Raw genomic sequence first — 48,361 nt, forward strand, 5'->3', positions numbered from 1 at the left:
TCGAACCAAGTCCGCACAAAATTCGCTTAAAAGTAACCAACCGGCTACCTCGCGGCGACTTGGATTAATGTAGTCCAACCCCACCAACAATGACAAATCCCCAGCACACAACGGAAAACGGTGTGCTAGGGACGTCGTTAAAAGAGCTCTTCTTCTTGAGTTCTTTCAATTGTGGCGCCGAGGCGCTGCAGGTTTTCTACAAAGTTGGGATATCCGCGGTCGATGTGGAAAACATCGTGGACCGTAGTGGTCTCATCCGCACACAGTGCAGAAAGTACAAGGCCCGCACCCGCACGGATATCGGAACTCCACACGTGAGTAGAAGAGAGTCGTTCTTTACCGCGGACTACTACATGGTGACCGTCAACCTGGGCGTCGGCCCCCAAGCGCAGCATTTCATCCACAAAGCGGAAGCGGGATTCAAAGACATTCTCCGTAATGACGGTCGTTCCGTCCGCAATGGCAGAGATGCCAATAGCCATCGGCTGCAGGTCGGTGGGAAATCCCGGAAATGGCAGGGTCTGGTAGTCCACAGCTTGCGGGCGCTGATCCATGCGCACGCGAAAACCATTCTCATAGGTCTCTAGTTCCGCGCCGGCGGACTTCAGCTTTTCGAGCGGCAGATGCAGGTGGCGCGGGGAAATTCCACCCACGGTGATATCGCCCTGGGTCATGGCGGCGGCGTACGCCCACGTGCCGGCCACAATTCGGTCACCAATAACCTCATGCTGGGTGGGCTGCAGCTTATCGACGCCGCGGATGGTCACCACCGAGCTTCCCTCGCCCTCGATATCGGCGCCCATGGACTTGAGCATGGTGCACAGGTCGACGATTTCCGGCTCGCGAGCTGCGTTATGGAGAACGGTTTCGCCTTCGGCGAGGACCGCAGCGGTAAGAATATTTTCGGTTGCGCCTACGGACGGGAAGTCCAGGCGGATATTCGCACCTCGCAGGTGCGTAGCCTCTGCCACGACGGCACCGTGTTCAATACGGGTGGTGGCGCCGAGCTTTTCTAGGCCGGTTTGGTGCATATCGAGCGGGCGGGAACCAATCGCGTCACCACCAGGCAACGCTACCTTCGCGTGGCCACAGCGGGAGGTCAAAGGCCCGAGCACGCAGACGGATGCGCGGAATTGGCGGACCGCGTCAAAATCCGCGTTGGATTGCGGCTGTGCAGGGGTCGTAATCCGGACTTCAGAGCCCTCGATGACTACCTCGCAGCCGAGCCCCTCGAGAACCTTCTTCATGAGGGGGACGTCCAGAATTTCTGGGCAGTTCGTCAGCGTCGTAGTGCCCTCCGCCAGCAAGGATGCGGCCATGAGCTTCAAGACGCTATTTTTCGCGCCATCTACTTTAACGGTGCCCTCTAGGCGGGCACCGCCGGAAACAATAAACTGATCTTTCACAACTGCCTACGCTACCGGTTCTTAAGGCAATGCGCCGATACGACGGGCGGCATTAACCGCCTCGTAGCGGGTGTGCGCACCGAGTTTGCGCATTACCGAGCGCAAATAAGACTTAACGGTTTCTGCGCCGATTCCCATTTCCTCAGCTGCTTCTACGTTGGTATGGCCTAGGGCCACACAAGAGAGAACGTCGAGTTCGCGGGCGGAGAGCTTGGTGGATTGCTTCACGCGCACCGGCGAGACCATCTGGTCACACAACGTCTCTAGCTCCTTGCGCAGTTCCTCGTCTTCTACGCGGTTGGCCAGCATACGCAGCTTGGAGTGAGTAGAACGGACCTGCTCCCACTCGGCACCGTTCATGACGTGGCCGCGGGCGGCTCCGCCCTTGGACCCATCGGCACGTCGCATGGCGGAATTAACGGCCAAATCTTGCTCGAGGGTGCGCGCGGTCATCGTCACTTCTTCAATGACCTTGTCGCCCAAACGAACTGGGGAGTGAACACCGACGTAGAGGACGCCGCGAATTTCGCGCTGCACAGTAACGGGCACGGCCACAATGGAGTGCAGACCCTCGTCCTGGATTACGCGGTCGTTCTCGTGCGAGATGGTGGTGGCACGCGTGTAGTCGGATACACCTACCGCACGGCGAGTGCTGACCACTCGCCCACCTACACCGACGCCGGAGTCAATGATCAGATTCTGCAGCGCTGGGGTGCGTAGCCCCACCCACTGTGTGATCTGCAGGCGATTATCGGGCAGCAGCGTGGCGTACATCGTCACCGGAATACCTGTAGCGGTCTTCAGGGACGACAGGGCCGCGCGTACGGATTCTTCATCATCTTTGAGGCGATGCGACTCCATGAGACTCTTTCCTCGTCGGGGGTAACCAAGTAGGTGTACCCGTCCTCCCCCGGGAATTTGGGGATCAGCGGGCAACTGAGTGGAAGTATAGACAGCATGTGGGGGTAATTCGAAATCGCCCTCGGCTTATCCGGCGCTGCAATCCCACATGGAATGCCCGAATGCCCGGTCTAGCATTTATATACTGACTGGTCTACTTGTGTAGTGTACGCTTGCGTTGTACGCGATTTGAACCCAAATCTGATTCCCAAAGGAGTCCACAGAATGGCTGTCTACAATAACATTATGGAAACCATCGGCGGCACCCCGCTGGTCCGCCTGAACCGTCTCACCGAGGGCAAGGGCGCCACCGTGCTTGCCAAGGTTGAGTCCTTTAACCCGGCCAACTCCGTGAAGGACCGCATCGGCAAGGCCATCGTCGCAGCGGCCGAGAAATCCGGCCAGCTCAAGCCAGGCGGCACCATCGTGGAGGCTACCTCCGGCAACACCGGCATCGCCCTGGCCCTGGCTGGCGCCACCTTGGGCTACAAGGTCATCCTGACCATGCCGGAGACCATGTCCAACGAGCGCAAGGTGCTGCTGCGTGCTTACGGCGCAGAAATCGTGCTGACCCCGGGTGCGGCGGGCATGCAGGGCGCCGTGGACAAGGCGAATGAAATTGTCGCCGAGACCGATAACGCCATCCTGGCTGCACAGTTCGCTAACGAGGCGAACCCGAAGATTCACGAGGAAACCACCGGCCCGGAGATTTGGGAAGACGCAGAGGGCAAGGTTGACGCCTTCGTTGCTGGCGTAGGCACCGGCGGCACCGTTACCGGTGTAGGCCGCTTCCTGAAGTCCAAGAACCCAGACCTACACCTGGCTGCGGTAGAGCCGTCCGACTCCCCTGTTCTGTCTGAAGGCCACGCTGGCCCGCACAAGATTCAGGGCATCGGCGCTAACTTCGTTCCTGAGGTACTTGACCGCGAGCTTCTCGACGAAGTCTTTACGGCCACCACCGAGGAGTCCATCAAGGCATCCCGCGACCTGGCTACCCAGGAAGGCCTGCTGGTTGGTATCTCCGCCGGCGCCAACGTTTCCGCAGCTCTGAAGCTGGCGGAGCGCCCAGAGTTCGAGGGCAAGACCATCGTGGTTGTCCTGCCGGACTTCGGTGAGCGCTACGTTTCCACCATCCTCTTCGAGGACATCCGCGAAGCTTAAGTTACTTCGCTTGAATAAAAGCACCCGCCAACCTTGGCGGGTGCCTTTTTTATGCCAGTACTATGTGGGCATGAACATTATGAGCTACATCCGTGAAGACTTAGCGAATGCAAGAGATCACGATCCGGCCGCGCGTGGCGACATCGAAAATGCAGTAGTGTACTCCGGCCTCCACGCGGTGTGGTCTCACCGCATTTCGCACTGGATGTGGAAGCGTGGCCTGCGCGGGCCCGCGCGCATCTTGGCGCAGATTAACCGCTTCTTTACCGGCGTGGAAATCCACCCAGGCGCAACTATCGGCCGCCGGTTCTTTATCGACCATGGCATGGGCATTGTCATTGGTGAAACCGCAGAGATTGGCGATGGTGTCATGCTCTACCACGGTGTCACCCTCGGCGGCCAGGTCCTTACCCAAACCAAACGCCACCCCACTGTCGAAGACAATGTGACCATCGGTGCGGGCGCCAAGGTGCTCGGTCCCATTACGATCGGTGAAGGATCGGCCATTGGCGCCAATGCCGTGGTGACGAAGGACGTTCCGGCCGAAAATATCGCGGTGGGCATTCCGGCCAAGAACCGTCCGCGCAACCCGAATGAGCGCATTAAACTGGTCGACCCTGACTACTACATCTAAATTCTCTCCCGGCGGCTCACAGGCAACTGTGGGCCGCTTTTTATATGCCTTCTGCGCGCAGCAGATCGCGGTATTCGGGGTTCTTATCTATAAAATGCGCCACGGCGGAGCAGGAAGCAATGACTTGCTTGCCGACGCCCCGGACGTCGTCAAGCGCGGCCTTAATCAGCGGCGCTGACAATCCTTGGCCGCGGAAAGCATCCTTGATGACCGTGTGGTTGAACTCGCGCGTCGTGCCGGCATCTACGTAGTGGCACGCGCCCGCCTCGACGCCGTCCACGGTAAGGAGGTAGCGGGACTTATCTGTCTGGTGTGCAATAGCATGTTCCATGTGCCCATACTAAGCAAAAATGGCCCCTCTTACGAGGAGCCATTATTGTGGCCAGAGCCAGGATCGAACTGGCGACCCCACACTTTTCAGGCGTGTGCTCTACCGACTGAGCTATCTGGCCAGAAACCCGAAGGTTTCCGCGACCCTGACGGGACTTGAACCCGCGACCTCCGCCGTGACAGGGCGGCGCGCTAACCAACTGCGCCACAGGGCCATTTTTAATTATGCGTGCGCTCTTGGGCACGGATAGTTACTCTACAGAAGACTCCCAATACTCACCAAATCAGCACGTCAGAAAGCTATTTAGAGGCCTGCAGCGGATCTTTTCCGCCCAAGTTCATCTCAAAGCGCTCATAGTCTTCCATTGCAGCAAAGTGCCGCGAGTAAAGGTCGCAATCTCGATCCACATGGCCGTAGAGAGCGGGTGCGACATCGACAATGTGGCGCAGCCACAGGCCCTCATATTCTTGCTCATGGGCCCGTGCCTCGACCTTCCGGTGCGCCTCCTCATCCGAGCCTGCATAGACGAGAAAGAAGTCCTCTCGGAAGAAGTTAGAATGCTCCGAGCTTTCGGAGGCAAGTTCAAAGACAGCGATTCCGACGTATGGCTCCATAGCGCCAGCCTAACAAAACAAAAAGCAGCAACCGCCGAAGCGATTGCTGCTCATTCTGCGACCTTGACGGGACTTGAACCCGCGACCTCCGCCGTGACAGGGCGGCGCGCTAACCAACTGCGCCACAAGGCCAATCGAATATCCAATTCGAACCAACACTTTCGTGTTGGTACCCCCAACGGGATTCGAACCCGTGCCGCTGCCGTGAAAGGGCAGTGTCCTAGGCCGCTAGACGATGGGGGCCCGTCGCGCTAAGGCGACCTCTAGAAATATACTGGAGACCTCACCTAGTTACAAAATCGCTCCCCCAGAAAGATTAGGAACCATGTCTGACCAGCATCAAACGTGCTCCTGCCACGAGCCGCACGTACACGGATATAACGCGGATTCTAAGAGCAAGGATCGCTACCTTGCCCGACTCAAGCGCATTGAGGGGCAGGCACGCGGCATCCACCGCATGGTCGAGGAAGACCAATACTGCATCGACATCATTACCCAGATTTCGGCGGTGAAGTCGGCGCTGGAGAATGTCTCACTGGCGCTCCTAGAAGACCATATTGAGCACTGTGTGGCTGGTGCCGCCGCCGAGGACGGTGAGGTAGCTACCGAGAAGCTAGAAGAGGCCATGCGCGCCATTAAGAAGATGGTGAAAAACTAAAAGGAGCCACCCAAAAGGTGGCTCCAGTTGTGGGCCCTGTGGGGATCGAACCCACGACCTGCGGATTAAAAGTCCGTAGCTCTACCAACTGAGCTAAAGGCCCAACGTCGCTTCATTTTAGCGTGCGGTATTTGCAAAGTCCTAATTAGGGGGGCGTCGGCAAGCGAAAGGCGCCCAGCTCGCCGCTGAGCGCCTGCCGGGGCGTGGCTACATTAGCCGCGCATATCGCCGTTCTCCATGAAGCGGACCTGGAAGTCAAAGGCGGTCTTCAGGTCGTGCGGGGTGTGCTGGAACTTGTTTTCCTTGGCACGGTTGAAGTATTCCTCGAGCAACGGACGGTAGTCCGGATGTGCCACGGAGATGACCTTCTCCACGCGCTCCTTCGGCGCCAGGCCGCGCAGGTCGGCTACGCCGTACTCGGTAATGATGACCATGGTGTCGTGCTCGGTGTGGTCCGTGTGGGACACGAACGGAACCAGCGCGGAAATTGCGCCATCCTTAGCCACAGACGGGGAAACGAAGGTGGAGATATAAGCGTTGCGGGTGAAGTCACCCGAGCCGCCGGTGCCGTTCATAATGCGGGAGCCGGACACGTTGGTGGAGTTGATATTGCCGTAGATATCGGCCTCAATCATGCCGTTGGAGGAAATCAGGCCGACGCGGCGGATGACCTCTGGGTGGTTGGAAACCTGCTGCGGGCGGAGGATGATGTGCTTACGGTAGCGCTCTGCGTCCTCATTCATCTTCTCCGCGTAGTCTGGGGACAACGCGAAAGAGGTGGCGGAAGCCATGGTCATCTTGCCCGCATCGATGAGATCGAGCATGCCGTCCTGAATGACCTCGGTATAGGCCTGAATATTCTCAAACTTGGAATCCAAAAGTCCGGCCATCACGGCGTTGGGGACGTTGCCCACGCCGGACTGCATGATGAACTTGTCATACTCAAGGCGACCAGCGGCGACCTCTCCCTCGAGGAACTCGATGAAGTTGGCGGCGATCTTCTCGGAAATCTCGTCCGGTTCCTTGAACGGCGCGTTGCGGTCCGGGGCATCGGTCTTAACCACTGCGACAACCTTGTCCTCCGGGACCTCCATGTAGGTGGTACCGATGCGGTCGCCCGGCTTAGTGATAGGGATTGGCTGGCGGTTAGGCAGCTTTTCAATGCGGTAGATATCGTGCATGCCCTCGAGGTTGATGGACTGCCACTCATTGATCTCGATGATGATCTTATCAGCAGCCTCGATGAACTCGAGGTTATTGCCCACTGCGGAGGACGGCACCACGTGGCCTTCTTCGGTAATGCGCACGGCCTCAATAATGGCTACCTGGAAGTCACCGTAGAAGCCCTCTTCTACCTGCTGGCCCGAGTGAGACAGGTGGATATCCTGGTAAAGCGCGGTCCCATCATTGAACTGCTTACGCAGGGTGGGATCGGAATTATAAGGAGAGCGGAAGCGAATCGCCTCAGCTTCCGCCAGAACGCCATCGCAGTCCGGGGCGGTGGAAGCGCCGGAGAAGACGTCGATCTTAAATTCCTCGCCCTTTTCATGTAGAGCCTTGGCCTTCTCTGCAATGGCAGTGGGCAGACCCTTGGGGTAGCCAGCACCGGTGAAGCCGGAAATTCCCACGCGATCACCGTGGTTGACGTGCTGAGCAGCCTCTTCTGCGGAAACTACGAGCTTCTCGAATGGGGCATATGCGATTCTTTCGGACAAGGGTAATCCTCCTTCATTAAGGGGCCAGCCAAAATAACGGCCGTCCTAAATAGTTACACAGCCCACATTAGCGAATCTTTGCAAGATTTCCACCACTCTTGTGTGATCTTTACCCCATAAAGCAAAAATAGGGAACGTCACCACTGTGGACCTGGTTGCTATTTTCCCCCGTTAACTAGCACAATTGGGGCGTGAATTTGCGCATTGGACACTACAATCTCTCCTCCCCCGTCATCCTCGCCCCGATGGCGGGGGTAACCAACGTTGCCTTCCGCACGTTGTGCCGCGAGCAAGAGCTGGAGCGCACCGGCACGGTGTCGGGCCTCTACGTTTGCGAAATGGTCACGGCCCGCGCCTTGGTTGAGCGCAATGAAAAGACTCTGCACATGACCACCTTTGCGCCGCAGGAGGATCCCCGTTCCCTGCAGATCTATACGGTGGATCCGGAATATACCTATAAAGCCGCGAAGATGATCGTCGACGAAAACCTGGCGGACCACATCGATATGAACTTTGGCTGTCCGGTTCCCAAGGTGACCCGCCGCGGCGGCGGTTCCGCGCTGCCTTATAAGCGACGCCTCTTTGGCAATATCGTCTCCGCCGCGGTCAAGGCCACCGAGGGAACCAATATCCCGGTCACGGTGAAGATGCGCGTGGGCATTGACGACGAGCACCATACGCATCTCGACGCCGGGCGTATCGCCGTCGAATCCGGTGCCGCCGCCGTTACCCTACACGGCCGCACCGCCGCTCAGCGCTACTCCGGCGAAGCACGATGGGACGAAATCGCGCGCCTCAAAGAACATCTGGCAGATACTGGCGTGCCAGTACTGGGCAATGGCGATATCTTCCGTGCCGAGGATGCCCGCCGCATGATGGAACAAACCGGCTGCGACGGCGTGCAGGTAGGCCGCGGCTGCCTCGGCCGCCCGTGGCTTTTTGCCGAGCTCGGCGCCGCACTGCGCGGCGAGTCAATTCCGGCAGAGCCCACCCTGGGCGAGGTAACCCAGGTAATCCTTCGCCACGCAGAGCTACTGGCGGAGCACGATGGCGAGGACAATGCTTCCCGCGATATCCGCAAGCACATCGGTTGGTACCTGCGTGGTTTCCCGGTTGGTGGCCAGGTCCGCGCGGGCTTAGCCAAGGTCAATTCCCTCGATACCTTGCGTGAGCTCCTTGCACCTTGGGCGGATTCCGACGCCCTGGCTGCCGACGCCGACGGAGCCCGCGGCCGCCAGGGCTCGCCATCCAAGGTGGCTTTGCCGGATGGCTGGCTCGACGATCCAGAAGACGACTGCGTTCCGGTTGCCGCTGACATTATGAACTCCGGCGGATAACCTAACAAAGGTATAAGAGCAGCTAGGGACCCACAGGAAACTTGCATTTATGCTGTATTTAAGTTGCGCAAGCGCCGAAATTTTTCGCTATTATCTTTGGCATGCGTGCCGCTTACAGGGAACACCTAGACAATTTCTCCCACGACCTCATCGTGATGTGCGATACCGTTCGCGACATCATGGATAAGGCCTCCTTGGCGCTGCTGCAAGGCGCCTTGGACTCCGCGGAAGATGCCCTCACGATGACTGAGGAGCTAGATGAGATCCGCGCTAGGTGCTCTGAGCGTGCCGTAAAACTCTTGGCCCTGGAAAACCCCATGGCACAGGACCTCCGTCAGGTGGTCTCCTCGATTTATATCGTGGAGGATCTCTACCGGATGGGCCGGCTTTCCCAGCACATCGCGGCCTCCGCGCGCCGCCGCCACCCTGTTGCCGTGGTACCGGCGAATTACATCGGCTACTTCGAGGAGATGTACCGTCTCACTGAAGAAATGGGGTCGGTCCTGCACGATATCCTCGTCACCCCTGATGCGGATTTGTCCGTCAACCTCCGTGCCGACGATGATGCAGTGGATGATATCAACTCCCATATGCTGCGCATCCTGACTCAGCGCGAATGGGAAGGCAGCGTGCGCGAAGCCGTTGAGACCTCACAAATTACGCGTTACTACGAGCGCTATGCGGACCACTGCGTTTCCGTGGCCGGCCACATCATCTATCTGACCACGGGTCTTTTGCCCAATGACTATGCCAAGAAGCTAGAGGAGGACAAAAAGGACGCCGAATTTGAAGCACGGATGGCAGATCTCGAGCGTCAGTTTCGCCGTTAGACGAATCTAAGCACCAAAGAAGGGGGCCGGTTCTTTCGAACCGGCCCCCTTCTCTCGGACAATCTCTCTACTCTTTAGCCAAAGCGGCCAGAAATGTAATCCTCGGTCTCCTTCTGAGAAGGATTCTCGAAGATCTTGGTGGTGTCATCGAACTCCACTAGGTGGCCTGGCTTACCGGTTGCTTCTAGGGAGAAGAAGCCGGTCTTATCGGACACGCGGGCTGCCTGCTGCATGTTGTGCGTCACAATAACGATGGTGAAGTTTTCCTTCAGCTCGTGGATGAGGTCCTCCACGGCGAGGGTGGAAATCGGGTCCAGCGCGGAGCAAGGCTCGTCCATGAGTAGCACCTCTGGCTCCACGGCGATAGCGCGGGCGATGCACAGACGCTGCTGCTGACCACCGGAGAGGCCGCCGCCTGGCTTGTCCAAGCGATCCTTAACCTCGTCCCACAAGTTGGCGCCGCGCAAGGACTTCTCCGCGACTTCCTTGAGCTTCTTCTTGTTCTTTTCACCGGACAGCTTCAGGCCTGCCACGACGTTGTCCTCGATGGACATCGTGGGGAACGGGTTAGCCTTCTGGAAGACCATGCCGATGGTGTTGCGTACGGATACCGGGTCGACCTTCGGTCCGTAAATATTGGTGCCATCGAGCAGGATTTCGCCCTTCACGGAGGCGCCGGGGATAACCTCGTGCATGCGGTTGATGGTGCGCAGCACGGTGGACTTACCACAGCCGGAAGGGCCGATGAATGCGGTCACGGCCTGGGCCGGAATCTGCATATTCACGTTCTGCACGGCGTGGAAGTCGCCGTAAAAAATGTTCACGTCATTGAGCGCGAGCTTAGACATTTGGGAGTTTCTCCTCTAGCAAGTGTATGGCGGAATCGAGTGGTACGGCGTTTACTTCTTAACCGAGAACTTCGCGGAAACGATGCGGGCCGCAATGTTGAGGACGGCGATGAGGATAACCAGCGTCAACGCTGCTCCCCAGAGCTTGTCCAGTACGGCGGGCTGTGCGCCGGCCTTGTACATATCCAGCATCATCAGCGGGAGCGAGGACTGAGAGCCCTTGAAGGCATCCCAGTTGATGACGGAGGAGGAACCAACCAAGACCAGCACCGGCGAGGACTCACCCATCACGCGGGCAATCGCCAGCATGATGCCGGTGACGATGCCGGACAGTGCGGTAGGCAGAACGATGCGGGCGATGGTCTTCCACTTCGGAACGCCGAGTGCGTAGGATGCCTCACGCAGATCCATTGGGACCACGCGTAGCATCTCTTCGGTATTGCGCACCACAATCGGGATCATCAGCAGCACCAGGGACAGCGCCACGGCGAAGCCGGAGCGGCCGAAGCCGAACAGGGTGATCCACATGGCGAAGATGAACAGGGCCGCAACGATGGAAGGCACACCGGACAGGATGTCCACCATGAAGGTGGTGATGCGGCCGAGCCAGCCGCCCTTGGAGTACTCCACCAAGTAGATGGCGGTAAAGATACCGATCGGGATAGAGATAATGGAGGCCAGAATGGTCTGGACGAAGGTACCAACGATGGCGTGAGCGGCACCGCCGCCGGAAGAACTATTCATGATGCCGCGCTGGGAGGCGGTCCACCATTCAGGGTTGAGGATGACGCCACTGCCGCGGGCGATGAGTTCCCACAGAACCCACACCAGCGGAACCATGGCCAGAATCATTGCGCCCCAGACCACCGCGGTGGCGATGTTATTGGTCATCTTGCGGGAGCCGGAGATGTCCAGGAAGGTCGCGCCGCCTTGGGAGGCAGGCTTGGCATTAGTAGTCGTAGTCATTGATCCTCCCCTCCTTACTTATTCTTCACGATGGCGCGGGCAATTGCGTTGACCACGAAGGTCAGCAAGAACAGCATGAGGCCGGCGGCGATGTAGGCACCAGCGCGCATCTCGTTACCGAACTCGGCAGATGCCAGGGCGATGGCCGTGGCGAAGGTCGTGCCGCCGTCGAAAAGCGAGAAGCGGAAGTCAATCAGCGGTGAGACAACCATGTACAGCGCCATGGTCTCACCCAACGCACGGCCCAGGCCGAGCATGGAGCCGGCGATGTAGCCGGACATGCCGAATGGCAGAACGGTCATGCGGATAACTTCCCAGCGGGTAGCACCCAGAGCCAGGGCGGATTCCACCTGGCCCGGAGGGGTCTGCACGAAGACCTCGCGCGCGGTGGCGGCGATGATCGGCAGAATCATCACAGCAAGCACGATGCCACCGGTAAACAGGTTGCGGCCAGTAGCGAAAGACGGCGAGTTGTCGAAGACGTGGAACAGGAAGAAGCCACCCGCCCAGGATTCCATCCAGGAGTAGAAACCAGATAGGGCCGGGCCGAGAACCTGCCAGCCCCACAGACCATAAACAATGGAAGGAACCGCAGCGAGCATGTCCACGAGGAAGCCGAGCGGCTTAACCAAGCGGGCAGGCGCGTAGTTGGACAGGAAGATGGCGATGGCCAGGGCCACCGGCATGGCCAGCAGAAGGGCGAAGACCGAAATGAGAACGGTGGTTCCGAACATGGTCGGAATACCGAACTTCATCGCGGAGGTATCGGAGGTCTCCCAGCGGCCACCGTAGGTGAAAAAGCCCATGATGCCGCCGTCGTTGACGGCCAATGCGGGCACCGCTCGCCAGAGCAGGAAGGCAGCAATGGCCGCAATCATGACGGTGATAAGCGTTGCCGAAGCAGTGGAAAAGAACTCAAAGACACGGTCGCCTGGGCGCTTTACGCCGCTATTGGAGCTGGTGGTAGCTACCTCGTCGTGTCCGCTGTTGGAGACTCGCTCGGCAGAGGTGGCGTTTGCATCCGTCTGCTCTGGAGCCGTGGTGAGATTATTGTCTGCCATGAGACTGTTAATCCTTTTCAGCGTTAAAAATGGAAAATATCGTTACATACCTGCGCCCCCAAAGCGCGAATCGTGTGCGGCAGTGGGGGCGGGAGGTATTAGCTTTTATAGCTTTAGCGCTTACTGCAAAGCGTCAACGGCAGCCTTCAGCTTGTCCAGGTGTGCGCCTTCGACCGGAATGAAGCCCTGCTCAGCCAGCTGGTCATCCTGGTGATCCAGGACGGTGGTGAAGAAGGACTTGACCAGCTTGGAGGTCTCCTCATCGTAGCCCTTGGAGCAGACGATGTTGTAGGTGGTCAGAATAAGCGGGTATGCACCCTCATTGTCGGAGGAGAACAGTGCCTCGGAGTCAACAACCATGTTGTGCTCGGAGTCGGTCTCCTTGAACTCCAGGTTCTCCAGAGCCTTGTTGACGGACTCGGTGGACAGCTCAACTGGGCCGTGGCCGAAATCGATCTTGGCCTTCTTGACGCCCTCGCCCTCCTTCTGGTCCGCGAATCCGGACTCAACGTAGGTGATAGCACCGTCGATGCTTGCAACCTGGTCAGCAACGCCGGAGGAGCCGTTAGCACCCTCACCAACAGCGTCTGGGAACTGCTTGCCCTCGGAGTCCCAGTCACCGGTAGCGGCCTTCAGGAACTTCTGGAAGTTTGCGGAGGTACCGGACTCGTCGGAACGGAAGATGACGGTGATGTCCTTGTCCGGCAGGTCGGTGCCCTCGTTGTCAGCAGCGATGGCCTTGTCGTTCCACTTCTTGATTTCGCCCTTGAAGATCTTGCCCAGGGTCTCAGTGGAGAGGTTGATTTCAGTGTCACCCAGGTTGTAGGCGATTGCAACCGGGCCGATGGTGGTTGGCAGGTGCCATGCCTCGTTGCCATCGCAACGCTCAGCGGCAGCCTCAACCTCGCCCTCATCTTCCTTCAGAGCGGAGTCAGAACCAGCGAAGTCAGCCTGGCCGTTGGTGAAGGCCTCCACGCCGGCGCCGGAACCGGAAGCGTTGTAGGACAGGGAAGCGTCTGGGTAATCCTCGGAGAACGCGGTCTGGAAGTAGGACATTGCGTTCTGCTGGGAGGATGCACCGTCACCGACGAGCTCGCCGGAGACGTCCTCGCCGCCAGCGGAACCGGAGGAGGAGCCAGACTCCTCAGAGCAAGCTACGAGAGCGGTGGAGGTTGCGGCTACGATGCCGAAGATTGCGGCGGTGCGCTTGAAGTTGCGAATCACGGGAAAACCCTTTCCGGTGCAGATCAGAGATTGATTGTCCGAGGAAACCGCTTCTCCTAGAGAGATATCCTGCATCCCGCTCCGCCTTCTGGGGCGAGATGCAGGCGCACAGGTGCGGTTAACTCACAGGGTGTAAAGCTATCCGCAGGATCTAACCAAAAGGGTGCCAAGAGGTAAACACTGGGTGAACAAACGTGGCGCACCCCATGACGTTAGTCACACACGCCCCATACGACGTGTTCTTCATCAACCTCAAAACCTAGGCGCTCGTACGCCTTCAGCGCCGGATCATTATCCGCTTCTACATAAAGAATTACCCGCTGAGCTCCCTTTTCCACCATGCGGCGCAGGCCGATTTGCAGCAGCGGACCACCCAACTTCTTGCCGCGGTAATCTTCCGCCAAGCCCACCACGTAGACCTCACCGAAGCCCGGAGTTTCCTCCGCATGCCACTTGGTCCAGTGGAAGCCGGCCAGTGCCGGCTCATCTGCCGTATCCCACAGGAAAAGCAGGTCTGCGGGGTCGAACCAGTCCGCCTCCATGCCGCGGTGCAGGCGATCAATATCCCAGCCACCTTGTTCGGGATGCCAAGAAAAGGCCTCGTTATTGACTTTGAGCCACTGCTTTTCCACAAAGTCCTTGCCCCACTTATCCACCGCCTCGGTGTAATTCAGGGTGGTCAGTGGCACGCATTCGGGACGGGCGGCCACTGCAAGCTCTTCTCCCCCGATACCCATGACCACCAGCTTGCGGGTGACCTGCAGGTCGCGGGAGTGCGCCAGCGTCTGTGCCGCCGGTAGGTTCCCGTGGGCCCAGGCGTGGAGGTTGGGGGTCTTAGCGGCGGCGTCGTAAAGCGCGGCACCAAAGCCCTGACTGCGGAAGTCGGGGGCAATGAATAGCTCGGCAGTGGACCCCTCCAGACCGGCTACGCCGCACGGCTCCTCCCCTACCCAGGCCACCAGGTGGCGGTGCTCCAAGCGGGAATCGCTAAGACCGTTGAGGAATTGCTCCGACAGCGGCGCCATTCCATCGGCACGTTCGGCCTGCTCAGCCAACGCCCCTACGCGGCGAGCCAGCTCCGGTGCGTCCGGTAGGTTTTCTTCCGTAATCTTAAAGGCATTGCTAGTCATAGGCCCCAGAATACGTAGGGTAAGAATGAAAGGGTGAGTGTTCTTAAGATTGACCGGCGCATCGTGCACGTCCTCCTCGTGGTGTGCGTGCTCATTGCGGCCTGGGTGGCGGATGCCTGCGTGGCTATGCACACGGAACACAAGGTGGCGCAAGCCGTGAAAGCCAATTCGCGGCTGGATAATACGCCGGATGTTTTCATCGGCGGCACCCCCTACGTGTGGGCGGCGGCTTCGAAGGAAATCCCTTATCTCGAGGTCAAGGCGCTAGATGTGGAGGTGCCCAAGCTAGGCATGGTCAATGCTTCAACCGTGCTACGCGATATCACCGTCACCCCAGAGCAGGTAGTGAATGGAGATATCGAGGGCGCGCCCGTCTCCACCTACTCGCGCGGCATTTCCTTGGATGGTGTGGCGCTGGGCCGCCTATTGGGGATTACCGATCTCTCCATCGCCAACCCGGACGATATTTCCCCCTCCGGTGGCACCTCTGCAGAAGCAGAGCTAACGGGCACCCTGCCTGGCGACGCCCACAAGTCCACCGCCAAGGTCACCCTCCGCCTGGTTGGGCCGGAGTTTCGCATGCAGGTCTATGGCACGAACGATGAGCGCCTGCAAAAGGCCTTTTCCCTCAACTTCGATACCCGCCAGTTGCCGCTTCCGGCCCAAGCGACCGCAGTAAAGATGCAGGGCGGCACCATTTCCTTCGAGGTACAGCGCCGTAATATTAAGGTGCAGCTGGCCCAGCTCTCCCCGCTGGAGATTGAAGGATCGGAGCAAAAGGCCGTGGAAGAGGCGGAAAAGAAGGCCGCTGATACCAAGCACCGAGTCGGCCCCGCGCCGCAGACTAGCGCAGGCGAATAAAGTCCCGGAAAACTTCCTTCATCGTGCGCTGATGGGCCTCTCGCCTATCCTGCGGGGCGAATACCTCGATGGCATCCTTCACGGAGGCCAAGGTAACCGCGTCAAAGCGCCCCTCCGATTCTCCATCGGCTTGGAAGCGCTGCGGTTCGCGGCAGACTAGCTCAACCCGCATGGCGTCGTCGAAGGCCACCGTCTTTTCTTTGGTGAGCCTATTGAGCCATCCGCGCTTATCGGCACCGAAGAGGTGCAGCAGGCCAACGACGCCGCCGAGCCCGCTAAACTCCTCCAGCCCAAAGAGAGCAAGGCCCTCATCAAAGGAATTGCGCGGGTTAGTCACTACCGGCAGCGGGCCCAGGAATGTCCACGGGTTGGTATTTGAGGTAAACATCAGCGGCACATCATTCTTGTGCAGCCGCTCGCCATCACTGGACTCGGCTGTCACCGCAATATGCGGTGGGTTCTTCCGCGCACGACTCCAGGCCCGAATGGCGACGTTGAGGTAGCGCAGCGGGGTGGCCGAAAATCCCTGCTCGCGAGCGCGATCCACGCGCGCCAAGACATCCGCGTCCAAACCGAAGCCGGCGTTGACGGCAAACCACCGCTCGTTCCACGTTCCTAGGTAGATGGTGCGGCGCAGATCCCGGTCGAGCATGCGCGCCAGCACATGGGTGGCCTCCACTGGGGTGTTGGGGAACCCTAGGGCGCGCACAAAGACATTGGCGGAACCGGTAGGAATTACGGCCAGCGCCGGGATGGACTGAGGATCGGGTCGCTGCTCATCAGCCGGTCCGAGAAGCCCGTTGACTACCTCGTTGACGGTTCCGTCCCCGCCCACGGCAATGATGACGTCATAGTCATCCCTCGTCATTCCCCTGACCATCTCTTCGGCGTGGCCAGGGTAATGCGTAAATTTCACTTTGAGGTGCAGGCCCTCTACCGCTTGTAGGCAGGGAACGATTTGGCGGAAGAGGGCGTTGGTTTGTGAGGTCGAGTTTGGATTCGAGATCATCAATGCGTGCACGAGGCCCAAGTCTAGTAGTTAAAAAGGCGGGTGCACGACTAGGCTGGACGCCCATGAGCGAAAATAATAATGAAACCACCCCTGAAAACATCGAAACCACCGCGGCTTCCCACCCTGAGAATGATCCTGGAAAACTCAATGGCAACGATGCCGTGAACCAGGCTGCCGAGCAGTGGAAGGACGCCGCTAGCCGCAATATCCCCGCTCTCGAGCTGGGCGATACCCCAGTACCGGACGATACCGCGAACCTGCGCCAGGGCCCCTCGCTGCACGACGGCCTGCTGGGGCTACTCCCCCTTGTTGGCGTCTGGCAGGGCGAGGGCCAGGCCCACGATACGAAGGGCCAGGAGTACACCTTTGGCCAGCAACTGGTCATCGCCCATGATGGCGAAAATTACCTGACGTTTAGCTCCCGCACCTGGAAGATCGATACCGAAGGCAAGCCGGAAGGCCCGTCTGTGCGCGAGACCGGCTTCTGGCGTATCTCGGAAAAGGATGAAATCGAGGTCACCTACACCTCTTCTACCGGCATCGTGGAAATCTTCTACGGCGAACCCTTCAATGACCGCGCATGGCAGCTGGAATCCGCCTCCACCATGGTCACGGAAACCGGCCCGAAGAACCTAGGCCCAGGCAAGCGCATGTACGGCCTGATGCCCAATAACAACCTGGGCTGGGTAGACGAGCGCATGGTTGATGGCGAAATGCGCCCCTACATGTCTGCGGAGCTCACCCGCATCGCTGGCTAGGACCCTAGCGCGGCATCAATAAGGTCTCGGATGACGTCCACGTTATCCGGGGCCTTTAATTTTTTGTCATTCAACCGGGTGACACGCGCCGCAACGCGCACGGAGGACACTAGCCACACCGAATCCGCCTTTTCTAAGTACTCCACGGTCAGCGGCTTGGCCTTGCAGCGATAGCCTTTCTCTTTCGCGTGCGCGAAGAGCGCCGCTTGCGTGGTGCCAGGCAGGATGCCGCGGCCGGCCGCAGTGCGCAGTTTCTCGCCTTTGACGGCCACCACAGTTGAGGTCGCCCCCTCGAGAATTTCTCCGGTGTCCGGGTCGGTGAGGATGAGATCCTCAAAGCCCTTCTCCCGCGCCATGCGCAGCATCGCCATGGTGGCCGCGTAATTGAGCGTCTTGGCGGGCAATTCCTCCGCCACGTGCCACAGGCGGGGGCTTGTCATGACGGCGACGCCGTGGGCGCGCTGCTCTAGCACCTTGTCCTCAATCGGCTGCACAACAACCCACGCGCTCGGCCGCCCCGTGGAGGCGCGCCCGCGGGTATAGGTCCACGAGCATTTAGCATCGCCTTGCTCGTCCCCGCAGAAGTCCGCGATGGCGAGCCGGGTGGCTTCTTCCCATTTGTCCATGGGCGGCTCCGGCAGGTTCATCGTGCGGGCGGAATCGCAGAAGCGCTGCGCATGGCGCTGCAGGTTAGCGGCTTTGCCTCCGCGCACGAGCAGGGATTCAAAGATGCCATCGCCGCGGGTGACCGCGGCATCGTCCGCGTAGACGAGAGGCAGCGCGGGCATGTGCCTGCGTACCGACCCTCCAAAGGGCTCCACAACGTAGATGACCGGCTCTTTTCGCGGCGAAAACTTCATACTTTTGATTATGCCCTACCATCGGTAGTTGTGAGTTATTCTTCGCCTCTTCTGCAGCGCGCCGGTGCCGCGGAGCACCAGGACGCGACCGTACTCGATGCCCAGGGCGTGGCCTGGCACTATGGCAATCCGCTGGGCGAGCAACGGGCCGCCGATGGCGGCACCATCGTCATTGACCGCTCCCAGCGCCGCGTCATTCGCGTGAGCGGCAAGGACGCCGCCGAGTTTCTGAATAATCTGCTTTCACAGAAGCTTGACGACGCCCCCGTGGGTTTCACCGCCGGCGCCCTCGACCTGGACATCCAAGGCCACATCCTCCACCACATGGATATCGTGCGGACCGACGATGCCTTTCTTATTGACGTCCCCGGGGCGCAATTCGACTCCCTCTTTAAGTTCCTCACCATGATGGTCTTTTGGTCCGAGGTCACCGTAGAGGAAGCCGATATCGCCACCCTTACCCTCCTGGGTGAGGCCGATGTTTCACTTCCGCCCATGGCGGAGTTTTCCCGCCAGGTCCAGTGGCCAGGAATTAAGCGCGTTGACCTTGGCATTCCCCGCGAATCATTGGTCGAGGCAACGAAATACCTTGAGGAATCCGGTGCTCGGCTAGCGGGGCTCATGGCGTTTACCGCCGAGCGCGTGCGTGCCCGCGAGCCGGAGCTGGCAGCGGATCTGGATAATAAATCTATCCCCCACGAGGTGCCGCAGTGGATCAGCCGCAGCGCCGCTAATCCGGCCCACGTCCACCTCAATAAAGGCTGCTACCGCGGCCAGGAAACGGTGGCGCGCGTAGAAAATCTGGGCCGCTCCCCTCGCCTATTGGTGCAGCTGCACCTCGACGGCTCCGCGCCACAGCGGCCAAATGTGGGCGATAACATTACTTTCAATGGACGTAAGGTAGGCCGCATCGGCACGATTGTGGATGACTGCGATTTCGGCCCCATCGCCTTGGGGCTGGTCAAACGCTCTGCGCTGGACGCCGGCGCCCTAGAGGTGGGCGATACCGCAGCGTCGATCGATCCCTCCTCCATCCCCGAGGATGAGGGCCCCAAGGCTGGGCGCGAAGCGGTAAACCGGCTGCGCGGGCGCTAAATCTCCCACTAGAGAGGGGGCGGTGCGGAATTTTTTCGTCACACAAGCTATTGTGTCTTACAGGAAGATACTCAATAGACAAGTCGATGGGGCGCCCAAGAATCCCTGGCGCGCCCTACTAACCCAAGGGGGTCATGCACATGGGACGCGGACGCGCCAAGGCAAAGCAGACCAAAGTTGCACGCCGGCTCAAGTACAACTCACCCGAAATGGATATCGAGTCCCTACAACGGGAACTCGCCGCACAGCAAGAGGGTGACTCCCACGATTACGAAGAGGATGACCCATACGCCGACTACGTCGACGAATGGGATGATGCCGACCGCGACGAACGCTAATCTTCCGCTCGCCGCCGGATAGCTCAAGGGCCCTAGGAAATCTCCTAGGGCCCTTCCTCATACCCTCCCCTGGCAGGGGCAGGGCCCTGCTAGAAGTTTGGGTGCTCGCCGTGCATGACCACGCGCGGTTCCTCGCCGGAAGCGTTGCGGACGGTGCCCAGCTCCCACGCATCGATGTGGCGTGCGGTAAGCATTGCCAGGGCACGGTCACGGTCTTCGGGATTGACTACGGCAATCATGCCGACGCCCATGTTGAAGGTCTTCTCCATTTCCGCCAGATCCACCTTGCCCACCGAGGAGATGAGCTTGAAGACCTGGCCTGGGGTCCAGGTGGCGCGGTTGATATCGGCTGCGAGCCCCTCTGGAATGACGCGCTCGAGGTTGCCTGCCAGTCCACCACCGGTAACGTGGCAGAAGGTGGATACGGAGCATTCGCTGGCCAAAGCCAGGCAGTCCTTGGCGTAAATGCGGGTGGGCTCCAGCAGCTCCTCGCCGAGGGGACGACCGAGCTCTTCCACGTGGCCGTCGAGAGGCATGCCAGCCTGCTCCAGCAGGACGTGGCGGGCCAGGGAGTAACCATTGGAGTGTAGGCCGGAAGAGCCCATGGCGATGAGCACGTCACCATCACGGACCTTGTCTGGGCCAAGTACGCCATCGGCCTCAACGACGCCTACCGCAGTGGCGGAGACATCGTATTCGTTTGCTTCCATCATGCCGGGGTGCTCGGCGGTCTCACCACCCAGCAGCGCGGCACCGGCCTGTACACAGCCCTCGGCGATGCCTTTGACTACCTCGGCCACCTTTTCCGGCACGACCTTGCCCACGGCAATATAGTCCTGCAGGAAAAGCGGCTCCGCGCCGCAGACAACGAGATCGTCCACACACATCGCAACGAGGTCGATACCGATGGTGTCGTGCTTGTCCATGGCCTGGGCCACGGCCAGCTTGGTGCCGACGCCGTCGGAACCGGCGGCGAGGATGGGCTCCTTGTAATCGCCGAGCTTGAACAGGCCAGCAAAGCCGCCAAGACCGCCCAGAACCTCAGGGCGGGTGGCGCGCTTAGCGTGCGGGGCGAAAAGTTCTACGGCGCGGTCACCCTCTTCGATGCTGACGCCGGCTGCTGCGTAAGTATTGTCACTCATGGTTTCAGGTGTCCTTTGTTATTCGGTGCCGAGCAGGGTGCGCACGGCGTCTGCATTGGAGTTTCCGGCGGGCAGGCCAAGTGGGTACTCACCCGAGAAGCAGGCGGTACACAGCTCGGAACGCGGCTGTTCGGTGGCGGCCACCATCTCCTCAATGGAGACAAAGCCCAAGGAATCGGCGCCGATGGTGTCACAGATAGTGGCGCAGACGGTTTCCGGATCATCGGAGGGGCTGGCGTTGGCGATCAGCTCCCCCGGGGAGGCGAAGTCGATGCCGTAGAAACATGGCCACTTCACTGGCGGGGAGGCGATGCGCACGTGCACCTCGGCGGCGCCGGCCTCGCGCAGCATGCGGATGAGTGCGCGCTGGGTATTGCCGCGGACGATGGAATCATCCACCACGACGAGCTTCTTGCCGTTGATGACCTCGCGCAGCGGGTTGAGCTTCAAGCGGATGCCCAGCTGGCGCAGGGTCTGGGTGGGCTGGATAAAGGTGCGTCCCACATAAGCGTTTTTGACCAAGCCGTGGGCGAAGGTGATGCCGGATTCGCGGGCATAGCCCACGGCGGCCGGGTTGCCGGATTCGGGAACCGGGATGACCAGGTCCGCGCCCTCGGCCGGGTATTCGCGGGCTAGGCGGCGGCCAATGTCCACACGGGAGGCGTTGACGGAGCGGCCCTTGATATCGCTATCCGGGCGGGCCAAGTAGACGTATTCGAAGACACAGCCGTGGCGCTTGGCCGGCGCGAAGTTCACGGAACGGATGCCAGCCTCGTCGATGGCGACGAGCTCACCGGGCTCAATCTCGCGGATGAACTGAGCGCCGCAGATATCCAGCGCACAGGTCTCGGAGGCCACCACCCAGCCCTTGGCCAAGCGGCCGAGGACCAGCGGGCGCACGCCGTGCGGGTCGCGCGCGGCGTACATGGTGTGACCATCGGTAAAGGTCAGGCAGAATGCGCCCTTCACGCGCGGGAGCAGGTCACGGGCGGAGTCGAAGACGGAGGTGTCTTCATCCACGCCGTCGGCAAGCAGCATGGACAAGCACATGGAATCGGACACTGATTCCTCGTTGGGCTTAATCAGGCCGCGCTGCACGGCCTCCTCGCGCAGCTCTAAGTAATTGACCAGGTTGCCGTTGTGCCCAAGGGCGATGTCTACCCCGGTGGAGGAGGTAGAAAACATCGGCTGGACATTGGACCATTCCTTGCCGCCGGCGGTGGAATAGCGCGTGTGGCCCACCGCAACGTTTCCTTGGAGGGCAGACAGTGTGGACTCATCAAAGATATTGGCTACGAGGCCCATGTCCTTGAAGACGACGATGCGGTCATCATCGCCCACCGCAATGCCGGCAGCCTCCTGGCCACGGTGCTGCAGGGCGAAGAGACCAAAGTAGGTCAGCTTGGAGACTTCCTCCCCGGGAGCCCACACGCCATAGACGCCGCACTCTTCGCGGGGCTCCTGCTCATTCTGATCGTCAAGATTGGTGATACTAGGAGTATGTACTTCTACCACGGCGTTTATATTAGCCTGTCACGCCGCCGGAAACTAACGGGATAAGCGGCAACCACTGCGCAATTTCGCCCGCGCGGGAGCCGGAAGCATCGACGCGACCAGTGCTTACGGCCTCCTCCCAGTCCGCCAATCCGGTGGCGAGGCGCAGCCAGGTTTCCGGGTCGGTCTCCACCACATTGGGTGGGGTGCCGCGAGTATGGCGGGGCCCTTCAATGCATTGCACCGCAACAAATGGGGGTACGCGCAGCTCCACGGAATGGCCCGGCGCGTCGGCCTCGAGGGTGCGGGCGGTGCGACGGACGGCGTCGGCAAGCAGGGCCCTACCAGGCTTATCGTGCTCCGCCGGGGCGGCAATCCAGTCTTTAATGGCCATAACGGCCGCGCGGGTGGCTGCGGGATCGACGGGCTTTTTCATAGCTACATCATAGCTACTGTTATCTTGTTGTTTATGTCACCTACGCCTTCCGTTGCGGAAAATCAGAAATCGCCGGCGCTGACGCTGCGCTTTATGGCATCGCCAACCGACGTCACCATGGCCGGCGCCCCCGGCATCAGCGGCGGACGCGTCTTGGAATGGATTGATAAGGCCGCCTATGCCTGCGCCGTGCAGTGGTCCGGCCAATACTGCGTGACCGCATACGTGGGCCATATCCACTTCACCCGGCCGATCCCTTCCGGGCACATCGTGGAGGTCCGCTCGCGCATCGCTATGACCGGGCGGTCCTCCATGCACATCGTCAACGAGGTGCTCTCTGCCGACCCGCGCGAAGGCATTTTTACCCGCGCCTGCGATTGCCTGGTCATCTTCGTAGCCAAGGACCCGGCCACCGGTAAGTCCACCCCGGTGCCGGCCTTTGGCCCCGAGACCGATGAGCAGTGCCGCGTGGAAGAGGCCGCCAAGTCCCGCATCGAGCTGCGCAAGGCCATCGAGGAAGAGATGGAAAAGCAAACCTACAACGGGCCTTCCGACGCCCCGCGCATGGTCAACCGCTTCCTGGCCAAGCCCACTGACGTCAACTGGGGCGGCAAGGTCCACGGCGGCACGGCCATGCAGTGGATCGATGAGGCCGGCGCAGCTTGCACCATGGAGTGGTCCGCGGAGCGCACCGTTGCGGTGTACGCCGGCGGCATCCGCTTCTACCGCCCGATTTCCATCGGTGACCTCATCGAGGTCGACGCCCGCATGATGCGCACCGATACCCGCTCCATGCAGATGTCCATCCACGTCCGCTCCGGCAACCCCCGCGGCGGCCGCGAACACTTACAAACCGCCATTCACGCCACCGTGGCCTATATCGCCCTCGATCACGATGGCCAGCCGCAGGTGGCCCGGCCCTTCCACCCGCACACCGAGGAAGACAAGCGCCTGGCCGAGCACGCAACCCTCCTGCGAGAGCTGCGTGCGAAGTACTCGCCAAAGCCTTTGGTGGTGGCGCCGTCGAACCAGCACATCGACTAGCTGCTCTCCCCTCGTTTCGGTGTTAGCAAGTCCATAGTGGCAGCGGGCTCCCCGCCTTTCTGCGTTAGATGGACGTATATGCGGCCGACGATTCCCGCCGCTCGCTTTCGCCTCCCACACACAGAAACGAGGGATTATGCACACCCCAACAATGCGTCGCTCGGCCCGTGCCGGCCTTGCCTTAGTAACTTCCGCATTCCTCTTGGCGTCCTGCCAGAATCCGGATAACCGCCCGGAAGAGGAGACTTCGGCCGCCACACCCGAGTCTTCCGCGCCGCAGAGCGCCACCAGTTCCACATCTGCAACCACGGAAGAAACTACCGAAACCTCTGCAGCGGAACACGAGGGTCCACGCGCCACCGCCGAGGGCCACGTGGTGGTCCTTTCTACCGGCGGCACCATTGCCAGCACGCACGATAAGACAGGTGCGGTGGTTCCCACCGTTACCGGTTCCAAGTTGGTGGAGCCTCTTTCCGGCACCTTTGACAAGGACAAGCTCACGTTAGAGGTCAAAGACATTGCCAAGCTGGATTCTTCCGCGATGACCTTGGACGATACCGACACCATCATCGAGGCCGTAAATAAGGAACTACAGCGCGATGATGTCGATGGCGTAGTGGTCACCCACGGCACCGATTCCATGGAAGAGACCGCCATCGCCGTCGATACCTTCCAGGACAGCGATAAGCCGGTGGCCCTTACCGGAGCGATGCGCCCCTTTGATGACCCGGATCCGGATGGTCCGGAGAACTTGGCGCTTGCGGTCAAGACCGTAACCGACCCTTCCAACAAGGGCCGCGGTACCTTCATTGTCTTTGCGGATCACGTTATCCCTGCCCGCGGCGCTTTTAAGTCCGACACCACCAAAGCCGATGGCTTTGCCAATAACAATGGCAAGAAGCAGCCTCAGCGCCCGAAGGCCTTAAAGCATCAACCGCTGGGCAATACCCGCGTCGATATCATCGCCGCCTACCCCGGCGCGCCGGCCGACCTTATCCAGCGCTCCTTGGACAGCGGCGCCGAAGGCATCGTGATTGAGGGAATGGGCGCCGGCAATATCGGCGACGAGCTAGCCCAAGTCGCCAAGGCCGCGGCCAAGAAGGTTCCGGTCGTGCTTACCACCCGCGTGGATCACGGACCAGTGGAGGGAATCTACGGCGGTGCCGGTGGCGGTGCCACGCTTGCCGACGCCGGCGTTATCTCCTCCGGCACCCTACGCGCTCCCCAAGCACGCATGCTGCTAGCCGCTGCGATTACGACCGGCACCGATGCTGAAGATCTCTTCGCCCACGCTGAATAAACACTCGCCTTGGAGCACCGGCTGGTGGAGACACAACATTAATGAACGAGTTTTCATCAGCCACGCTTAGTTTCGACCTCGTCCCCGTGCGCATAGTCCGCCAGGAAGCGAAGAAACCGGTGAGCCGGCTCTGGGAGTCGGTTCTGCGAGCTCCACACCACACGTAGGGGCCGGTCAAACTTGATCCCAGCTACCGGGACCTCTACATACTCGCCGGTAGACAACTGCGACTCCACTGCTCGCCTTGCTATAACCCCTGGAGCGCCTAAAGCGCCTATAGCAGCGCGTTGCGCCCCCAGAGATCCAAATTCTCCTGCAGGAGGAGCGAGTGACCCCAGAATGTCCTCTACTACCTCCCGCGTGCCGCTTCCCTGCTCACGCAGAACCAAAGGAGTAGTCTGCAGCTCCTCTTTAGATACCGCAGCCACCCCCTTCAATGGTTCGGATACTGTAGGAGCCCCAGATCCACTTCGGCTATCCGCGCGAGCCCAATAATGCCCTGCAGGGACGACAACAACGAGTTCGTCGTGTCCGGCTACGCGCTGGTGCAGTTCATGGGATACCCAGTTACCTTCCACAATGGCTAAATCCGCCAATCCCTGTACGACATGGCGCTGGGCCTCCCGGCTATTGAGCTGGCGCATACGCAGAAAAGTTTTCGGGTGAGCACGTTGAAACGCCGCAGCCCAGCGCGGGTAATCTACCTCGGCGACTGTATGCGAGACCACCAATTTAATTTCCTCGGTGACGTCTTCACCGATGGCTCTCTCAAGACCCCGCGCGCAGTCGTTCAAGGCCCCCTCTAGCACCTCGAGTACCCGGACAACCTGGGAGCCGACTTCCGTAGTAAAACTACCCGCAGCTCCACGCCAAAAAATGCGTTGATTTAGATGCCTTTCAAAATTGGCAATGCGATTACTCACCGACTGTTGGGAGACATTCAGGTGTATGGCGGCCTGATTCATACCCCCATACCGTGCCACAGCAAGTACGGCGTCGACTGTCTGGGCATCGGGAACAAATCCGCGCCGAACTGGTAAAAAGTCATCACTACTACCGATTCGCGAGGGGTACATATTTTCATTGTAACCCCGTCCAGAATGAACGCCCTCCCGCAATTCTGCCGTAAAGCATAGCCTCAAGCGCATGTTAAAAATTCAGAACGAGATAGACCTTCCCCCGCTCGGCCCAGGCTGGGCCGGGGCCGTTATGGGCCTCGGAATCTCTTCTACTCTTATCGACGTACACGTAACTCCCCTATTAGGCTCGGCCCCCTCGAAAGCCATGCTTGGGGCTGCAACAATTCTTGCTATATCGCTCGTATTTGGGTTTCTAAAGCACCACAATCCGGGATTTCGCGCCGCCGATATGCCCGCTTGGGGCATGGTATCTATAGGCATACTTTCTTTGGGTAGCGCCTACTCCCTCATTTATGATTCCTGGTCGGTTCATACCTTGTGCTGGGCAATAGGAACGGTTCTCGGCGCGGTGACGTGCATCCGTTTTCTCATGTTTCTCATCTGCGATCGCCCGTCAGCCCCCGCTTTCACCTGGGGACTACCACTGGTCGCCCCCATGGTTGCGGCTACCTCCTCAGCTCAGTTGGCACCGCATGCCGGCGAGTGGGGATCGATAGTCCACAGCATCGGCGTAATCAGTTTTGCATTGGCATGGCTTACAGGAGTGCCTACATTCGCCTTCGTTTACCTGCGTACCATTCCGAAAGTTCCTACCAGCTTCGCTGCTACTGCTTGGATCCCGCTCGGGCTGGTAGGCCAATCTACCGCGGGAGCACAATTGCTTGCAGGTGAACAATGGCACTTCCGCGCAATGGTCTACGGTGTAGCGATGCTCGGACTTGGCATCCCGCTGGCCATTTACGCCATCAGCAAGCACTGGGGAGCGGCCCTAGGAAGCACCCCCATGTCTTATAACCCCACGTGGTGGGCTAGCACATTTCCCGTAGGTACCTGCTGTCTTGGCACTCATACTTTGTCCACCCAACCTGCAGCACTGACGTTGGGAATGGGCTGGATGGGTACCATCAGCGTCGCCCTTCTAGTGCTGCTTCTTGTCCACGTCATGTGGGCTACTATCGGCGCAGCCGTGATCGGCTGGGCAAAAGCACGCTGAGTTTTCGAGTCTCATGACTTCTAGGTGAATACCCACCGTAGCGGCGTCAGTATGTGTACCCCCTTTCCACCTAAAAAGGAGTTTACAGGCAGTCCGGCAATTCCTGGGTGGAGGAGATAGACGTGCTAATAGTCGCCCTATCCCTAGACGACGACCATCCACACCGCCACGAGGTGTACCACCGCAGCCGCGATGGTCGCGGTATGGAAGTGCTCGTGGTAGCCGTAGTAACGCGCGTTGCGCCCCGGCCACTTAAAGCCATAGACCAGCGCGCCTAGCGAGTACACCACACCGCCGGCAAAGAGCAGCCAGACCACAGCGGCCCCCGCCTGCGTCCACAGCGTGGGCAGAAGCGGCAGCACCAGCCACCCCAGTGCTAGGTAGACCACCACGTCCAACCAGCGCGGGTGGTTGATCCACACTAGGTTCAAAATCACACCGAGAATCGCTCCTGCCCACGCAACGCCTAGCATCCATGCCGCCTGTACCGGCGATAACACGATAAGGCATAGCGGCGTATATGTCGCGGCAATAAATACCGAGATGGTCGCGTGGTCCGCTCGCCGCCACCACTGCACCGCACGCGCACTGGCCCACGGGTAGCGGTGATACAGCGCCGAGACGCCAAAAAGCCCCACCAGCCCCACGCCGTAAACAGTTACACCAAGCCCCTGCCACCAGTGCAATGTCATCCATGCATAGGTAATGAGCACGGTGGAGGAAATCACCGACAGCAATGCTGCAATCGCATGTCCCCAGCCACGGCTTAGCGGCCTTGGCCCTCGATCAGCCATCCAATAAGTGCGCTGGACAAGGCCCGGCCCCGGCGCACTATCCGCATGGATCTGTGCCACGGCGGTACGTCCCTTCTGCTGCCTCACAACGGATAACTTACGATACCGTAAGTGTACGGGCACAGGCAGAGGCCTTCAAGGGACACCTACTGGAAAAGCATCTCGTTCTCTTTCAGGTAAGAGGCCTAGCCATAAGAAAAGCCCAGCCGAAGCTGGGCTTTTCTTGTGTCAGCGTCGTAACGCAGCGGGACTGCGAAGCGGTCTACTCCACTACAGAGTTAGCGCCCACAGCGTGGTCGAAAAGGTCCGGCAGGGTGGCGGACCAGGCGGAGACCAGCTGGGAGATGGCGACGGACTCGCCGCCGAGGGTAAGGGCGCCGGTTTCGGTGGTCTCGCCAACGATGGCGGCTGGGATGCCCAGCTCGCCGGCGCGGGCGAGGACCTGATCGGCGCGGTCGGCGGTGGTGGCCACGAGCACGCGGGAGGCGGACTCGGAGAAGGCGGCGACGAACTCGTCCTCGTGGACCGCGGTGAGGTCCAGGTTGAGACCAAGGCCGGCGCCGTCGGCAGTCGCACCGGCGCGCTTAGCCATCTCAAAGGCGGTGACGGCAAGGCCGCCCTCAGAGATATCGTGCGCCGCGGTGAGCAGCTCATTGCCGTGGAAGAACTCAGCCAGGCGCTTCTCGTTGGCCATGTCTACCTGCGGCGGCAGACCGTTGAGGGAGGAAGCCTCGGAGGTATCGGCGCTCACCTGCTGCCAGATGGAGCCGCCGAATTCGTCCTTGGTCTCGCCTAGGGCGATGAGAACTTCCTTCTCGCCCACGGTGCCCAGCTCATTGCCGATGGCCTTGTGCACGTCATCAATAACGCCCAGCACGCCCACCACCGGGGTAGGCAGGATCGGCTCCTCGCCGGTCTGGTTGTAGAAGGAGACGTTGCCGCCGGAGACGGGGATGGCAAGCTCCACGGCGGCGTCGGCAAGCCCATGCACAGACTCGCGGAACTGCCACATCACGTCGGGGTTTTCCGGGGAGCCGTAGTTCAGGCAGTTGGTAATCGCGACAGGCTTGGCGCCGGTGACGGCCACGTTGCGGTAGGCCTCCGCCAGCGCGAGGCGGGCGCCCATGTTCGGATCCAGCTTGGTGTAGCGGCCGGACGCATCGGCGGACACGGCCACGCCACGGCCGGTCTCCTCATCGATGCGCAGCACGCCGGCATCCGCATGGTGGGACTGGACGGTATTGCCGCGCACGTAGCGGTCATACTGGTTCATGATGAAATCGCGCGAGCACAGCGCTGGGGAGGACACGAGCTTCTGCAGGGACTCAACCAGACCGCGCTTGTCGGTGCCCTGGTACTTCTGCAGCTCATCCTGCCACTCCGGGCGGGCATACGGGCGGTCATACTCCGGAGCCTCATCCGCAATGGTGCCGGCCGGGGCATCCACGACGACCTCGCCCTGGTGGCGGATGACCAGGTGGTTGCCCTCGGTGACCTCGCCAATCTCAGCACAGGTGACGTCCCAGTGCTCGCAGATTTCGCGGAACTTCGCCACGTTCTCCGGAGCCACAACGGCGCACATGCGCTCCTGGGACTCGGAGGCGAGGATCTCGGCCGCGGTCATATTCTGCGCGCGCAGCGGTACATTATCGAGGTTGACCTCCATGCCGCCATCGCCGGAGGCCGCCAGCTCCGAGGTGGCGCAGGCCAGACCCGCGCCGCCCAAGTCCTGAATGCCTACGACCACGCCGGCGTGGTAGAGGTCCAGGCAGCACTCGATGAGGACCTTCTCTGCGAAGGGGTCGCCCACCTGCACGGCCGGCAGCTTGCGCTCGGCGCCGTCCTCGAAGGTATCGGAGGCCAGCACGGACACGCCGCCGATGCCATCCAGGCCGGTGCGGGAGCCAAAGAGCATGACTTTATTACCCTTGCCGGAAGCGAAGGCCAGCTTCAGGTCATCGACCTTGAGGGTGCCCACGCACAGGGCGTTGACCAGCGGGTTACCGGCATAGGTCTCATCAAAGACGGTTTCGCCGCCAATATTGGGCAGGCCCAGGGAGTTGCCGTAGCCACCCACGCCGGAGACCACGCCGGGAAGGACGCGCTTGGTATCGGGGGCGTCGGCAGGCCCAAAGCGCAGCTGGTCCATCACGGCAATCGGGCGAGCACCCATGGCCATAATGTCGCGGACGATGCCGCCCACGCCGGTGGCCGCACCCTGGTAAGGCTCCACGTAGGAGGGATGGTTGTGGGACTCTACGCGGAAGGTCACCGCGTTGCCGTCTCCGATATCCACCACGCCGGCGTTCTCACCGATGCCGGCGAGGATCTTCTCCCCCATCTCCTCGGTCATGGTCTCACCAAAGTAACGCAGGTGCGTCTTGGAAGACTTATAGGAGCAGTGCTCGGACCACATGACGGAGTACATGGTCAGCTCCGCATCGGTGGGGCGACGGCCCAGGATATCGTGGATGCGCTGGTACTCGTCATCCTTCAGGCCGAGTTCCGCGTAGGGCTGCTGCTCGTCTGGGGTGGACTGCGCCTTTTCTACGGTGTCATTATGAACGGTCATGAAAATGGCCTCCTTAAACCGCCGGCGCCTGTGCGACGGCCTTGATGGCGGATACGAAAAGTCCCAGTCCGTCGGTGGATGGGCCGGTTAGCGTGTCAATGGCGTGCTCGGGGTGCGGCATAAGGCCGACGATGCGGCCGGACTCATCGCTGACGCCGGCAATGCCGTTGACGGAACCGTTGTAATTATCGGTATAGCGGAAGACCACGCGGCCCTCGCCCTCGATGCGGGCGATGTCATCATCGCCGGCCTGGAAGCGGCCCTCGCCGTGCTTGGCCGGCACCAGGATCTTCTGGCCCTGCTCAAACTCGCTGGTCCAGGCGGTGGTGGAATTGGCCACCTCGAGGTAGGTATCGGTGCAGTGGAAGTGCAGGCCCTTATTGCGGGTCAGCGCGCCTGGCAGCAGGCCCGCCTCGGTAAGGATCTGGAAGCCATTGCAGATGCCGAGCACCGGCATGCCCTGCTTCGCACGATCGATAACGGACTGCATCACCGGCGCGAGCGCGGAAATCGCGCCCGAGCGCAGGTAGTCACCATAAGAAAAACCGCCCGGCACTACTACCGCATCCACGCCGTACAGATCGGTATCTGCGTGCCAGAGGCTTTTCACCTCTGCGCCGGCGGTGCGGGCAGCGCGAGCGGCATCCACATCATCCAGGGTTCCGGGGAAAGTGATTACTCCGATTGTGGCGGTCACTTACTTGACCTCCAGCCCAACAACCTCGTAGTCCTCGATGACGGTATTGGCCAGCAGCGTGGCGGCCACCTTATCTAGGTCCTCTGCGGTGACGGAGTCATCGACCTCGAGCTCGAAGCGCTTTCCCTGGCGCACATCGCTGACACCGGATACCCCGATGCGACCCAGCGCGCGGACGACGGCTTGGCCCTGCGGATCCAGAATCTCCGCCTTGGGCATGACATTGACAACTACACGAGCCATGAAATATTTGCCTTACTGTATGGGGCTTTGGTCTGCGCGACTTAGTTTAGTTGGCACCCCCGCCTTTTACCTAGACTCACCCCCGCAGTGTGGGTTTCACCCCGGTTGGGCAAACTCTACGTGAACCCCAAACGACGCTCTGGCAAACTTCGGCGTGCCCTCCAGCCTGGCCCGGCGCGGCGCTCTACTAATAGGCGACGCACACTGTCGCTCTCTTTTTAAGGTTGAATCTAGGTCTTCTCACCGCCTCGGCGCGCTGGCACTTGCCACCGCCTTGTCTTCTGCCGCCCTTGCCGTTCCTACCGCCACGGCCGCAACCGATGGCTCCGCTGCCGTCATCTCCGAGGTCTACGGGGGAGGCGGCAATAAAGGCGCTGCCTTCACCCATGACTTCATCGAGCTCTATAACCCCACCGATGCTCCAATTGACCTGACCGGATACACCGTGGAGTACTTCTCCGCCTCCGGCAATACCGGCGGCAAGGTGGAGCTTTCCGGCACCATCGCCCCGCACGGCTACTTCCTGGTGCAGGGCGCGGCCGGCAATGGCGCGGGCGAGGCCCTGCCTGCCCCAGATGCCGAGGGCAGCCTCAATATGTCCGGTTCTAAGGGCTCCGTGCAGCTTGCCGACGCCACCGGTACCCCCATCGACGCCATCGGCTACGGCGCTGCTTCCATCAAGGAAGGCACCGCCGCCGCGGGCCTGTCCAATGCCAAGTCCGCCTCCCGCGACGCCGATGGCACCGATACCGATGACAACGCCGCCGACTTCACCACCGGCACCCCTACCCCGACCAATTCCGGTAACGAGGCCCCCGCCCCGCAGCCTGAGAATCCGGCCGAGCCCGAGCAACCTGCTCCCGAGGGAATAACCGCCATCGCAGATATCCAGGGCACCGGCGCCGAATCCCCGCTCAAGGACCAGACCGTGGCCACCGAGGGCGTCGTCACCGGCGTGTGGTCCGAAGGCGGACTCAATGGCTTCACCATCCAGACTGGTGGCACCGGCACCGAGGCCACCGATGCTTCCCAGGCCATCTTCGTCTACATGGGTAACAAACCAGCCGATCAGTACCCTGCCCTTGAGGATTCCGTCGAGGTAACCGGCAAGGTCTCCGAATTCTATGGCTCCACCCAGCTCACCGCCTCCGCGGTCACGCAGCTCGATACCCCGCTGGAGAAGGTCACCCCGCTCAAGGTAGACCAACTTCCCGATGGCACCGAAGCCCGCGAGCCCTTCGAGCACATGCTCATCCAGCCAGCCGAGCACACCGTGACCAATAACTACTCGCTCAACCAGTACGGCGAGGTCGGCCTCGCCCCGGGCAAGGAAGCCCTGCGCCAGCCTTCCGATATCTTCTCCCCCTCCACAGATCCCAACTCCGATATCCAGAAGCTGACCAAGGACAACGCCGATAAGCTGGTCACCCTGGACGATGGCCGCACCCGCGACTATCTCAAGACCGACCAGAATACCCCGCTGCCGTACATCGCCCAGGATGATGCCCAGACCATCAAGTCCCTGCGCACCACCGATACCGTGACCTTCCAGCACCCGGTCATCGTGGGCTTCTCCCACGACCAGTGGCGCTTCCAGCCCACCACCCCGGTCACCGGCAACACCAAGGGCGCAGACCTGCCCATCTCTTGGGAAAACTCCCGCGAGGCCGAGCTGCACGCCATCGATAACGTCAAGGGCGAATACACCATCGGCGCCTTCAATGTGCTGAACTACTTCACCTCCCTGGGCGAGGAATTCGGCGGCAGCGCCTACACCGATCGCGAGGGCAATAAGGTCACCGTCAATCGCGGTAAGACCCGCGGCGCCTATACCCAATCAGCACTAGAAGACCAGGAGCGCAAGATTGTCGCGGCCATCAACGGCCTCGATGCCGACGTCATCGGCCTTTCCGAAATCGAAGATGGCTACGCCGTCACCGGTGACTTTACCCAGCGCGATAAGGCCCTCAAGCACCTGACGGAAAAGCTCAACGAGGCCGCCGGTTCCGAGAAGTGGGCCTTCGTCCCCTCTCCTTCCGAGGACGCCGTACCGGACTCCCCGGATGTCATCCGCACCGCGTTTATCTACCACAAGGATGTGGTCAAGCCCGTCGGCGAATCCCGCATCTTCCAGGATGATCGCTTCACCGGCACCGCCCGCGAGCCACTCGCCCAGGAGTTCCAGCCGTTAAAGGAGGGCGAGGAATCCTTCGTTGCCGTGGCCAACCACTTCAAGTCCAAGGGCTCCGTAGCCAAGGGCGACGCCGACTCCGGCGACGGCCAGGGCAATAACCCGAACGTCCGCAACGCACAGGCCCAGGCCGTCCTCGATGCGCTGCACAAGCAGGAAGACTGGAAGGACAAGCCGCTATTCGCCCTGGGTGATTTCAATACCTACACCCACGAGACCGCGCTCGATGTCTTCCGTAACGACGGCTTCACCGTCCCCGCCGAAAAGTACGAGGCTGACCCTTCCTACCAGTTCTCCGGCCTGCTTGGCACCCTCGACCACGTGCTGGCCAATAAGGTTGCCACCGGCACGCTTGACGACGCCCAAGTGTGGAACATCAACGCCGACGAACCCGTCGCCTTCGAATACTCCCGCCGCAACTACAACATCGTGGACTTCTACGATGACTCCCCGTTCCGCGCCTCTGACCACGACCCAGTCAAGGTCGGCTTCACCCTCGGCGCAGACGACTCCGCCGGCCAGCCGGATGACCCTTCAGACAAGCCTTCCGATGAGCCAGGTAAGCCAGAGGACAAGCCCTCCGATAAGCCCTCCGATAAGCCTTCTAAAAAGCCGAATAAGCCTGCCTCCGGCTCTAGCTCCAGCACCAGCTCCGTCGGCGCAGGCATCGCCGCCGCCATCGCGGCCATCGTCGGCCTTGTCGCCATCCCTGGTTTCCTCGCCGTGACCGGAAACCTCCACAAGGCCATCCCGGCCCCCATCTGGGCCATGCTGCCAAAGGAAGTGAAGAACTTCATCACTAGCCTGCAGCGCTAACCTCCCACAAACGCAAACCCCGCTCGCTTTTGGATAAATCCCAAGCGGCGGGGTCTTAATTTTTGTGATTTCAACGATTTCGTCCATATATATCGCCACCACCGTCGACGGAAGTGGAGGTTTAGGTGGTCGAAAATCGTGAATTCTGACTTAGCCAGCAAAAATCCCCCGCCGCTGCACTCCGTGGAGCGTTCAGCGAGGGAATGCGCGGTCTATTTTGGAAGATAGGCGCCGTAATCGGCTGGGGTCGCGCCGGCGTTGATGGCCCGGTCGGCGGCTTTGACGAAGTCATTGATGACTTTGCGGTCATCCAGGTTGCGGCCGGAAACCGAAAGGCGGACCGTATTGCCACGCTGAGCGGAGCGCTCAGCAGCGCGAATAATGTTCTTGCGCCACCACTTGGCGGAACCAAAGCCTTCACCGAAAGAAAGGTTGCGGGCTTGGTGGAACTTACCGGAATTAATCTGGAGGATGCCGCGGGTGGAGGCGGCTACCTCAAACTTGAACTGCGGCAAGACCTGCAAGGTACCGGGCGACATGCGCCAGCGAGGGGGCGCAAAGATGGTGGGCTCGAAGCCAATCTTGGCCATCTGGCGGGTAGCTCCGGCGAGGCGCAGCTTCGCCTCGTGCGAATCGAGGTTGGCGAATTCCGCGCGGCGGCCCTGCACTGAACGATCGAAACCGTTCAGAATAAGAACGCGGCCGGCATCGGCTTGGTCTTGGAGCCACTTTTTGGTGTCTTTGTCTTTGGCGAGGTGCCAGTTGCCGTCGATATGCGGGGCAATCAGCAGGGAAACAGGAATCTCCTCCCGATCAAGGATCGAGAGGAGCCGGCTAGCCTGCTTCCGTGTGTCATCAAAGATGCTGGAGATAGATACCAGAAGGTGGCCATTCATAAGGAAAATTATCGCACAGGAATTTAGGATTCGCGCGTTGGCCCCCTATCCGGGTTTTACTTCTCCAAGCCGGTGGCCTTGTTGATGGTCCACGCGTACTCGAAGGCATTCTGGCGCCACTTTTCATAGCGACCGGACACACCGCCATGGCCTGCGGCCATTTCGGTTTTGAGCAAGAACTCGCCGCCGGTGACCGTCGTTCGCAGCTGGGCGATCCACTTGGCCGGCTCAACATAGAGCACGCGGGTGTCATTGAGCGAGGTAATGGCCAGGATGTCCGGGTAGTCCTTAGCCTCGATGTTTTCGTACGGCGAGTAGGACTTCATGTAGTCATAAACCTCTGGATCGTGGTACGGGTCGCCCCACTCCTCCCATTCAGGCACCGTAAGGGGAAGCTCCGGCATGAGGATAGAGGTCAGCGGGTCCACAAACGGCACGACGGCCTGGATGGCGGTGAAGCGATCCGGGGCCATATTGGCAATCGCGCCCATGAGCATGCCACCGGCCGAACCGCCCTCGGCCACCATCTGGTCAGCGGTGGTCACCCCGCGGGCAATGAGGTCATCGGCGACATCGATGAAATCAGTGAAGGTGTTTTTCTTCTTGAGCATCTTGCCGTCGTCGTACCAGGTGCGGCCCATCTCGCCGCCGCCACGGACATGGGCGACGGCGAAGATCATGCCGCGGTCCATGAGGGATAGGCGGGTAACGGAGAATGCCGGATCTACGCTGACCTCATAGGAACCGTAACCATAGAGCAGGGTCGGGTTCGGCTGAGTGCGGTCGAGGTCGGCGCGGTGGACAATGGATACGGGGATATCGGTGCCGTCGGCAGCCGTGGTCCACAGTCGGTAGGCCACATAGTCATCCGGGTTATAACCGCCGGGAACCTCCTGCTCCTTGAGGAGAGTAAATTCGCCGGTATCCACGCGGTAATCAAAGAGCTGGGAGGGCTGGGTGAAAGACACGTAGCTCACGCGCAGCACCGGTGCGTCCCACTCGGGGTTTCCGGATACGGACACGGTGAAGAGTTCTTCGTCGAAGTTGAGCTCTTCGAATTCGCTAAAGCCGTCATTCACGCGCATGATGGCGGCGCGGCCGATGCCGCCGCGGCGGTAGCCCACCACAATCTGATCGCGGTAGGTGTCCACGCCCTCGATGCGGGTGGTCTCCTCGTGCGGCAAGAGCGCCGGCAGGTCACGTAGGGTGGGCAGCTCATCCTTGGCCTTGGTATATCCGACCTCGAAGTTGGGGCCGGTGGCGTTGTGGGTGACGATCCAGTAATCCTCGCCCTTAACGACGGCGTGGTCGACGTCGTAGTCCACGCCAGATTCGCGCTCCCACAGCAGGCGGAATTCACCCTCGGGGTTGTCTTCTTCGAGGACCCACACCTCAGAAGTCACCTTGGAGCTCACGCCAAGGAAGAGGTATTTATCGGAGCGAGCGCTGCCGATGCCGACGTTGAAGTGCTCGTCTTCTTCCTTGAACACCTGCACGTCTTCGGACTGCGCGGTACCGACCTTGTGGCGCCAGATGGCGTCAGGGCGCCATGCCTCGTCGACGGTCGTGTAAAAGATATAGCCGTCGCCGGCCCAGGTGGCGCCGTAGAAGATGCCCTTGAGGTGGTCGTCGAGAAGCGCGCCGCTTTCCAAGTCCTTAATATAGAGCTCAAAGCGCTCGTCGCCGGCGAAGTCCACGGAATAGGCCAGGTAGCGGCCGGAATCAGAGATGGAGGCGGCGCCGAGGGCAAAGAAGTCCTTGCCCTCCGCCAGCGCGTTGGCGTCGAGGATGATCTCCTCGCCTTCCGGGGTGCCTTCCTCTGGGATAACCGGGGCAGTCCATGGGTCAGCCCCCTCCTCTACCGGGAGCCGGCAAGAGTATCCGTAGCTCTTGCCCTCCTCGGTACGGCCGTAGTACCAGTAATCGCCGCGGCGAGAAGGCACGGACATATCGGTTTGCTTGATGCGGGACTTAATCTCCTGGAAGATATTCTCCGTCATCTCATCCAAGTGCGCGGTCTTCGCCTTGGTGTAATCATTTTCTGCGTTGAGGTAATCCAGGGTTTCCTGGGATTCCTTATCGCGCAGCCACTCGTAGTTATCCACGAACTCGCGTCCGTGGAAGGAACGGGTCACGGGGTGGACGGCGGCCACGGGGGCGGAAAGATTCTCGTTGCTCATGCCGCCCCACTGTACGCGTGGCGCCCTAGGGCTGGAAGCCTAAGGGGAGTTAGGCCTCGGGCGAAAGGAAGTCCGCGAAGCGCTCGCCGGAAAGCCGCTCGTAGGCCTCGATGTAGCGCAGGCGGGTGGCGGAAACGACGTCGTCGGGAAGCTGGGGCGGAGTGCCGTCGGCGGCTTGGTCCCACCCGGAGGCGTCAGAAGTCAGCCAATTGCGCACGTATTGCTTGTCGAAGGACGGCTGGACCTCGCCCTCCACGTAAGAATCGGCCGGCCAGTAGCGGGAGGAATCTGGGGTAAGGACCTCATCGGCCAGCACGAGGGTGCCGTCTTGATCTAGGCCGAACTCGAACTTGGTATCGGCGAGGATAATGCCCTTCTCCTCCGCGAGCGTGGCGGCCTCGGAGTAGATGCGGAGGGTGGCCGCGCGCAGCTCCTCGGCGCGCTCGGCGCCCAGCTTGTCCACCACGAAGTCGAAGGAGACGTTCTCATCGTGCTCGCCTTGTTCCGCCTTGGTGGCCGGAGTGAAGATGGGCTCGGGCAGGCGGGAAGCCTCAGCCAGGCCCTCCGGCAGCTCGATACCGCACACGGTGCCGTTGGCCTTGTACTCCTTCAGGCCGGAACCGGTGAGGAAGCCGCGGGCCACGCACTCGAAGGGCAACATTTTCAGCTTCTTGACCACCATCGCGCGGCCAAGGCACTCGGCGGGGATGCGCTCATCATCGAGCGGGCCGGCCAGGTGGTTGGGGAAATCGATGGAGTCGAAGAAGAACTTCGAGGTTGCGGTCAGCACGCGGCCCTTGTCCGGGATGGCCGGCTCGAGGGCGTGGTCGTAGGCCGAGATGCGGTCCGAGACCACCATCAGAAGAGTGTTCTCGTCTACATCGTAGATATCGCGGACCTTGCCGGAGGCAAGATGGGTATAAGAAGAAAGCTCAGGTCGCATGACCTTCATTCTAGCGCTCAGGGGTAGCGAGCACGTTTCGATCAAATAAGCTCCGAAATCCGCGCGGGATTCGGGGGCTATTTGATCGAAATGCGAAAAAGGAAGGCGCACCGCGACAGGAAGACGCCCTGCGCGGCTCGTTTTAAAGGATCTCGCCCGGGGTATAGGCCGCAGCCTTGGGGTGCTCACCTACTAGCGCGTTGATGCGGTTGAGCACCTGGCTGACCTGGGACTCGGCGGCGCCGATGAAGGCGTGCTTATCGGCTAGGGCGGCCTCGAGGTCGGACTCATCCATGGGCAGGCGGTCATCGGCGGCGAGGCGTTGGACTAGGTCCTGCTCGCCGCCGTTTTCGCGCATATTGAGCGCGACGGCCACGGCGTTTTCCTTGATGACCTCGTGGGCGGTCTCGCGTCCCACACCAGCGCGCACGGCCGCCATAAGGATGCGGGTAGTGGCCAGGAAGGGCAGGTAGCGCTCCAGTTCGCGGTCGATCATGGCCGGGAAGGCACCGAACTCGTCGAGAACGGTGAGGAAGGTTTCGAATTGGCCGTCGAGGGCAAAGAAGGCATCGGGAAGCGCGACGCGGCGGACGACGGAGCAGAAGACATCGCCCTCGTTCCACTGCTGGCCAGCGAGGTCCGCAGCCATGGTGAGGTAGCCGCGGAGGATAACCTGCAGGCCGCCAACGCGCTCGCAGGAGCGGGCGTTCATCTTATGCGGCATGGCAGAGGAGCCAACTTGGCCCTCCTTGAAGCCTTCGGTGACGGTCTCGTTGCCGGCCATCAAGCGGATGGTGGTGGCCAGGGAGGACGGGGCGGCGCCGAGCTCCACTAGGGCGGAGATGGCGTCGAAGTCGAGGGAGCGCGGGTAGACCTGGCCCACGGAATTGAAGATGCGGTGGAAGCCCAGGTAATCCGCGATGGCCGTCTCCAAGGAGGCGAGCTTGTCCTCGGAGCCGCCCATGAGATCGAGCATGTCCTGGGAGGTGCCCATCGGGCCCTTGATGCCGCGCAGTGGGTAGCGTGCCAAGAGTTCTTCAACGCGCTCGATGGCCAGTAGCATCTCATCGCCGGCCGTAGCGAAGCGCTTGCCCAGCGTGGTGGCCTGCGCGGCCACGTTGTGGGAGCGGCCCGCCATGACCAAGGACTGGTACTCGGCGGCGTGCCGTCCGATGCGGGAGACCACGGCGATGGCCTTATCGCGGATGATCTCCAGCGAGGTGTGGATCTGCAGCTGCTCCACGTTCTCGGTGAGATCGCGGCTGGTCATGCCCTTGTGAATGTGCTCGTAGCCGGCCAGCGCATTGAATTCTTCAATGCGGGCCTTCACATCGTGGCGGGTGACGCGCTCGCGCTTCGCGATGGACTCGAGGTTCACGTCCTCTACCACGGCCTCGTAGGCTTCGATGGCCTTGGCGGGGATGTCTACGCCCAGATCCTTCTGAGCGCGCATGACCGCGATCCAGAGCTTGCGCTCCAAGATGATTTTATGCTCCGGGCTCCAGATATTGGACAATTCCGCGGAGGCATAGCGGGAGGACAGGACGTTGGAAATCTTCTTCTTTTCAGCCACGTGGCTATTATTCCATGCCTGCCCCGCCGCGGGGTGAAAGGTTAGAGAGAAATCTCACCGTCTTCTGCTCGCTTGCCGATGTCCCGGCGCACAAAGCCACCCGCAAACTCGATGCCGTCGACGGTGGCGTAGGCGTTTGCGCGGGCGTCGGCAAGCGTGGCACCCTTACCCAGCACGCTGAGCACGCGGCCGCCCGCGGTGCGGTAGGCGCCATCGGTATGCACGGTGCCGGCATGGAGGACACGCTGCGGATCGTCCAAGGCAGCGCCAGAGATGGCATCGCCCTTGCGCGGGGAAGCCGGGTAGCCCTCGGCCGCCATGACGATGATGACGGCGAAGCCATCCTCCCACTCCAGCGGCGGGAGCTCGGAGAGGGCGCCGGTGGCCGTGGCGTGGAGGGCCTCAGCCAGCGGGGACTTGAGCAGGGAGAGCACTGCCTGAGTCTCCGGATCGCCGAAACGGCAGTTGAACTCGACTACGGCCGGGCCTTCTTCGCCCCAGGCCAGGCCGGCGTAAAGCAGACCGGAATAAGGGGTGCCGCGGCGCGCCATCTCCTTGGCCACAGGGGTGCAGACCTCGTCCACGATACGCTGCACGCCGTCCTCCGGCAGCCACGGCAGCGGGGTGTAGGCGCCCATGCCGCCGGTATTGGGGCCCTCGTCGTTGTCATAGGCGCGCTTGTGATCCTGAGCCGGCAGCAGCGGGACGACGGTCTCACCATCGACTAAGCAAAAGAGCGAGACTTCGGGGCCGTCGAGGAAGGATTCCAGCAGCACCGGGTTGCCGGCCGCGAGGACGGCGTCGACGTGGGCGCGGGCGGCGGCGCGGTCCGGGGTGACCACCACGCCCTTGCCGCCGGCCAGGCCGTCGTCTTTGACCACGAACTGCGGGCCGAAGCGATCGAGCGCGGCCTCAATGTCGTCCTCGCCTGCACCAGGGCGCAGCTGTTCTGCGCGAGCGGTCTTGACGCCAGCAGACTCCATGACGTCCTTGGCAAAAGCCTTGGATCCCTCGATCTGGGCTGCTTCCTTGTTGGGACCGAAGACCGCGATGCCGGCGGCGTGCAGGGCATCGGCCACGCCAGCGACGAGCGGAACCTCAGGGCCGATGACAACGAGGTCCGCGGCGATGCTCTGGGCGAGCTCCACCATGCGATCAGCGTTATCTACCTGGGAGTAGTCCGGGTGGACGGTAGCGAGGGCGGACATGGCCGCGCTGCCCGGCGCGGCGTGGATTTCGGTGCTCTTAGGGTCGGCAGACAGCCCCTTGACAAGGGCGTGTTCACGGCCGCCCGAACCAATTACGAGAATGCGCATGCCCACCATCATAACCAGCGGGTAGCCTGGCACACATGGCTTCTGTATTTACAAAGATCATTAATGGTGAACTACCCGCTCGCTTTGTCTACCGCGATGAGACCTGCGTGGCTTTCCTCTCCATCGAGCCGCTGCGCTACGGCCACACCCTGGTCGTGCCCATCGAGGAAGTAGATAAGTGGACCGACCTGGATCCACAGACCTGGGCCCACCTCAACGAGGTCGCCCTGGAAATCGGCGGCGCTATCAAGACCGCGTTTGATACCCCGCGCACCGGCTACATCATCGCCGGATTCGATGTCCCGCACACCCATATTCACCTCTTCCCCACCGAGAAAATGGAAGAGTATGACTTTGCCAAGGCCTTCGACGCCGATAACACAGACGATGCCGCGATGGATGAGGCGGCCGCCCGCATCCGTCAGCACCTCGGCTGCAACGAGGACGGCGTTCGGGAGGACTAGGGCTCAGAGGGGGCGTCGGCAAGCGCGGGCAGGCGCACCGTAAAGGTGGTGCCGCGGCCGAGCTGGGAGTCGACGCTAATGCTGCCATCGTGCTGCTCCACTAGGGAGTGGACGATGGCCAAGCCCAGGCCGGAGCCGCCGGTATCGCGGGTGCGCGAGGTATCGGCGCGGTAAAAGCGCTCAAAGATATGCGCCGCGTCGTCTTGGGACATGCCCTTGCCATCGTCAATAACATCGACCAGCACATCATTGGCCTCGCGGCGCAGGCGCAGCGTCACCGTGGCATCCTCGCCGCCGTGGCGGATGCCGTTGGTCACCAGGTTGAGCAGCACCTGATGCAGGCGGCTGGCATCGCCATTGACCACCGGGATGGACTTGGCATCATTGGCCACCTTAATCTCACGGCCGGGGAAGGCCGCACGCGCGGAAGAGCCCACGGACAAGGCCAGCTCCAGCAGGTCTACGGGGTGCATGTCTAAGCGCGTACCCTCGGCGCGGGTAAGGGCCAACAGGTCCTCCACCAGCAGGGACATGCGCTTGGACTCATCGTCGATCTTAGAAAAGACCAGATCCACGTCCTTGGTGGCGCCCGAGCGATAGAGCTCGGTATAGCCGCGCAGGCTGGTCAGCGGCGTGCGCAGCTCATGCGAGGCATCGCCGACGAAGCGACGCATCTGTTCCTCTTTCTCCTGCGCGCGCACAACGGAGCGCTGCAGCTGCCCCAGCATGATATTGAGTGCGGCGGCCAACTGGCCCACTTCGGTGTGCAACGGCCACTTGGGAACGCGCTTGTCTAGGTCACCTGCCGCGATTTCCGACGCCGTCTTTTCCACCACCCGCAGCGGCCGCAACGCCCTGCGGATAAACCAGAAACCCACGGCCGCAATGGCGGCCAGGGCGATGGCGGCAATGGTCACTTGGACCATGGCTAGGCCGTGCAGGATTTCGTTCTCGTGGGTCATATCCTTGGCAATGACCGTGATGACGCCATTGGAATCCGCGAAGGCGAGCGCGCGCCACTTGGTGTTGTTCTCGATGGAACCCACGGTGGTGGGATAGCCGCCGAGCGGGATATTCTCCGCATTCGGGGTAGTCGACGATGGTCCCGAGTAGCGGATGGTGCCATCGGGCAGGTAGTTCAGCACCACGTATTCGGTAGGCGGGCGCTTGGTGTGATCGCCGATGAAAAAGTCATTGCTGATATCGCGCGCCCATGTGGTCGACGCGGAGCGCAGCTCATCATCGACGTTATTGAAGAGCACGTTGCGCATGATGGAATTCACCGCAAAGGACGAGCCCGTAATGCCGAGCCCGGAGACCACAACGAGGAGGATGACCAACCACGTACGCAGCGGCATTGCCTGCGGAATCTGGGAAAACATCCGCCGCTTGGAGGACTCTTTCTCCCCTTCGCCTTGGCCCAGGCCTTCATGCCACATGGACTGCGGGCGCGCCGTCGCCGTCGCGGGCGCAGGTGCCTGGCCCTGGGTCTCCTGTGAATCTTCCATTACTTAAGCACTTTAGGAGCGCGGGGTGCGCAGTACATAACCCACGCCGCGCACGGTGTGGATCAGCTGCGTCTCGCCGGTATCGATCTTGCGGCGCAGGTAAGAGATATAGGACTCGACCACGTTGCCATCGCCGCCGAAATCGTAGTGCCACACGTTGTCCAAAATCTTGGACTTAGACAGCACCACTTCCTTGTTTTGCATCAGGTAGCGCAGGAGGTTGAACTCGGTGGGAGAAAGCTCGATGAGCTCACCGGCCTTGGTGACCTCATGGGTGTCATCATTGAGCGTTAGATCCGCGTAGCTCATGGTGGCATCGTTGGTGGATTCTTCCGCCGCTCCACCGCGGCGCATGATGACGCGCAGGCGGGTGATAACTTCTTCCAGGCTAAATGGCTTGGTCACGTAATCATCCGCGCCGATGGTCAGTCCGTGGATGCGCTGGTCCACACCGTCCTTAGCGGTGAGGTAGAGCACCGGGCCGTCCAGGCCTTCTTGACGCAGCTTGCCCAGCAGCTCGAAGCCATCCATACCCGGCATCATGACGTCCAGGATGTAGGCATCTGGGTTTACTTCGCGGGCAATGCGCAGCGCCTCGTTACCGGAATTGGCGCTGTAAACCTCGAAGTTCTGGAACTTCAGCGATACGGTAAGCAGCTCCACAATATTGGGTTCGTCATCGACGACAAGCACCTTGGCGAGTTTAGTGTCTTCCATGTTCTCCTCAGACTCCCTTAAAGGTTGCGATTTTCTAACACGTCATCATGGCACGCTTGCTTCCCAGCCTACTGAAGAGTTTCTGCCTGAATCCTGTGAACGTGGATTAGCGCCCTGGTCGAGACAAAAGAAAACCACGCCCCTCCCCAGGTGAGGAAGGGCGTGGCAGCCAGCGCAGCGCGCTATTTAGAAGTCCTGCGGGCGCGGGATATTGCGCAGGTTGGACTTTGCCATGGTGATCATCTGGCCAACGCCACCGTCCAGAACAGTGCGGGTGGCAGCCTTGGAGAAGCCCATGAGCTGCTCGATGGTCAGCGTCGGTGGCAGGGAGAGGGCGTTGGGGTCAGTAACGACGTCGATAAGAGCCGGGCCGTTATAAGCCAGAGCCTTCTTGATCTGCTCCGGTGCGTCCTTCGGATCCTCGATGCGGAAGTGCTTGATGCCGGAAGCCTCTGCGATCTTGGCAAAGTTGACGGACTCGTGGTCGGTCTCGTGCTCCGGCAGACCCTGCACCAGCATCTCCAGCTTGACCATGCCCAGGGAAGAGTTGTTGAACACGAACATCTTGATAGGCAGGTTGTGCAGCTTCACGGTGAGCAGCTCACCCATCAGCATGGACAGTCCGCCGTCACCGGAGAAGGTGATGACCTGGCGGCCCGGGTTAGCGGCCTGTGCACCCAGTGCCTGTGGCAGGGCGTTGGCCATGGTGCCGTGGCGGAAGGAGCCGATCTGCTCGCGCTTGCCGTTGGCGGTGATGTAGCGAGCGCCCCACACGTTGCACATGCCGGTATCGACGGTGAAGATGGCATCCTCATCGGCGTTCTTGTCAATGAGGTCAGCAACATACTCCGGGTGGATCGGGGTGTGCTTGTCCACGTTGGAGGTATAAGCCTCAACGACGTGCTCCAGCTTGCCGTAGTGCTTCTTGAGCATCTTGTCCAGGAAGGAGCGATCCTTCTTCTCATCCACGTGCGGCAAGATGTTCTCGATGGTGGCGGCTACGTCACCGGTGACCGGGTAAGAAATCTTGGTGCGGCGGCCGATGTGGGAGCCGTTGATGTCCACCTGTGCCACGTTGGCATCCGGCAGGAAGTCGTTGTACGGGAAGTCGGTACCCAGCAGGATAAGCAGGTCAGCCTCGTGGGTGGCCTCATGTGCCGCACCGTAGCCCAGCAGGCCGTTCATGCCTACGTCAAACGGGTTCTCGTACTGGATGTACATCTTGCCACCCAGAGCGTGGCCGATGGGAGCCTTGATCTTCTCCGCCAGCTTGAGCACCTGCTCGCGGGCGTCCTTGACGCCGGCGCCAACGAAGAGGGTGACGGACTTAGCCTCGTTGATGGCCTGGGTCAGGGCAGCGGCCTCGGCCGGATCCGGGAAGACGACCGGGCGGCCAGCAGAGATCTTGGACTCGACGAAGGAGTCATCCACAGCGTCCTGCATGGAAACGTCACCCGGGATAACCAGGACGGAAACGCCATTGCCGGCCATGCTGGACTGGATGGCGTGGTGCAAGACAACGCCGCCCTGCTCAGCGGAGTTGACCATCTCGCAGTAGCCAGAGCACTCCTGGAAGATTGCCTCTGGGTGGGTCTCCTGGAAGAACTTGGAGCCGATCTGGCGAGATGGGATGTGGGAAGCCAGTGCCAGCACCTTGGCGCCGTTGCGGTGGGCATCGTACAGGCCCTGGATCAGGTGGGTATTGCCTGGGCCGCAGGATGCGGCACACACAGCCAGCTTGCCGGTGGTCAGGGAATCTGCCTCGGCAGCGAAGGCTGCTGCTTCCTCGTTGCGGACGTGAATCCACTCGATGGAGGAGCGACGAACGGCATCCACGATCGGGTTCAGGGAGTCACCGACGAGGCCATAAATGCGCTCGACACCCTGCTTTTCCAGGGTGTCAACTAGCTGTTCTGCGTAGTTACGTGCCATTAAAAATCATCCTTAACTCTTCATTGGTGTTAATACCACTGTGCTACCTAGACCGCAGGAAAGTCCACTGTTCTCTTATACACTCACATACTGCGCCCAGCTGTGAGGAAGGTAATACTAACCTATCTTCGGCTGCAAACTGTAACGACCGTTCGGTACTGTTTACTGCGCTATGAGTATCCACCCGCCCCGCGCACAAGACCACGCCGCTGCGGCCTCCACGGCCGCCCAGGGATGGTCTTTCTGCGCCGTCATCTCTCTGGGGTTACTCATGGTTGGGCTGGATAATTCCATCCTCTACACCGCATTGCCGCAGCTATCACAGCAATTGCACACCACCGATACCCAGCAACTCTGGATTATCAACGCCTACGCGTTGGTGCTCTCCGGCCTCCTTCTTGGTGCCGGCACGTTGGGCGATCGCACCGGCCACCGGCGAATGTTTCTCATCGGCTTGGCCGTCTTCGGCGGCGCTTCCCTGCTCGCCGCCTATTCCCCCAGCGCTTGGACGCTGGTTTTAGGCCGCGCCTTCTTAGGCTGCGGCGCCGCCATCATGATGCCGTCGAGCCTCGCGCTTCTCCGCCTGACTTTTCCCGATGAGGTGGAGCGCAACACGGCCATTGGCATCTGGGGTTCTGTCGCCGTCATCGGCGCGGCGGCCGGCCCTACCGTGGGCGGCTTCTTTTTGGAGCACTTCTGGTGGGGCTCGGTCTTTTTGCTCAATGTCCCGATTGTTGTCGTGACCATTGTGCTGACCTTGTTCCTTGCCCCGCCAAACGCTCCGAACCCCCTAAAACACTGGGACTTCCCCTCGTCCCTGTATTCCCTTATCACTCTCGCCAGCCTAGTGCTGTCCATTAAATCCCTGGCACACAACTGGCCGGTGAGCGCCGCCGCAGGCATCGTCTTCATCTGCGGCGCGCTCGCCTTTGGCCGCCGCCAGGCTCGCTTGTCAGATCCCCTGCTGACCTTCGACATCTTTGGCTCCCGCATCTTCAGCGGCGGGGCCCTAACGGCCGGCGGCGCCATGTTCGGCCTCGCCGGCCTGGAGCTGCTGAGTACCCAAAAGCTCCAGCTTATCGACGACCTCTCGCCCCTCCACGCCGGCCTCATCATCTCCGCCATGGCTCTATCTGCCATCCCTACCTCCATTCTGGGTGGTGCCACCTTGCATCGCGTGGGGTTCCTCCCACTCATTAGCGGCGGATTCTTGCTCATGGCCGTCGGCATGGCCCTGGTGGTGGTGAGCCGGGGTGAGACGCTTCCCCTGCTCGTCTCCGCCCTCGTGCTCACCGGCCTAGGCGCGGGCCTGGCCATGTCCGTGTCCTCCACCGCCATCATCAATGCCGCTCCGCTTCATCGCGCCGGCATGGCCTCGGGTGTAGAAGCGGTCTCCTATGAATTCGGCACCCTGATCTCCATTGCACTGACTGGCACCCTCGTGCCGCTGCTCATGGCCCGCGAACTTCCCCCTCACCTCGTGGAATTGGGTACCGACGCGCTGCATCACCCCGCTTCCCACGCGGCCGCCGCGAGCGCCTACAATGCCGGTTATCTTTCCACCATCGGCGGCCTAGCTTGCTTCGCCTTGCTCCTAGCCGCGATAACCGCCTGGTGTTTCCGCGATAACCCGAAATCAGGAGATCCCTATGCCGCGACTCAACAAAAAGACCGCAGCCCTTGAAGCTGCGCTCGACATCATCGCCGCCGAGGACGTCTCTGGCCTTACTTACGACTCCCTGGCGCAGGCGACCGGCATGTCCAAGTCCGGACTCATTTATCACTTCCCTACCCGCCACGATCTGCTCGTAGACTGCCATGAATTTTGCGCCGCACGCTGGGAAGCAGAACTCGAGCGCCTGGCCGGCGGCCGCCCAGCCAGCGAGCTCGGCTGGGCCGAGCGCTCCCGAGCGCTCGTATTGTCCATGGGCAAAAATGATCCGCTCATCAAGCTTTTGATGTGCGTACATTCCCAGACCCACCCGGATTTTTCCGCCCAGTGGGCCGAGGTGGATGCGCGCTGGATGGTCGATCCTTCCGCCCCCGAAACGGACGAGGATGATCTGCTGGTCATGCTTCTTAGTACCGGCCTGTGGGTGCACGATCACCTCAACCAGCGCAAGCTGTCCCCCGCCAATCGCCAACGCATGGTCGGGGTTAAGGGTCAGAAAGTGTGTCTGGGATCGGTGATTTATAGTCACTGTCCAGTGTGATTGTTGAAAGTATAGGCT

The 48,361-nt window shown here is 60.8% G+C and carries 44 protein-coding genes and 5 tRNA genes; 16 read left to right on the forward strand and 33 right to left on the reverse strand.

The window, feature by feature from the left end:
- Positions 1-137: 137 nt before the first annotated feature.
- Positions 138-1,406 carry a UDP-N-acetylglucosamine 1-carboxyvinyltransferase gene (gene murA / locus QP971_RS09965; protein ID WP_005325837.1) on the reverse strand — a complete coding sequence of 423 codons (1,269 nt, stop codon included), beginning with the start codon at positions 1,404-1,406 and terminating at the stop codon, positions 138-140.
- A 21-nt stretch (positions 1,407-1,427) separates the two neighbouring features.
- Complete coding sequence (ramA, locus tag QP971_RS09970; RefSeq protein WP_005325834.1) at positions 1,428-2,267, reverse strand: acetate metabolism transcriptional regulator RamA; 840 nt, start codon at positions 2,265-2,267, stop codon at positions 1,428-1,430.
- A gap of 264 nt (positions 2,268-2,531) precedes the next feature.
- Between ramA and cysK the strand changes: the two genes are divergently transcribed.
- Positions 2,532-3,467 carry a cysteine synthase A gene (gene cysK, locus QP971_RS09975; protein ID WP_239273282.1) on the forward strand — a complete coding sequence of 312 codons (936 nt, stop codon included), beginning with the start codon at positions 2,532-2,534 and terminating at the stop codon, positions 3,465-3,467.
- A gap of 70 nt (positions 3,468-3,537) precedes the next feature.
- Positions 3,538-4,101, forward strand: coding sequence for a serine O-acetyltransferase EpsC (epsC, locus tag QP971_RS09980; RefSeq protein ID WP_225746468.1), 564 nt, complete (start codon positions 3,538-3,540; stop codon positions 4,099-4,101).
- 40 nt (positions 4,102-4,141) lie between these two features.
- Here the strand turns inward: epsC and QP971_RS09985 are convergent, their stop codons facing one another.
- The 6 genes from QP971_RS09985 to QP971_RS10010 all read right to left on the reverse strand — a co-directional run bounded on the left by QP971_RS09985 (position 4,142) and on the right by QP971_RS10010 (position 5,289).
- Positions 4,142-4,432, reverse strand: coding sequence for a GNAT family N-acetyltransferase (locus QP971_RS09985; protein WP_269953839.1), 291 nt, complete (start codon positions 4,430-4,432; stop codon positions 4,142-4,144).
- Between the two features lie 48 nt (positions 4,433-4,480).
- A tRNA-Phe gene (locus QP971_RS09990) sits at positions 4,481-4,553 on the reverse strand.
- Between the two features lie 19 nt (positions 4,554-4,572).
- A tRNA-Asp gene (locus QP971_RS09995) sits at positions 4,573-4,646 on the reverse strand.
- 85 nt (positions 4,647-4,731) lie between these two features.
- Entirely contained in the window at positions 4,732-5,046 is a 315-nt protein-coding gene (locus tag QP971_RS10000) for a DUF4288 domain-containing protein (RefSeq protein ID WP_225746466.1), read from the reverse strand.
- Between the two features lie 58 nt (positions 5,047-5,104).
- Positions 5,105-5,178 (reverse strand) — tRNA-Asp (locus tag QP971_RS10005).
- A 35-nt stretch (positions 5,179-5,213) separates the two neighbouring features.
- Positions 5,214-5,289: transfer RNA gene (locus tag QP971_RS10010), tRNA-Glu, on the reverse strand.
- A gap of 82 nt (positions 5,290-5,371) precedes the next feature.
- Between QP971_RS10010 and QP971_RS10015 the strand changes: the two genes are divergently transcribed.
- Entirely contained in the window at positions 5,372-5,704 is a 333-nt protein-coding gene (locus tag QP971_RS10015; RefSeq protein WP_005325826.1) for a metal-sensitive transcriptional regulator, read from the forward strand.
- Between the two features lie 30 nt (positions 5,705-5,734).
- On the opposite strand, the gene QP971_RS10020 is transcribed toward QP971_RS10015, so the two are convergent.
- Positions 5,735-5,807: transfer RNA gene (locus QP971_RS10020), tRNA-Lys, on the reverse strand.
- Between the two features lie 109 nt (positions 5,808-5,916).
- The gene (gene scpC / locus QP971_RS10025; RefSeq protein ID WP_284811676.1) at positions 5,917-7,419 is read right to left on the reverse strand and encodes a succinyl-CoA:acetate CoA-transferase ScpC; all 1,503 of its coding nucleotides are present in this window, start codon (positions 7,417-7,419) and stop codon (positions 5,917-5,919) included.
- A gap of 191 nt (positions 7,420-7,610) precedes the next feature.
- On the opposite strand from scpC, the gene dusB reads away from it, so the two are divergent.
- Complete coding sequence (gene dusB / locus QP971_RS10030) at positions 7,611-8,756, forward strand: tRNA dihydrouridine synthase DusB (protein WP_284811674.1); 1,146 nt, start codon at positions 7,611-7,613, stop codon at positions 8,754-8,756.
- A 101-nt stretch (positions 8,757-8,857) separates the two neighbouring features.
- Positions 8,858-9,586 carry a phosphate signaling complex protein PhoU gene (phoU, locus tag QP971_RS10035; protein WP_239273289.1) on the forward strand — a complete coding sequence of 243 codons (729 nt, stop codon included), beginning with the start codon at positions 8,858-8,860 and terminating at the stop codon, positions 9,584-9,586.
- Positions 9,587-9,660: 74 nt separating this feature from the next.
- Here the strand turns inward: phoU and pstB are convergent, their stop codons facing one another.
- The 5 genes from pstB to mshD form a co-directional block, all read right to left on the reverse strand.
- The gene (pstB, locus tag QP971_RS10040; protein ID WP_023019857.1) at positions 9,661-10,434 is read right to left on the reverse strand and encodes a phosphate ABC transporter ATP-binding protein PstB; all 774 of its coding nucleotides are present in this window, start codon (positions 10,432-10,434) and stop codon (positions 9,661-9,663) included.
- 51 nt (positions 10,435-10,485) lie between these two features.
- Complete coding sequence (gene pstA, locus QP971_RS10045; protein ID WP_239273290.1) at positions 10,486-11,400, reverse strand: phosphate ABC transporter permease PstA; 915 nt, start codon at positions 11,398-11,400, stop codon at positions 10,486-10,488.
- A 14-nt stretch (positions 11,401-11,414) separates the two neighbouring features.
- Positions 11,415-12,461 (reverse strand): phosphate ABC transporter permease subunit PstC, encoded by a 1,047-nt coding sequence (gene pstC / locus QP971_RS10050; RefSeq protein WP_239273291.1) that lies wholly within the window; start codon positions 12,459-12,461, stop codon positions 11,415-11,417.
- 120 nt (positions 12,462-12,581) lie between these two features.
- Positions 12,582-13,685: a phosphate ABC transporter substrate-binding protein PstS gene (pstS, locus tag QP971_RS10055; RefSeq protein ID WP_284811672.1), complete on the reverse strand. Its 1,104-nt coding sequence runs from the start codon at positions 13,683-13,685 to the stop codon at positions 12,582-12,584.
- Positions 13,686-13,897: 212 nt separating this feature from the next.
- Positions 13,898-14,815, reverse strand: a complete 918-nt coding sequence (gene mshD, locus QP971_RS10060; RefSeq protein ID WP_284811671.1) for a mycothiol synthase — start codon at positions 14,813-14,815, stop codon at positions 13,898-13,900.
- A gap of 33 nt (positions 14,816-14,848) precedes the next feature.
- Here mshD and QP971_RS10065 point away from each other — a divergent pair, with 33 nt between their 5' ends.
- Positions 14,849-15,676 (forward strand): LmeA family phospholipid-binding protein, encoded by an 828-nt coding sequence (locus QP971_RS10065; protein WP_284811669.1) that lies wholly within the window; start codon positions 14,849-14,851, stop codon positions 15,674-15,676.
- Here the strand turns inward: QP971_RS10065 and QP971_RS10070 are convergent.
- Positions 15,660-16,697, reverse strand: a complete 1,038-nt coding sequence (locus tag QP971_RS10070) for a diacylglycerol/lipid kinase family protein (protein ID WP_284821777.1) — start codon at positions 16,695-16,697, stop codon at positions 15,660-15,662. The genes QP971_RS10065 and QP971_RS10070 overlap by 17 nt on opposite strands.
- A 53-nt stretch (positions 16,698-16,750) precedes the next feature.
- Here QP971_RS10070 and QP971_RS10075 point away from each other — a divergent pair, with 53 nt between their 5' ends.
- A complete protein-coding gene (locus tag QP971_RS10075) occupies positions 16,751-17,446 on the forward strand; it encodes a heme-binding beta-barrel domain-containing protein (protein WP_005325810.1) in 696 nt (231 codons plus the stop codon).
- Here QP971_RS10075 and QP971_RS10080 read toward each other — a convergent pair.
- Entirely contained in the window at positions 17,443-18,306 is an 864-nt protein-coding gene (locus QP971_RS10080) for an aminodeoxychorismate lyase (protein ID WP_284811667.1), read from the reverse strand. The genes QP971_RS10075 and QP971_RS10080 overlap by 4 nt on opposite strands.
- Positions 18,307-18,336: 30 nt before the next feature.
- On the opposite strand from QP971_RS10080, the gene ygfZ reads away from it, so the two are divergent.
- Both ygfZ and QP971_RS10090 read left to right on the forward strand, forming a co-directional pair.
- The gene (gene ygfZ, locus QP971_RS10085) at positions 18,337-19,401 is read left to right on the forward strand and encodes a CAF17-like 4Fe-4S cluster assembly/insertion protein YgfZ (protein ID WP_284811663.1); all 1,065 of its coding nucleotides are present in this window, start codon (positions 18,337-18,339) and stop codon (positions 19,399-19,401) included.
- A gap of 140 nt (positions 19,402-19,541) precedes the next feature.
- Entirely contained in the window at positions 19,542-19,739 is a 198-nt protein-coding gene (locus tag QP971_RS10090; protein ID WP_239273297.1) for a DUF3073 domain-containing protein, read from the forward strand.
- A gap of 89 nt (positions 19,740-19,828) precedes the next feature.
- On the opposite strand, the gene purM is transcribed toward QP971_RS10090, so the two are convergent.
- The 3 genes from purM to QP971_RS10105 are packed head-to-tail and all read right to left on the reverse strand — an operon-like array spanning position 19,829 to position 22,811.
- Positions 19,829-20,881 (reverse strand): phosphoribosylformylglycinamidine cyclo-ligase, encoded by a 1,053-nt coding sequence (gene purM / locus QP971_RS10095; protein ID WP_239273298.1) that lies wholly within the window; start codon positions 20,879-20,881, stop codon positions 19,829-19,831.
- 18 nt (positions 20,882-20,899) lie between these two features.
- Positions 20,900-22,396 (reverse strand): amidophosphoribosyltransferase, encoded by a 1,497-nt coding sequence (gene purF / locus QP971_RS10100; RefSeq protein ID WP_284787393.1) that lies wholly within the window; start codon positions 22,394-22,396, stop codon positions 20,900-20,902.
- Positions 22,397-22,406: 10 nt separating this feature from the next.
- Positions 22,407-22,811: a sterol carrier family protein gene (locus tag QP971_RS10105; RefSeq protein WP_284811662.1), complete on the reverse strand. Its 405-nt coding sequence runs from the start codon at positions 22,809-22,811 to the stop codon at positions 22,407-22,409.
- Positions 22,812-22,844: 33 nt separating this feature from the next.
- Here QP971_RS10105 and QP971_RS10110 point away from each other — a divergent pair, with 33 nt between their 5' ends.
- Positions 22,845-23,855 carry an acyl-CoA thioesterase gene (locus QP971_RS10110; protein WP_284811660.1) on the forward strand — a complete coding sequence of 337 codons (1,011 nt, stop codon included), beginning with the start codon at positions 22,845-22,847 and terminating at the stop codon, positions 23,853-23,855.
- Positions 23,856-23,991: 136 nt separating this feature from the next.
- On the forward strand, positions 23,992-25,155 hold the full coding sequence (locus QP971_RS10115) for an asparaginase (RefSeq protein WP_284787389.1): 1,164 nt from the start codon (positions 23,992-23,994) through the stop codon (positions 25,153-25,155).
- 56 nt (positions 25,156-25,211) lie between these two features.
- On the opposite strand, the gene QP971_RS10120 is transcribed toward QP971_RS10115, so the two are convergent.
- The gene (locus QP971_RS10120) at positions 25,212-26,303 is read right to left on the reverse strand and encodes a LysR family transcriptional regulator (protein ID WP_349018300.1); all 1,092 of its coding nucleotides are present in this window, start codon (positions 26,301-26,303) and stop codon (positions 25,212-25,214) included.
- Between QP971_RS10120 and QP971_RS10125 the strand changes: the two genes are divergently transcribed.
- Positions 26,302-27,288 (forward strand): SLAC1 family transporter, encoded by a 987-nt coding sequence (locus tag QP971_RS10125; RefSeq protein ID WP_284811658.1) that lies wholly within the window; start codon positions 26,302-26,304, stop codon positions 27,286-27,288. The genes QP971_RS10120 and QP971_RS10125 overlap by 2 nt on opposite strands.
- Positions 27,289-27,431: 143 nt before the next feature.
- Here QP971_RS10125 and trhA read toward each other — a convergent pair whose 3' ends face one another.
- From trhA to purS, 4 genes are all read right to left on the reverse strand, one after another.
- Positions 27,432-28,082 carry a PAQR family membrane homeostasis protein TrhA gene (trhA, locus tag QP971_RS10130; protein ID WP_239273395.1) on the reverse strand — a complete coding sequence of 217 codons (651 nt, stop codon included), beginning with the start codon at positions 28,080-28,082 and terminating at the stop codon, positions 27,432-27,434.
- A gap of 262 nt (positions 28,083-28,344) precedes the next feature.
- Complete coding sequence (purL, locus tag QP971_RS10135) at positions 28,345-30,654, reverse strand: phosphoribosylformylglycinamidine synthase subunit PurL (RefSeq protein WP_269953850.1); 2,310 nt, start codon at positions 30,652-30,654, stop codon at positions 28,345-28,347.
- Positions 30,655-30,667: 13 nt separating this feature from the next.
- A complete protein-coding gene (gene purQ, locus QP971_RS10140; RefSeq protein ID WP_284811656.1) occupies positions 30,668-31,351 on the reverse strand; it encodes a phosphoribosylformylglycinamidine synthase subunit PurQ in 684 nt (227 codons plus the stop codon).
- On the reverse strand, positions 31,352-31,594 hold the full coding sequence (purS, locus tag QP971_RS10145; RefSeq protein ID WP_023019878.1) for a phosphoribosylformylglycinamidine synthase subunit PurS: 243 nt from the start codon (positions 31,592-31,594) through the stop codon (positions 31,352-31,354).
- Positions 31,595-31,868: 274 nt separating this feature from the next.
- On the opposite strand from purS, the gene QP971_RS10150 reads away from it, so the two are divergent.
- Positions 31,869-34,601, forward strand: coding sequence for an ExeM/NucH family extracellular endonuclease (locus QP971_RS10150; protein WP_284811653.1), 2,733 nt, complete (start codon positions 31,869-31,871; stop codon positions 34,599-34,601).
- A gap of 212 nt (positions 34,602-34,813) precedes the next feature.
- Here the strand turns inward: QP971_RS10150 and QP971_RS10155 are convergent, their stop codons facing one another.
- The 5 genes from QP971_RS10155 to purD all read right to left on the reverse strand — a co-directional run bounded on the left by QP971_RS10155 (position 34,814) and on the right by purD (position 41,509).
- Entirely contained in the window at positions 34,814-35,497 is a 684-nt protein-coding gene (locus QP971_RS10155; RefSeq protein ID WP_005325788.1) for a DUF2334 domain-containing protein, read from the reverse strand.
- A gap of 56 nt (positions 35,498-35,553) precedes the next feature.
- The gene (locus tag QP971_RS10160; protein ID WP_284791260.1) at positions 35,554-37,677 is read right to left on the reverse strand and encodes a S9 family peptidase; all 2,124 of its coding nucleotides are present in this window, start codon (positions 37,675-37,677) and stop codon (positions 35,554-35,556) included.
- A 49-nt stretch (positions 37,678-37,726) separates the two neighbouring features.
- A complete protein-coding gene (locus QP971_RS10165) occupies positions 37,727-38,620 on the reverse strand; it encodes a phosphoribosylaminoimidazolesuccinocarboxamide synthase (RefSeq protein WP_284811651.1) in 894 nt (297 codons plus the stop codon).
- A gap of 142 nt (positions 38,621-38,762) precedes the next feature.
- Positions 38,763-40,193, reverse strand: a complete 1,431-nt coding sequence (purB, locus tag QP971_RS10170; RefSeq protein WP_198492039.1) for an adenylosuccinate lyase — start codon at positions 40,191-40,193, stop codon at positions 38,763-38,765.
- 41 nt (positions 40,194-40,234) lie between these two features.
- Positions 40,235-41,509, reverse strand: a complete 1,275-nt coding sequence (purD, locus tag QP971_RS10175) for a phosphoribosylamine--glycine ligase (protein ID WP_284811648.1) — start codon at positions 41,507-41,509, stop codon at positions 40,235-40,237.
- Between the two features lie 35 nt (positions 41,510-41,544).
- On the opposite strand from purD, the gene QP971_RS10180 reads away from it, so the two are divergent.
- On the forward strand, positions 41,545-41,973 hold the full coding sequence (locus QP971_RS10180; RefSeq protein WP_005330004.1) for an HIT family protein: 429 nt from the start codon (positions 41,545-41,547) through the stop codon (positions 41,971-41,973).
- Here the strand turns inward: QP971_RS10180 and QP971_RS10185 are convergent.
- The 3 genes from QP971_RS10185 to QP971_RS10195 form a co-directional block, all read right to left on the reverse strand.
- On the reverse strand, positions 41,970-43,481 hold the full coding sequence (locus QP971_RS10185; RefSeq protein WP_284811646.1) for a sensor histidine kinase: 1,512 nt from the start codon (positions 43,479-43,481) through the stop codon (positions 41,970-41,972). The two genes, QP971_RS10180 and QP971_RS10185, sit on opposite strands and share 4 nt — an antisense overlap.
- A 12-nt stretch (positions 43,482-43,493) precedes the next feature.
- Positions 43,494-44,198, reverse strand: coding sequence for a response regulator transcription factor (locus tag QP971_RS10190; protein ID WP_005325775.1), 705 nt, complete (start codon positions 44,196-44,198; stop codon positions 43,494-43,496).
- Between the two features lie 186 nt (positions 44,199-44,384).
- Positions 44,385-46,130, reverse strand: coding sequence for a pyruvate dehydrogenase (locus tag QP971_RS10195; RefSeq protein WP_239273313.1), 1,746 nt, complete (start codon positions 46,128-46,130; stop codon positions 44,385-44,387).
- A gap of 172 nt (positions 46,131-46,302) precedes the next feature.
- Between QP971_RS10195 and QP971_RS10200 the strand changes: the two genes are divergently transcribed.
- Both QP971_RS10200 and QP971_RS10205 read left to right on the forward strand, forming a co-directional pair.
- Entirely contained in the window at positions 46,303-47,814 is a 1,512-nt protein-coding gene (locus QP971_RS10200; RefSeq protein ID WP_284811644.1) for an MFS transporter, read from the forward strand.
- Positions 47,780-48,343, forward strand: a complete 564-nt coding sequence (locus tag QP971_RS10205; protein ID WP_284811642.1) for a TetR/AcrR family transcriptional regulator — start codon at positions 47,780-47,782, stop codon at positions 48,341-48,343. Before QP971_RS10200 ends, QP971_RS10205 begins: the two co-directional genes overlap by 35 nt.
- Positions 48,344-48,361 lie beyond the last annotated feature (18 nt).

Source organism: Corynebacterium marquesiae (genome assembly GCF_030229635.1).
Taxonomy (GTDB): domain Bacteria; phylum Actinomycetota; class Actinomycetes; order Mycobacteriales; family Mycobacteriaceae; genus Corynebacterium; species Corynebacterium marquesiae.

What these genes read in the sequence shown, in the direction of transcription:
- ramA (WP_005325834.1), bottom strand. Translation starts at nt 2,267, where the DNA reads ATGGAGTCGCATCGCCTCAAAGATGATGAAGAATCCGTACGCGCGGCC.
- cysK (WP_239273282.1), top strand. Translation starts at nt 2,532, where the DNA reads ATGGCTGTCTACAATAACATTATGGAAACCATCGGCGGCACCCCGCTG.
- epsC (WP_225746468.1), top strand. Translation starts at nt 3,538, where the DNA reads ATGAACATTATGAGCTACATCCGTGAAGACTTAGCGAATGCAAGAGAT.
- QP971_RS09985 (WP_269953839.1), bottom strand. Translation starts at nt 4,432, where the DNA reads ATGGAACATGCTATTGCACACCAGACAGATAAGTCCCGCTACCTCCTT.
- QP971_RS10000 (WP_225746466.1), bottom strand. Translation starts at nt 5,046, where the DNA reads ATGGAGCCATACGTCGGAATCGCTGTCTTTGAACTTGCCTCCGAAAGC.
- QP971_RS10015 (WP_005325826.1), top strand. Translation starts at nt 5,372, where the DNA reads ATGTCTGACCAGCATCAAACGTGCTCCTGCCACGAGCCGCACGTACAC.
- phoU (WP_239273289.1), top strand. Translation starts at nt 8,858, where the DNA reads ATGCGTGCCGCTTACAGGGAACACCTAGACAATTTCTCCCACGACCTC.
- pstB (WP_023019857.1), bottom strand. Translation starts at nt 10,434, where the DNA reads ATGTCTAAGCTCGCGCTCAATGACGTGAACATTTTTTACGGCGACTTC.
- pstA (WP_239273290.1), bottom strand. Translation starts at nt 11,400, where the DNA reads ATGACTACGACTACTAATGCCAAGCCTGCCTCCCAAGGCGGCGCGACC.
- pstC (WP_239273291.1), bottom strand. Translation starts at nt 12,461, where the DNA reads ATGGCAGACAATAATCTCACCACGGCTCCAGAGCAGACGGATGCAAAC.
- mshD (WP_284811671.1), bottom strand. Translation starts at nt 14,815, where the DNA reads ATGACTAGCAATGCCTTTAAGATTACGGAAGAAAACCTACCGGACGCA.
- QP971_RS10075 (WP_005325810.1), top strand. Translation starts at nt 16,751, where the DNA reads ATGAGCGAAAATAATAATGAAACCACCCCTGAAAACATCGAAACCACC.
- QP971_RS10080 (WP_284811667.1), bottom strand. Translation starts at nt 18,306, where the DNA reads ATGAAGTTTTCGCCGCGAAAAGAGCCGGTCATCTACGTTGTGGAGCCC.
- QP971_RS10090 (WP_239273297.1), top strand. Translation starts at nt 19,542, where the DNA reads ATGGGACGCGGACGCGCCAAGGCAAAGCAGACCAAAGTTGCACGCCGG.
- purM (WP_239273298.1), bottom strand. Translation starts at nt 20,881, where the DNA reads ATGAGTGACAATACTTACGCAGCAGCCGGCGTCAGCATCGAAGAGGGT.
- QP971_RS10105 (WP_284811662.1), bottom strand. Translation starts at nt 22,811, where the DNA reads ATGAAAAAGCCCGTCGATCCCGCAGCCACCCGCGCGGCCGTTATGGCC.
- QP971_RS10110 (WP_284811660.1), top strand. Translation starts at nt 22,845, where the DNA reads ATGTCACCTACGCCTTCCGTTGCGGAAAATCAGAAATCGCCGGCGCTG.
- QP971_RS10115 (WP_284787389.1), top strand. Translation starts at nt 23,992, where the DNA reads ATGCACACCCCAACAATGCGTCGCTCGGCCCGTGCCGGCCTTGCCTTA.
- QP971_RS10125 (WP_284811658.1), top strand. Translation starts at nt 26,302, where the DNA reads ATGTTAAAAATTCAGAACGAGATAGACCTTCCCCCGCTCGGCCCAGGC.
- QP971_RS10120 (WP_349018300.1), bottom strand. Translation starts at nt 26,303, where the DNA reads ATGCGCTTGAGGCTATGCTTTACGGCAGAATTGCGGGAGGGCGTTCAT.
- trhA (WP_239273395.1), bottom strand. Translation starts at nt 28,082, where the DNA reads ATGGCTGATCGAGGGCCAAGGCCGCTAAGCCGTGGCTGGGGACATGCG.
- purL (WP_269953850.1), bottom strand. Translation starts at nt 30,654, where the DNA reads ATGACCGTTCATAATGACACCGTAGAAAAGGCGCAGTCCACCCCAGAC.
- purS (WP_023019878.1), bottom strand. Translation starts at nt 31,594, where the DNA reads ATGGCTCGTGTAGTTGTCAATGTCATGCCCAAGGCGGAGATTCTGGAT.
- QP971_RS10155 (WP_005325788.1), bottom strand. Translation starts at nt 35,497, where the DNA reads ATGAATGGCCACCTTCTGGTATCTATCTCCAGCATCTTTGATGACACA.
- QP971_RS10160 (WP_284791260.1), bottom strand. Translation starts at nt 37,677, where the DNA reads ATGAGCAACGAGAATCTTTCCGCCCCCGTGGCCGCCGTCCACCCCGTG.
- QP971_RS10165 (WP_284811651.1), bottom strand. Translation starts at nt 38,620, where the DNA reads ATGCGACCTGAGCTTTCTTCTTATACCCATCTTGCCTCCGGCAAGGTC.
- purD (WP_284811648.1), bottom strand. Translation starts at nt 41,509, where the DNA reads ATGCGCATTCTCGTAATTGGTTCGGGCGGCCGTGAACACGCCCTTGTC.
- QP971_RS10180 (WP_005330004.1), top strand. Translation starts at nt 41,545, where the DNA reads ATGGCTTCTGTATTTACAAAGATCATTAATGGTGAACTACCCGCTCGC.
- QP971_RS10185 (WP_284811646.1), bottom strand. Translation starts at nt 43,481, where the DNA reads ATGGAAGATTCACAGGAGACCCAGGGCCAGGCACCTGCGCCCGCGACG.
- QP971_RS10190 (WP_005325775.1), bottom strand. Translation starts at nt 44,198, where the DNA reads ATGGAAGACACTAAACTCGCCAAGGTGCTTGTCGTCGATGACGAACCC.
- QP971_RS10195 (WP_239273313.1), bottom strand. Translation starts at nt 46,130, where the DNA reads ATGGCACGTAACTACGCAGAACAGCTAGTTGACACCCTGGAAAAGCAG.
- QP971_RS10200 (WP_284811644.1), top strand. Translation starts at nt 46,303, where the DNA reads ATGAGTATCCACCCGCCCCGCGCACAAGACCACGCCGCTGCGGCCTCC.
- QP971_RS10205 (WP_284811642.1), top strand. Translation starts at nt 47,780, where the DNA reads ATGCCGCGACTCAACAAAAAGACCGCAGCCCTTGAAGCTGCGCTCGAC.